We start from the raw sequence: 43,369 nt of genomic DNA on the forward strand, positions 1-43,369 counted from the left end.
CACTCAGGAAGGAAATTATGATTTAGTTGCCAATAATATTCCCGTATTTTTTATTCAGGACGCCTCAAAATTTCCAGATCTTGTTCACGCCGTTAAACCGGAACCGCACAACGAAATGCCTCAAGCTGCGTCGGCACACGATACTTTTTGGGATTTCATTTCGCTAATGCCCGAGTCTATGCACATGATTATGTGGGTAATGTCAGATCGTGCTATTCCGAGAAGCTATAGAATGATGGAAGGATTTGGAGTTCATACTTTCCGATTAGTTAATGCTGAAGAAGAATCAGTTTTTGTAAAATTTCATTGGAAACCTAAACTAGGAACGCATGCCGTTGCTTGGGATGAAGCGCAAAAAATATCAGGAAAAAATGCTGATTTTCACAGAGAAGATTTATGGGAAGCCATAGAAATGGGAAATTTTCCTGAATGGGAATTAGGCGTTCAAATTATTCCATCAGCAGATGAAAATAATTACGAGTTTGATTTGCTTGATCCAACAAAACTTGTTCCGGAAGAAATTGTTCCAGTTACTATTGTCGGGCGAATGGTTCTCAACAAAAACCCTGATAATTTCTTTGCAGAAACCGAACAAATTGCTTTTCATCCCGGACATGTTGTCCCTGGAATTGATTTTACAAATGATCCGTTGCTTCAGGGAAGATTATTCTCCTATACCGATACGCAACTTTCCAGATTAGGAAGTCCAAACTTTCATGAAATTCCAATTAACAGAAGTATTGCACCGGTTCACAACAATCAGCGTGACGGACATATGCGTCAGGAAATTAATAAAGGACGCGTTAGTTATCATCCTAATTCACTTGGCGGAGGCTGTCCGTATCAGGCAAAAATTGCTGAAGGTGGCTTTTCAAGTTTTAATGAACGTATTGACGCGCATAAAATTCGAGAAAGAAGCGAAAGTTTTAATGATCATTTTGGTCAGGCCAAATTATTCTTCAATAGTCAAACCTCCGAAGAGAAAAGCCATATTGTTAGAGCTTTGCGTTTTGAACTTGGAAAAGTACAGACAACGGCTATACGAAACAGAATGCTCGGTTTGTTATCGCAAATTGACCAACAATTAGCCGAAAAAGTAGCGATTGGACTTGGTGCAAAAGTTCCTCCTATTCTTGAAACCCCAATTAACCATGGCGTTTCACCAGAAAATGAAGGAAGAAAACATGAACCACAAACCAGAAACCAAACAATAAAAACATCTGATGCATTGAGCATGATTAATAATCCAACTAATTCACCCACAATTGCTTCACGAAAAGTCGCTATTATTTGTTCTGATGGAGTCTCAGAAACTGCCGTTGCAAATATGAAAAATGCACTCAAAAAAGAAGATGCCAAAGGTTGCGTTATTGCACCGCATTTAGGCTCGATTTCGACCGATTCTAATAGTGAAATTCCGGTAGATTTCAGTCTTCTTACTGTTTCCTCCGTTTTATTTGATGCCGTTTATATTCCCCACGGACTTGATGTAAAGACTCTTTCAGAAAACAAAGATGTTCTTGAATTTTTAAATGATGCTTACAAACATTGTAAAGTAATTGGAGCAGATGGTGATGCTTCAAAAATAGTAAGTTCAGCCACTTTCGTTTCCCAAATTACTGATTATGATCCGGGTATTATAATTTCAAGTGAAATTGCTACCGCAGAATTTGCGCAGGATTTTATAACAGCAATGACCATGCATCGTTTTTGGCAACGAGAAGAAAACTTATACAACTAATCTAAAAAATTTTGAACATGAAAAATCTTGAAAAACCAACTGAAAATAAAGCTCCTAAATCCAAAACCAATAACATAGTTTCACCAGCCGCAGACGCCGCAAAAGACTTAAAAGCATTCTTTATTGATAATCTGAAAGATATTTACTGGGCTGAAAACGCACTTGTAAATGCGCTTCCTAAAATGGCTGAAAATGCAACATCTCCAGTACTTTCAAAAAGTATTTTGGAGCATCATTTGGTCACAAAAAATCAAATAGCAAGGCTTGATGAGGTATTTGAGCTTTTAAAAGAAAAAGCTGAAGGAAAAAAATGTGAAGCTATGGCCGGATTACTTAAAGAAGGTGATAGTATTTTAGTTGAAACAACACCTGGCCCAGTAAGAGATGCAGGAATTATTGCAGCATCACAAAAAATCGAACATTATGAAATTGCTACTTATGGAACTTTGTGCGCCTTTGCAAAAACATTAGGCGAAAATGATGCTGCAAAATTATTGACCCAAACATTGGCAGAAGAAAAAGAAGCCGATTGTTTGTTAAATGATATTGCGTTAAATGCAGTAAACGTAATGGCTGCCGAATAATATCTAAAATAAATGAATCACCATTTATGCTATCAGAAATTATAATAAATGTAGCGAAGCTCAAGTAATTGAGGGAACTGCCGAAGTTCTATTAGAGCATTTAACAAAACAATAGCCAACGAAATATCGTTGGCTATTGTTTTTATGATAATTCAATATTAAGTACATTATTATCAATACCTTCGTATAACCAGTTTAATTCTACGAAAAATGTTCTCTAATCAAACAAAAATAATTTTGTTCCTCCTTGTATTATTTGCAATTGGAGACTTAAATGCCTCGACTTTTTTAAAAGATTTAAAGCAAGTTGAAACGTCTGAAATGATGTTGCTTGTTCCCGAAAATAATATTGATGAAGAACCTGCTTATACAGAACAACAAGTAAAAAAAGCTGAAAAATTATTAAATGGACTTCAGGAAAACATCGATAAAGTCAAAATTTTACTGCAAGTAAGCGATTGGTATGAAGCTTCTTATAACAATCCTAAAACACTAGAAAAAGCATTTTACTATGCCAAAGATGCCCTTAGAATAAGCCAAGCCTTGCATTCTAATATTTATATTGGCAAATGTTATTTGCAACTTTCAATGGTGCATCAGTTGAGAAATAACGATTCGATGATTGAAGTTACCGCCAGAAAAGCAATCGCAGTATTGAGTAAAACAAATCAATTAGATGATTTGGCAGAAGCATGGGTTATGATTTGGTCTGCAAAAATGCGGGCAAGGAAACCAATACCAGAAAGATTAGTTCCAATTTTTAAAGCTGCAGCGATATTCGAAAAATCCGGAAATAATCAAAGAATTGGTGATTGCTATCGAGAAATTAGTGAACTTTATTTTTCCTACTCGGATTTTAACAAATCGCTAAATTTTCTAAATAAAGCCGTATTTTTTTATAAAGCAGCGCATCTAAAAGAAGACGAAATTTTACCAATTTCTTCCAGACTGAATATTATTTATGAAGCCGATAAAAGAAACCGAGATATCATAAGACTTAAAAACACAACACTTTTACAGCAAAGCAGACTTAAAAATGAGGTGTTTTTGCGTAATTCGATGATAACTTTTGTGGTACTATTACTTATAATTCTTGGATTGCTTTACAAAAGCTATAGGTTCAAGAAAAAAACAAATATAATTCTGGAAACACAACAAGATGAAATAAATAAAAAAAACAATACATTACAAAATCTGGTTGTCGAAAAGGAATGGCTGTTGCGCGAAATTCATCACCGCGTAAAAAACAATCTGCATATGGTTGTTGGTTTATTGGCGAGCCAAGCTGAATTTCTAAAAAATGAAGAAGCGATTCAGGCTATCAACAGTAGTCACAACAGAATTCAGGCCATGTCTTTGATTCATCAAAAATTATATCAGTCGGAAAGTTTATCGATTATTGATATGCCTTCTTATATTTTCGAATTAACAGAATATTTAAAAGATTCTTTCGAAATCAAAAACAACATTCGATTCATTCTTGATATTGATAGTTTCAGTCTGCCTTTGTCGCATTCAATTCCGATTGGACTTATTTTTAATGAAGCAGTTACGAATGCAATTAAATATGCCTTTCCAAATCGTGTAAACAATATTATTACTATTTCGCTTAAAGCAATTGACGATGAAAACTATAAATTAATTGTTCATGACAATGGTATTGGGCTTCCACCCGATTTTGATCCTTACAACAATCCTTCTTTAGGTATAAAATTAATGCATGGGCTATCTGCAGATATCGAAGGAAAGTTTTTAATTACGAACTTAAATGGTACTAAAATATCATTGGAATTTACTTTCAAAGAACATAATCTTCATTAATTTAAATCTATAAAATGACAAAATCATTAAAAATACTTATTGTTGAAGATCAATTTGTAGAAGCAAATCATTTGCGATTGATGCTGAAAAAAGCAGGTCATTCGGTCACTGGAATGGCACGTTCAGTGGCAGATGCCAAATATTATATTGCTCAGGAAAGACCCGAATTGGTTTTATTGGATATTTTTCTATCAGGAAAAGAAACCGGTATTGACCTTGCCGAAATATTAAAAGATGATAATATTCCATTTATTTATCTTTCTGCAAATTCAAATGAACAGGTACTTAATAAAGCAAAATTAACACATCCATATGGTTTTTTGGTAAAGCCTTTTAGAGAACAGGATTTATTGGTTACAATTGAAATTGCCAAATATCATCAGGAACACGGAATTGAATCTTCTATTCGCAGAGAGCTTTTATTTCAGAAACAACTCAAAGCAATTGTCAAAAAAAGCGGCACCTGGGATGACAGAGTCCTTAATATTGTGACTTCTTTACAATCGCTTATTTCATTTGATCTTGTAATGGCTGTTTTTTATGTCGATAGTAAATTATCCAACAGAGTTTTAGGGTACGCACGAACAGGTTTGCACGAATATCAAAAAATTGGAATTGAAGAATTGCAAAACATAACTGCTTTAAAAGAATCTGAAATAAATGACTTAAGAAACAGAAGCCAGGTAGAGACCGTGGCTACTTTTTATAACAATCAGGATTTTATAAAAATATGTGATAAAACGCCGATCAAAAAAATGATTGCGAACTCGATGAATATGAAGTCAAATCTAATGCTGCCAGTTCCTTTGACATTGCATGAAAATGGCGGATTATATTTGTCTTTTTTCAGCAAACAAGCTGATAATTACAACAAAAACCATCTTACATTATGCGACAGACTTCAGGAACCTTTAATTTATGCTATTGAAAATTTAATAAATGCAGACAAAAAATTAGTCCAAAAAACAAACTCAGCTGCAAATACAAATACAGCCAAAAATGCAAAAATATCTGGCTTTGAATCTATTGTGGGTAAAAGTCCGGCTTTATTAAAATTATTTGATCATATTTTACAAGTCGCTCCGGCAGATACAACTGTTTTGATTACCGGAGAAAGCGGAACAGGAAAAGAAAGTATTGCCAACAGTATTCAGCAATTATCGGATAGAAAAAATCAGCCGTTTGTAAAAATTAATTGCTCGGCATTACCTCCTAGTTTAATAGAATCTGAACTATTTGGTCATGAAAAAGGATCTTTTACAGGAGCCACAGAAAAACGAATTGGCAAGTTTGAACAAGCCAACAACGGAACATTATTCTTAGATGAAATTGGAGATATGCCACTTGAAATGCAGGCAAAATTACTTCGCGCCATTCAGGAAAAAGAAATTGAACGTGTTGGCGGAAATGTTCCCATAAAAGTAAACGTTAGAATAATTGCGGCAACAAATTGCAATCTTGAAAAAGAAGTCGCAGACGGTCGCTTCCGACTTGATTTATATTATCGATTAAATGTTTTTCCAATTCAATTGCCACCGCTTAGAGAACGCAAAGAAGATATTGGTCTTCTTGCCCGTCATTTTATTGCTGTATATAGCGTTAAAACAGGAAAAAATGTAACCGAAATAGCTGAAAATGCTTTAAAAAGTCTTTTATCATATCAATGGCCCGGAAATATTCGCGAACTCGAAAATCTTATTGAAAGAAGTATTCTTTTAGCAAAAACAAATACCATTGAACATATTCCGCTTCCTGCTTTTGATGAAATTAAAATAAGCAATTCGGCAAATGAATGGTATTTTAAAACTATTCAGGAAAACGAAAGAGAGCATATTATTAATGTTTTAGAAAAATGCAACGGAAGAATCAGAGGCGCAGGCGGAGCATCTGAAATATTAGGCCTACCTCCTACTACTTTGGCTTCGAGAATGCAGAAGCTGGGTATTAAGAGAAGTCACTTTTAATTATGAATTACGAGTTATAAATGATTTATTTTATCTCGTTCATAATTCATAACTCATAATTCATAACTCAAAAAAACGATATTAAGTTACTTGTTTTCCGTTTTTCAACGATATATAGTTTGGTATAGCTTTCTTAAAAACACTTAAATCACTAATAATCAATCACTTAAATAAAAGGTTCGGTTTTAGTTTATAGTTTGGCATAACATTAAAACAATGTATTATGCTAACTGAAAACCCTACTACAATTCTTTTTATTACGGGCGCTTTTGTCAGTAATAAATGTTGGGATGAGTGGAAAGACTTTTTTGAAAGTAAAGGCTTTAAAACTCTTGCACCGGCGTGGCCCTATAAAGATGCTCCTGCGAGCGTTTTACGCGATCGTCATCCAGATCCTCAAATTGCCGGATTACGATTAACGCATCTTATTGAGCATTTTGAAAATATCGCTAAAAATCTACCTCAAAAACCTATTATAATTGGCCATTCTATTGGCGGACTGGTAGCGCAAATACTTTTACAACGCAACTTAGCATCGGCCGCAGTTGCGATACATTCTGTTCCTCCACAAGGAATTATGACATTTAAATTTTCATTTTTGAAAGCTGGTTGGGGACCTCTTGGTTTTTTCACCTCAACAAAAAAAACTTTCTTAATGAGTTTTCCGCAATGGCAATATGCCTTTACTAACGGAATGCCTGAAGAATGGCAAGATAAAGCCTATTGTGAATCTGTAATTCCGGAATCAAAATTAATTGTTCGTGACACTATAAGCTCAGCTGCAAAAGTAGATTTTAAAGCTCCTCACAAACCATTATTACTAATTGCAGGATCCGCAGATCATACTATTCCCGAATCACTCAATTATTCTAATTATAAAAAATACACTGATAGAGATTCTGTTACAGACTTTAAGGTTTTTCCAGACAGAAACCATTTTGTTCTGAATCAGCCTGGCTGGCAGGAAATTGCAGTTTACATACAAGACTGGATTTCAAAACAACATCCATAAAATTTAAAACCAATTATTTATTAACCAATTATTCCAATAAAATTTAAGATTATGAAAACGAATTTAGTAAACAGCACTTATTTAAACTTCAAAAATAAAACTACCCAGTTTTTACTTTTGGGATTTACACTATTGACTTTAATTTCATGCAACAAAAAAGCAGAAGAAACTCCTGCCGTAGCATCTACACCAACAACAGAAACTCCCGAAGTTGCTCCTGCAAACCCACCATCAAATTTTAAACATGCAACAGCAACTGTAAACGGAATCAAAATTCATTACGTGATTGGCGGACAAGGCGATCCTTTGGTTTTGGTTCACGGTTTTGGGCAAAACTGGTACATGTGGAATCGTTTATTGCCAGAACTTTCTAAACATTTTACTGTAATTGCTCCTGATTTAAGAGGTGTCGGAGAATCTGACAAACCTGAAGGCGGCTATGATAAAAAAACAATGGCATCCGATATTCATGAATTAGTGAATCAGCTTGGCTATAAAAAAATCAATTTGGCTGGACACGACATCGGCCTTATGGTGGCGTATGCTTATGCGGCGCAATATGGCGACAGTGTAAACAAATTGGCTCTGATGGATGCACTTTTGCCTGGTATTGAACCAGTTTGGTCAAATGTAAAAGGATCTGCTTGGTGGTTTGGTTTCTTTGCTTGGCCAGCTTCTGGAGATATTGTTAAAGGAAAAGAAAAAGAATTCTTAACTAATTTCTGGCCAGTTGTAGGACATGTAAAAGATCCGTTTACTGCCGAAGAAACTACAGAATTCATCAGAGCTTATGCCGTTGAAGGTGGCACAACCGCTGCATTTAAATGGTTTGGTGCTTTTGATCAGGACGGAAAAGACAATGTAATTTTCGCAAAGAAAAAATTGAAAATGCCTTTATTAGCAATGGGCGGAGAATATTTCGCAGCAGCTTTCCTTAAAGATCACTCAAAATTGGTTGCAGAAAATGTTACCGAATCTAAAATTGCGGGTTCAGGACATTGGTTAGTTCAGGAAAATACAGCTCAGGTACAAAAAGATTTACTAGCCTTTTTTCTGGCTAAATAATTAAAATCATGAAAAAAATATTTTTAATACTATCGTTTTTTGCGGGCTTGTTATCTCAGGCCCAGCAAAAAGCTGATCTGATTATTTATAATGGAAAAATTGCAACCATGCAGAAACAAAACGAATTTGTTCAGGCAATTGCAATGAAAGATGGAATTATTCTCGACATTGGTACCGAAAAAAACATTCTTTCTTCTTATAAATCCGCAGAAACAAAATTGATTGATGCCAAAGGGAAAACGGTAATTCCTGGTTTAAATGACAGTCACATGCACGTTATTCGTGAAGGTTTAAATTACAATTCTGAATTGCGTTGGGACGGCGTAAAAACCTTAAAACGTGCCATGGAAATGCTAAAAGAACAAGCAGCAAGAACTCCAGACGGCGTTTGGATTAAAGTAATTGGAGGCTGGAACGAATTTCAATTTGAAGAAAAAAGACAACCAACAATTGATGAAATCAACGCTGCAGTTCCCGATAAACCTGTTTTTATAACGTATTTGTATGGAAAAGCTTTTCTAAACAAAAAAGGTATTGAAGTTTTAAAATATACAAAAGACACTAAATACGAAGGAAGCCTTTTAGAACAAGATGCTAATGGCAATTTAACTGGTTTAATGTACGCCAAAGAAACTCCAAAAGCCATTTATACGACTTTGGGTTTAACAACAAAATTAAGTCCGGAAGAGCGCATTAACAGCTCGATTCAATTCAATCACGAATTAAATCGTTTTGGATTGACAAGTGTTATTGATGCAGCCGGCGGAAACCAAAATTTTCCTGCTGATTATGTTACATCTCTTGAATTGGCGAAACAAAATAAACTAAGTCTTCGAATTTCCTATTATCTATTTGCACAGCAAAAAGGGAAAGAATTACAAGATTATGAAAAATGGGTTGCGACGACTCAAATTAATAAAAATGATAATCTGATTGTGGCCAATGGCTATGTTGAAGAAGGTGCTGGAGAAAATATCGTGGCTTCAGCTGCTGATTTTGAAAATTTCTTAGAACCAAGAATTGTTCTATCTGATGAAATGGAAGCCGATTTAGAACCTATTATTCGCTTATTAGCCAAAAACAAATGGCCTTTTCGTTTACATGCCACTTATGGAGAATCAATTGACAGAATGCTGAATGTTTTTGAAAAAGTAAATAAAGAAATCCCGTTTAATGGATTGCGCTGGTTTTTTGATCATGCCGAAACCATTACGCCATCTGAACTCGAACGCGTTAAAAAACTTGGTGGCGGTATTGCAGTACAATTTAGAATGTATTATCAGGGAGAATTATATAATAAATTGTACGGAGCTCCAAAAACACAATTGCCTCCAATTAAAAAAATGCTTGAATTAGGAATTCCTGTCGGAATGGGAACTGATGCAACCCGAATTTCAACTTTCAATCCCTGGATGGCTTTGCATTGGCTTTTGACAGGAAAAACAATTGGCGGAATGCAGTTCTGGCCAAAAGATCAGGTTTTGGATAAATTCACTGCTTTAAAATTATATACTTCTGGAAGTGCTTGGTTCTCTGGCGAAGAGAAAGACAAAGGAAAATTGATAAAAGGAATGTATGCCGATATGGCGATTTTATCTGATGATTATTTCTCAGCAAAAACAGATGACGTTCGAAAAATCGAATCGGTTTTGACGATTGTAAATGGCAAAATTGTTTACGCTTCCGCGGAATATAAAGCCTTGAGTCCAGAGATTCCTGCGGTAATTCCGGATTGGTCTCCTGTGAAATATTTTGGAGGTTATCAGAGATAAAAAATTGACAACAAAAAAGCAATTTGTTTCCCTTTAGCCCTGATCGAAGCGGTATCCTTTGCTTTTTTTCTTTAAAAAAGCAAAGATATAGCGGAGAGCAGGAAACCATGTTTCTTAAAATGCCTTTTGTTTTTGCTTATAAAAAAAAATACTGACCACTAAAAAAATTACCATGAAAAAGATAAATAAATTTTTAATGATACTAGTTATGCTGTTTCTAGTACAGCATACATACGCTCAATTTCCAATGCCACCAGAAGTTCCGATTTGGGATGCTAATAAAGTAACATTGCAATTACATAAAATCTCTGATAATGTCTACGCGGTTTCGCCATCAACAACTGAAACAGAAACTACTAAAGGAATTCCGCAAGCCACTTCTGCGGGATTTATTGTTGGCGATAAAGGCGTTTTACTCATCGAAACGATGTTGAGCAAAAGATTATACGATCAATTATACAAACTGATTCGTTCTGTTACTCCAAAACCTATTATTTATGCAGTAAACACAAGCGATCATGGCGATCATTGTTTTGGAAATTATTTACTTCCAAAGGAAACTATTTTAATCCAAAATGAATTCTGCAAAGAAAACTTAGCTAAGAATTTCGAAGGAATCAAACAATTTATGATTATGCTTTTTGGAAAAGATCGCGGAATCGAACAAAGTGTGTATCGTCCTGCAGATCTTACAATTGCTTTAAATCAAAGTCTGAAACTAGATTTAGGAGGCGGTAAAATTGTAGAAATTATTAATACCGGAACAGCGCAATCTCCTGCCGATTTATTTGTATATTTAAAGGATTCAGACAAGAATGTATTATGGGCAGGAAATCCTTTTATTGCTGAAAGTCCGGCGATTCCTTGGCTTTTTGATGGTTATTTTTTGGAGCCTGTTCGTAATCTTCAAAAAATTTATGATATGATTGGAGACAATGATGTTGTAGTTCCCGGTCACGGCCGAATTACCAATAAAAAAGGAATAAAATATACAATTGATTATGTAAATGCTTTAAAGGAAAATGTGGAAAACGCCGTGAAAAAAGGAGAAACTTTAGATCAAGTAAAAGCGTCGGTAACGATGAAGGAGTTTGATAAAGGTTATGTTCTTTTTAATTGGCTTCATTACAATTTCAATATTCCAAATGCATACAACGACATTAAGAAAAACTTAGGCAAATAGCCATGAAAAAATATATTCTTTTATTTCTAATTTGTATTCAGCTCCACGCGCAGTCGTATCCTGAATTTAAGCCTTTGCGTTTTGATGAAAATTATAAGGTTTTGGAAAAAGATACGGTCAAAAAAAATTGGTACAAAACCATGAAATATATGCCGCTTTCTTTCTCTGGTGAAACATTTTTAAGTTTTGGAGGCGAAATTAGGTATCAATATTTTTATGCCAAAAATGAAAAATGGGGAGATGATCCTGTCGATGACGATGGCTACATTTTAAACCGATTATTGCTTCACGCCGATTTTCATTCCAGCAAATATTTCAGGGCTTTTATTCAGCTTCAAAGCAGTAATGCCAACGGAAGAATTGATCCGAGTCCGGTTGATAGTAATCCGCTTGAAGTACATCAGGGATTTATTGATGTGAATGTGTTTTCCGAAAAAAATAAACAATTGATTTTTAGAGTTGGAAGACAGGAATTAAGTTACGGTTCACAACGTTTAGTGGCAGTTCGTGACGGACCAAATAATCGCCAATCTTTTGATGCTGCGAAAGCCATATTCGGAATCAATAATTTTCGTACTGATTTATTCTATAGTCATTATGTCGTTGCTGAAGACGGCATTTTTGATGACTCTTCGAACAAAAAAAGACAGTTTTGGGGAAGTTATTTTGTCCTCAATAAAATTCCGGCACTCAAAAATATTGACCTTTATTATTTGGGTTACGAAAGAGCAAATGCCAACTTTGATGATGCCAGCGGAAAAGAATTACGCCATTCTGTAGGAACTCGCATTTGGGGGAAATATGACGAATGGCGTTATGATGCCGAAGCTCTTTATCAGTTTGGAGATGTCGATTCCAAAAACATTAAAGCCTGGACGGTTTCTCTAAATACCGGATATCAATTTACTTCTGTAGTTTTAAAACCTGAATTCGGATTTAAAGTCGAATTGATCAGCGGTGACAAAACCAATGGAGACAATCAATTAAATACTTTTAATCCGTTGTTTCCAAGAGGCGCTTACTTTGGATTAGCTTCTGTTATTGGACCTTCAAACTTGGTCGACTTTCATCCTTCCATTGGTTTTGAATTGGCAAAAAATATCGATTGGGTTATTGATTATGATATGTTTTGGAGATACAGCAGCGAAGACGGAATTTACGGTCCAAACACTATTATGATTTATCCGGGTGATGCAACCGATGCTAAAGAAATTGGAAAACAATTGGAAAGCGAAATTATTTACACGCCAAATCAATATTTGTATTTCCGAGTTGAAGCAACCTGGTTTAAAGCCGGGGATTTCTTAAAAGCTGTCGGAACTGGAAAAAATATGTTTTTTACTGGTGTAACTGCGCAGATTAAGTTTTAATTCAAATAGTAAAACAATGACAACAAGAAGAAACTTTATAAAAATGGCTGGTTTAACAGGCGCTGCAGTAATGGCAAATCCTGTTGACACTTTTTCAAATACTATAAAACAAGAAAAAATGGAATCTGAAACAAAAAATAAATGGTTGGATGGCTCAAGATTAGTTGTCTCCGTTTCCATGCAGTTTGAAGCGGGCGGTCAGCCTCAAAATGCAGAAAGTCCGTTTCCTCAAAACATGCAGAAAGGCTATAATGACTTTCCTGCTGAAACCTGGTATCAATATGGCTATAAAGAAGGAATTCCGAGAATGCTGGACAATTGGGACAAACACGGAATAAAAGTCACTTCACACATGGTCGGTTCTGCTGTTTTACAAAATCCTGCTCTCGCAAAGGAAATTGTTCAACGCGGACATGAAGCGGCTGCTCATGGTATGAATTGGAGTTCGCAATACGCTATGTCTTACGACGAAGAGAAAAAATTTATAAAAGCCGGTGTCGACGCAATAAAACAAGTTACCGGATTTACTGCTGTTGGCTATAATGCAAATTGGCTTCGTCGCGGGGAAAACACCATTAAAATCCTGCAGGAATTAGGCTTCTCCTATCATATTGACGATTTAAGCCGAGATGAACCTTTTATCATTCAAGCCAATAAAAAAGATTTTGTTGTTGTTCCCTATACTATTCGCTGCAATGATATCGTTTTGATTGAAGGGAAAAACTTTTCATCTGATCAATTTTTTAATCAGGCAAAAGCCGAATTTGATCAGCTTTATGCCGAGAGCGAATTTAAACGCAGGCAAATGTCGATCAGTTTTCATGACCGAATTGGTGGAACTCCGCAAATGGTAAAGACAACATCTGATTTACTCGATTATATTAAAAAACATAATGGCGTAAGTTTTAAAAGAAAAGATGAAATTACTAAAATGACGCTTCAGGATAAAACATCTATTCGCGAATAATTCAAACCGAAAAGCCAGAAAAGTTTTTTTGGCTTTTTCTCTATAAGTTTAAAATTCTATATAAAACAGTTTCATCTCATAAATTAGCGAAATATCGCAACTATCACGACTCTTAAAACAGTTAAAGCCTTATTCTCATTGACTTTATATTTTTAGGCACATTAATTGGCATTGTTTGGTATTCAAATAAATCAATTAAAGTACCGAAAATGAAAATCAACAAAGAATGGCATTCTACTCGAGATCCTTAAATTCTGATAAAAAAAATCACCCCCATTTTTACTTCTTAATCTAGATTAATCGATGCAGGTTTTATTCTATAATATATTTGCATCATACTAATAACAAAACAAAATATAAATTGATTTAAAAGTTAAAATTAAAAACTTAAAATTCAATTTTAGTTAAAATTTTAAAACAATATTAATCTTAAAATCAAAAAACCATGAGCACATTTACAGTAAAAGACGGAGCAGAAATTTTTTATAAAGATTGGGGAACTGGACAACCAATTGTTTTTCATCACGGCTGGCCATTATCAAGTGATGATTGGGATGCACAGATGATGTTTTTCTTAAAACAAGGTTACAGAGTAATTGCACACGATCGCCGCGGACACGGTCGCTCAAGCCAAACTTCTGAAGGAAATAACATGGAAACTTACGCATCTGATATTGCTCAATTAGTTGAAGCTTTAGATTTAAAAGATGCTATTCACGTTGGTCACTCAACAGGAGGCGGTGAAGTAATTCGTTATGCAGCAAAATACGGAAAAGGACGTATTGCAAAAGCAGTAATCATTAGCGCTGTACCGCCAATTATGGTGCAAAGCGAATCAAATCCAGAAGGTGTGCCTTTGTCTATTTTTGACGAAATCAGAAACGGAACAGCTTTTACCAGATCACAATATTTTTATGATTTCCCTATTCCTTTTTATGGATGGAATCGCGAAGGACAAACCGTTCAGGAAGGAATTAAGCAAAATTGGTGGCGTCAGGGAATGATGGGATCTGTTTTAGCACATTACGAAGGAATCAAAGCTTTCTCTGAAACTGATTTTAGAGAAGATCTCAAAAGTTTGGATATTCCGGTTCTTGTATTACACGGAGAAGATGACCAGATAGTTCCTTATCATCAAGCACCAAAATCAGCTGCATTGCTGAAAAACGGAAAATTGATTTCGTATCCAGGATTTCCTCACGGAATGCCTACAACTGAGGCAGAAACAATCAACAAGGATATTTTGGCTTTTATAAAATAAATCAATCAAAACTGCCTGTAAAAGGTTTGTCTAACAGGCAGTTTTAAATTTTCCAAATTATGAGTTTTTTCCAACAACCCTCTTTCGATACCGTTACTGAAGCTTTACAATGGCTGAATTCGCAAGGTTTTACAGCAGATTTTAATCTTGATTCAGATTGTATTCGTTGCAATACTACCAAACAAAGCTTGCCGCCGGAAGAATTCAAAATTGAATATTTATTTCGCTTTGAAGGCGATAGTAATCCCGCAGATGAAGATATTGTGTACGGCATTATATCTGAAATCCATAATCTGAAAGGTGTTCTAACAAGTGCTTTCGGAACTTATGCCGATAGTGTTTCAACTGAAATGATTAGAAAACTTTCAGTACATCAATAACTAAAAATGTCTTTTCAATAGACAAGTACTTTAACAACCAATTAAAAGTTTCGCCTTTCATTGGCTTAACTAATTATAAATCTTAAAAATAAACCATATGAAACCATCTGTTAACTTATTGACCCCAGACAATCACGCTTTAGTATTAATCGATTTTGAAGGACAAATGGCTTTTGCCACAAGCAATCTTCCGGTACACGAATTACGTACGAATGTTGCCATTGTTGCAGGAGCATCAAAAATTTTTAATGTAAGTACAATTGTAACAACTGTTGCTGAAGAAAGTTTTTCAGGGCCGGTTTTTCCAGAAGTAGAAGAGTTTTATCCAATTGCAACTTCAGGATATATCGATCGTACAACAATGAATACTTGGGAAGATGAAAATGCTTATAAAGCCATTGTAGCAAAGAAAAAACAAAAACTAGTTCTTGCAGGATTATGGACAAGTGTTTGCATCGTTGGTCCGGTTTTATCTGCAATTGAAGAAGGTTACCAAGTATATGTAATTACAGATGCCTGTGGTGATGTAAGCAAAGAAGCGCACGAACGTGCTGTAGAAAGAATGATACAAGCTGGCGCAATTCCGGTAACTGCTATCCAATATTTATTAGAACTTCAAAGAGACTGGGCTCGTCAGGAAACTTATGGTCCTGTAACTTCTTTGATGAAAAAATATGGCGGTTCTTATGGAATAGGAATTCAATATGCACACACAATGCTAAAACACTAATCTAGTAAACGCATTTACAATATTAGAACCTATCCGAAGCTCAACTCTAATCAATTAATTTATGAAAGCAGATTTAATTTTATTCAACGGAAAAATTCATAGTTTCAATCCAGAAACTCCAAATGTTACAGCAGTTGCAATCAAAGACGGAAAATTTATTGCCGTTGGAAATGACAGCGACATTATGAGTTTTGCTTCTGAAGAAACCAAAATAATCGACCTTCAGAATAAGAGAGCTGTTCCTGGAATCAACGATTCACATATTCACCTTATCCGTGGCGGATTAAACTATAATTTGGAATTACGTTGGGACGGAGTTCCATCTCTAGCTGATGCGCTTCGAATGCTAAAAGAGCAAGTCGATCGTACTCCAAATCCGCAATGGGTTCGTGTAGTTGGAGGTTGGTCTGAATTTCAATTTGCTGAACGCAGAATGCCAACTTTGGAAGAAATTAACGCTATTGCACCAGATACTCCAGTTTTTATTCTGCATTTGTATGATCGTGCAATCATGAATAGAGCGGCGTTGAAAGCAGTTGGTTACAATAAAAACACTCCTGCCCCTCCAGGCGGACATATAGAACGTGATTCAAATGGAGAGCCAACCGGACTTATTATTGCGACGCCAAATGCAATGATTTTGTATTCGACTTTAGCTAAAGGACCGACGCTTTCTTATGAACACCAAATCAATTCGACGCGTCATTTTATGAAAGAATTGAACCGTTTCGGAATCACAAGTGTTATTGATGCCGGAGGTGGTTTTCAAAACTTTCCAGACGATTATAAAGTGGTTAATGAATTGAATGAGAAGAAACAATTGACAGTAAGAATTGCATATAATCTATTCACTCAAAAGCCAAAACACGAATTTGAAGATTTTTCAGATTGGATTGATACCGTGAAATTATACCAAGGAAACGACATGTACCGTCATAACGGAGCCGGCGAAATGCTAGTTTTTTCTGCTGCCGATTTTGAAGATTTCCTTCAGCCAAGACCTGACCTTCCTGAAAATATGGAAGCTGAATTAGAAAAAGTAGTTCGTCTTTTGGTAGAAAATCGTTGGCCATTCAGACTTCATGCTACTTATAACGAAAGCATAACACGATTTTTGAATGTTTTTGAAAAGATCAATCAGGATGTTCCTTTCAACGGACTTCCGTGGATTTTTGACCACGCCGAAACAATTGACGAAAGAAACATTGAACGTGTAAAAGCTTTAGGTGGCGGAATTGCTGTACAAAGCAGAATGGCGTATCAAGGTGAATATTTTACAGATCGTTATGGAGCAAAAGCAGCCGAAAACACACCTCCAATCAAAAAAATGATTGAAATGGAAGTTCCTGTCGGTGCGGGTTCAGACGCAACACGTGTGAGCAGTTATAATCCGTGGGTTTCTATGTATTGGATGACGGTTGGAAAAACTATTGGAGGTCTGCAATTATATAATGAAACGAGACTAAACAGACAAACTGCTTTGGAATTGTACACTAGAGGAAGCGCTTGGTTTTCGCAGGAACAAACTAAAAAAGGTGATATTAAAGTTGGAATGTTCGCTGATTTAGTGGTTTTAGATCGTGATTATTTTTCTATTGATGACGAAGACATTAAAAAAATAGAAGCTGACCTGACAATTGTAGACGGAAAAATTGTGTATGCAAATGGAGATTTTTCTTCCTTCTCACCTCCTACTATTCCAATTTTGCCAGATTGGTCGCCAACAAATATTTACAATGGTTATCCAGTAAGAAGCAGCTTTCAAAGTACGATTGAAAAAAACTCAAAAGCAGATGCTAAACCAAAATTGACTTCACAGATCCACAGTTGCAGCGGAAGTTGTGATGTTCATTTACACAATCACGATGCTGCCCGAATGAGCAATGTTCCGGTCAATAACTATAATGCATTTTGGGGCGCCTTAGGATGTTCTTGTTTTGCTTTCTAAATTTTAAAGAAATGATTGATATTATAAAACAAATCCTTTATTCCGATTTAGGAAATTCGTTCAACAATGCGGCTCTTTTAGTATTTAGAGTTTTGCTTGCAATTGAATTATTCAGAGTACACGGAATGAAGAAATTCAGAATTGAAAACGGACAAAAAGAACACGTTCCGAATCCGTTGCATCTGCCTGAAAAACTGAATGGATTAGTGGCTACTTTTTCAGATACTATAATTCCGTTTTTTATTATTCTCGGACTCGGAACACGCCTTGCGGTACTTCCAACAATTGGTGTTACGGCCGTTGGTTATTTTGTGGTTCACAAAAATGATTCACTAGAAGTACGTGACGTTCCTTATATGTACACTTTATCATTATTACTGCTTCTTGCACTTGGCGCAGGAACTTATTCACTTGATAATTATTTATTGACGTTACTAAACAATTAATTTAAACACATAGAAACTAATTTCTTTCTTTATCCTTTTTCAAAATCAAAGAAAATCTATGTTTCTACGTGTTTAATTTATTTGAAATTACCCATAACATATTATTTACTAAACCAAATTTAAAATGAAAGCAAACATCGGAATTAAACAAGAAAGCATCTCAAAAGTTGTTGAGGTATTAATTAAAATTCTTGCAGACGAATTTGTTCTTTATACAAAAACAAAAAGAGCACACTGGAACGTTGAAGGTCCGGATTTTTACAATAAACATCTTTTCTTCGAACAGCAATACGATGCCATTGATGAAATTGTTGATACAGTTGCCGAAAGAATCAGAGCTTTAGGTCATTATACGCCTGCAACTTTAAAAGATTTCTTAGCATTGACACATCTTACCGAAGAATTAAAAGAGAAAAATGATGCCAATGGTTTTATTAAAGAATTGCTTTTGGATCATGAAAGCATCATAATTTATTTAAGAGAAAACATCAATAGTATTGCCAACGAACTGCAAGATGCTGGTACAAGTGATTTTATCACCGGACTTGTTGAAAATCATGAAAAAATGGCGTGGATGCTTCGCGCTCATTTAAACTAAAAAATTATGGAAATACAACAAAAAAACATTTGGTATGTAACGCTGCTTTTAACCATGATTGCAGGATATTGTGATACCGTAACTTTCGTCGCTGCCGATTCCATATTTTCAGCACACGTTACGGGTAACTTTATTGTCTTTGCATATCAGATTATCAAAGGTTCAGATATCAATGCCTGGATAAAACTGCTGACTTTTCCGGTCTTTATTATTGCCGTAATTACTGGTGGAAGAATCGCATTAAAAGCAACAAATCGGTATACTATTTTATTTTGGGAAGGCGCAATATTGATTTTAAGCGGGATTGCATTCTCTGTTTTTAGTTATTTGAATAGTATTTCAGAATGGATAATTTATTCCGTTGCTATGACGACTGTATTTGCAATGGGACTTCAGAATGCTTTTGGAAAACTTTACGCTAAAGAAACGCACGGACCAACAACCATGATGACTGGAAATGTAACACAAGCTTCTCTTGATTTAGGGAATCTATTAAAAAACGGATTTAAAGATATAGATGCCATTTCAAGTTTTAAGAAACAATTAGTTACTATAATTGGTTTTTTGATTGGATGTTTTATGGGAGCAGTTGCAGGTAAGTTTTTCGGATTGGGGACCTTAATTCTTCCTGGAGCTGCAATGATTATCTGTTATTGGTATCATCGCGAAAGCTAGATAAACGCCGATTTTGAATTGCAGATTCCTGATAAAATAGTATCTTTAAATAACAAAACTCCTTATAAAACTAAGGATAGAATAAAATATATGGAAATAATAAAATTAGAATTAGACGAAAAAAAACATGGCGCTTTTAATCTCTATGTTGATGATAAAAAACTGGGCGAAATGACGGTAAGCATCAAACCAGATTTGTTAACGGTTTATCACACAGGAGTTGAGCCAGAAGCAGAAGGAAAAGGTTATGCAAAAAAACTTTTAGAAGAAATGGTAGCATACGTTCGTGCCAATAATATGAAAGTTTTACCGCTTTGTCCTTATGTACACGCACAATTCAAAAGACATCCAGACGAATACGAAGATATCTGGAAAAAATAATTAACTCTTGACAAAGCAAAGTTTGTCATTTCGACGTAAGGAGAAATCACACGAGTAATGCCACAATGTAATTAGAAAAATCTTTGTCGATCAGCTTGTGTGATTTCTCCTTCCGTCGAAATGACAATATTGCTTCAAAAATTCAAATCTGCATGAAAATTAATTCGTCTAACTAATAATTAAAAAATACAATTTTATGAATACTGAAATTTTAACCTACGGCGTGCCTTTAAACGAAGCCAAAAAAGCTTTAATTATGATTCATGGCCGTGGCGCTGGAGCTCATGATATTCTGTCCATTGCAAAACATCTTAAAGTTGAAGGTTTTGCATTGGTCGCGCCTGAGGCAGAAAATAGAACTTGGTATCCGTATTCGTTTTTGGCTCCGCTTGACCAAAATGAACCTTCGTTTTCAAAATCATTAGAAGCCATTCATCAGGTTGTAGTGGCTATTCAACAAAACGGAATTGAAAAAGAAAACATTTATTTTTTAGGTTTTTCGCAAGGTGCTTGCCTAGCTTTAGAATTCACTACAAGAAATGCAGCTAAATATGGCGGAATAGTTGCTTTTACAGGCGGATTAATTGGCGATCAGGTTTATGAAAATCATTATTCAGGAAACTTTGAAAATACTCCAGTTTTTATTGGAACAAGCGATCCTGATTTTCATGTTCCTGTCGAAAGAGTTAATGATACTGAAGCGCTGATGACAAAAATGGGCGCTGATGTTACTAAAAAAATCTATCCAAATATGGGACACACGATAAGTCAAGATGAGGTAGATTGTGCAAATGCATTGATTTTCAATAAAAAATAATGATTACAATTACCCGTATTTACAGTGATGTCAATGGAGAAAGTCATTTTGAAGACTTTGAAGTTCCGTTGAAAAACAATGGCGATATTGGATTTTTATCTGATGATGAAGCCGTAAAATCAATCGTTTTTAGAGAAGTTAGTCCTTCTTATGATTATGATTTTCATAATGCTCCAGACCGTCAGTATATTGTTTTGCTGGAAGGCGGTGTCGAAATCGAAACTTCATTAGGCGAAAAAAGAACATTTAATACTGGTTCTATTCTCCTTGTTGAAGACACTACAGGAAAAGGGCATAAAACAAAAAATATTGAGCCAAAACTTCGAAAATCAATATTTATAAAGTTATAAATACTATTTCGTATTCCAATTCTCCAAATCACGATATATCGTGTAATCTCAAAATGGATTTTTCTGAAAATCCTTTAAAAACAAGGCATTTAATCAAATGGAATATTATTTGGTTATCGTTTGAAAGTTTCAAAAATACGTCTATTTCATTTCTTAATCTAGGTTAATCGATCCAGAAAGATAACGAACGTAAATTTGTATAAGAAAATCAAACAACAATTTAATATAAAAAATACCATGGAAAATAAAATTTTAGGCTTACACCATATTACTGCAATTGCAGGTGATGCTAAACGTAATTTCAACTTTTATTCAAAAATTTTAGGATTGAGATTCATCAAAAAAACGGTGAATTTTGACGATCCGGGAACATACCATTTTTACTTTGGTGACGAAGTGGGAAGTGCAGGAACAATCTTGACTTTTTTCCCTTGGGGAGAAGGAATTCAGCAAGGAAGAAAAGGTTCTGGAATGGCAACAGAAATTGGTTATTCTGTTCCAAAAGGAAGTCTTGATTTCTGGCAAAAACGTTTTGATCAATATAATGTAATCTACAATAAACCTTCAGAAAAATTTGGAGAAAAATATTTGACATTTTTAGATCCAGACGGATTAAAACTAGAATTAATCGAATCAAAAACAGATGACAACAGAAAAGCTTGGGAAACTGATGAAGTAAAAGTAGATGTTGCAACAAAAGGTTTTCATAACATTACTTTGACTTTAAACGACATCAAACCAACAGCAGCAGTTTTAACTGAAATATTCGGTTACAAATTAATCGATCAGGATGTAAATCGCTACCGTTATGCTACAGACGCTGTTGAAAATGCTGCTATTGTAGATTTGGTTGAATTAGCGGATGAAAAAAGAGGTCTTGGCGCAAATGGAACAGTTCATCACGTTGCTTTCCGCGTTCAGAATGATGAAATTTTGATGCATTTCCGTGAAAAAATCGAAGCATACGGATTGTCTATTACACCACAAATTGACAGACAATATTTCCACTCTTTGTATTTTAGAGAACCAGGCGGAGTTTTATTCGAAATCGCTACTGATAATCCTGGATTTACTGTAGATGAAAGCTTAGAAGAATTAGGTCAAAACTTAAAACTTCCAGCACAATACGAATCTCAAAGAGAAGCAATTGAAGCACATTTGGTTAAAATAAATTAATATAAATGCTAACCGGGTTTATCCCAAAATACACAACTATTTTTTTGAAAAAGCCGTCCTGATTGGGATGGCTTTTTTTTGTTCCGAGGAATTATTATTTATGAGGAAATATTTTATATTTGAGTAATTAAAAATGCTGAATTGGGTTAATTCATCTGCTCAAATTAGGTGTGATACGTCTAAAAAAATTAAACGAATTAGCTGAAATTACAAAATCAAGCTCTATGCAACAATTTGATATTATTTACGATTTTGGAATTTTGGAAGTGATAAAAAAATCATGGTTTTTGGTTATACCCTTAATTATATATTGGATAGCAAGTAAAAGACTTAGAACTAATGAACATAACGAAGGGAATATATTTCAGAATTTATTAGGACAAAATGAAACTTTCGACGATGTAAAAACACAAATAGTTAAATATGTGTCTTTCATCTTTTTTATATTTTTGGTCATTCTCCAAACTAAAAAGATATATCGAACTTATAGCATTTTGAACAATGGTTTAAAATCAGTCGAAGGTTATGTAACTGACTTTCACGGAATGCCATCATCAGGACATGACACTGAACGATTCAAAGTAAAAAATGTGAAATTTAAATTTTCTGATTTCGACTTATCTAATTTTGGATATAATAAATCCAAATCCAAAGGTGGCGCAATAGATGAAAATGCATATATCAGAGTACATTATTATCAATCAAAAGATCGAAATGTTATACTCAAATTAGAAAAGAGAAAATAAAATCCCCTTCATTGGCGCGAGCGTCACGCTCGTGAACACGAAGCTATCTTACCCTGAAAAGCAGTTGGCATATCATTATTAATCAAAAAAATGAAAAATGAAAAAACTCAATACCCTAATTTTTATGATATGTTTTACAACATTATCATTTGGACAAAACTCAACCAAAACCGACAAATCAAAAATAGAACAATTAGTTATTGAATCATTTGACGAAATTTGGTCTAAATTAGATTCTAAAAACATTGATAAATACTACACAAAAGATTTTCTTCTTTTGGAAAATGGAGAAATATGGACCAATGATACTATTGCAAATTATTTAGACAAGGCTTTACTTGACAAACCAATTCCGAAACGAGTGAATTCAATTGAAATTATTGACATAAAAATTTTAAACGGAATGGCTTGGGTTGCTTACAAAAACCACGCAGTATTTTCGTTTGAAGATAAAACAAGTAAAAAAGTATATTGGCTGGAAAGTGCAACCGCAATTTTAACAAAAAACGGATGGAAATTAGAAATGCTACATTCAACCAGAGCGAAAGGTGAATAAAAACAATTCAACGATAAAATGAAAAAAACAATATCTATAGTATTTCTACTTTTTTCAACTTTCGTCTTTTCACAATCTGTAACGGGAGAAGATGAATTATATGCAGATTATAAAAAAGCAGACAAAGAATTAAATTTAGTTTACAATAAAATCATAAAAAAGCTGAATGAAACGGACAAAAAAAATCTAATTGAATCTCAAAGAGCCTGGATAAAATTTAGGGATTTGAATTGCAAATTCATAAGTCAGGATCCTGGAGACGGCGGTGGTCCTTACGAAAATAAAATGAAATTAGACTGCCTAATCCAATCTACAATCGGAAGAACAAAAGAATTAAAAAATTGGGCTGATAACTAAAAGTCAGCAGGCAACAGGCAGATAATACAAAAACTAACAATACAACCAACCTTTTGACGATTTTTTGCATCATTAGAAATATAGAGCATGAACACCAAATCGCAAAAAAACCTTCAAATGAAAAAAATTATTTACATCACATTTTTATTTTTCAGCATTTTATCTTTTGGGCAAATTGGAGACCCTACTCCACACTTAGATAATGAATATCCTCCTCCGCCCCCTGGTTACCAATGGGATTTTTCGAAAAAACCATATAAAAAAATAACAAAATTTGAAGGCAACAAAATGGTTGATGAATTTGATTCAATAGGCAGACCTATTTCAAGAAGTGTTTTTTGGAATCACGTAACTGAAAGTACACTTACAAAATATAAAGGTGATCAGATTGTTGAATTCACGAGAAAACAAATCTATAATCTCGATGAAACAGGAAAAAAAATAAACGACGATGTAATAATTACCACTACACTAAATCTAGATGATAAGGGAAAAATTATTGATGGAAAAACAGTTAGTTTATCAAAAGATGGTAGTTTTAAAACAACTGGATATCAATATTATGACAATAAAAACAGATTAGTAACAACTAAAGATTATACAGGAGCATATGTTGATAATTTCTATTATTCGGGTAAAAATTTAATTCGAAAAGAAGAACTACATCAAATTAATGCAAACACAAAAACTATTGTTGAGAGAATTTACAAATACAATAAAGACAACCAAATTGTTTTTTCTGAATCAATCAGGAGCATTTTTAAAGACAACATATTAACAGAGAAAAAATCTTCTGGTACGGTTGAACAGGAATATAAAAACAAATTAGTGGTAAAAAAAGTTTTAAAAGGCAATTCAGAAACCATTGAGAGAAATTATACTTATGATAATAATAAAAACCTAATTACTTTCATTGAAATAGAAAAGAACAGTGAGGGCATGGTAACATCTCAAACGAAACGAACAAAGAAGTATGAAAACAATATTTTAGTATATTCGGATTTACAAGATGGTTTAAGTACTCAAAAAGATGGCTTTAGTTTTACCTACTATTTTCATTCCGATAATGATTCGTTAGCAAAAGCAGAAACTTCTGACGATAGAGGAAATTTAAAAACGGAGTATTTTTATAATGAATACAATCATTTAATTAAAATCTTAACCTCTTTTTCTAATAAATCTTCGCAAAGTAAAATTTTATATGAAATTGAATATTTTTAAAAAAGAAAATCAATAAAGTATAAAACATAACTATATTTTAAAGAAGCTGTTCAATTTCTGGACAGCTTTTTTTGTTTAAATCCATTATCATTTTGGATTTAAATCATTATTAATAAACCTTTTAAATTGTAACTTTATTAGTTTAGCGAGATCCCTTTTTCTGATGGCATATTTCTTGAAAAATAATAATCATTATTAACTAATTAAATCTTTAATCATGAAAGTTACTTATTATGGACATTCTTGTTTTTCTGTTTTTACAAATGGAAAACATATTCTTTTTGATCCCTTTATTACCCCGAATGAATTAGCCAAAGAAGTTGATGTTGATAGCATAAAAGCAGATTATATTTTTATTTCTCACGCGCATTATGATCATATTTTAGATGTGGAGCGAATTGCAAAAAATACCGGCGCAAAAGTGCTCGGGAATTTCGAAATCTATAATTGGTTATTAAAACAAGGAATTGAAAACGCACATCCGATTAATCCGGGCGGAAAGTTTGACTTTGATTTCGGAACTGTTAAGTGTGTGATAGCGCAACATCCGAGCAGTTTTATGGATGGTTCTTACGGAGGAATCGCCTGCGGTTTTGTACTAACCACGCTTGAAGGAAATTTTTATTACAGCGGCGATACAGCACTGACTTTAGATATGCAAATTATTCCAAAATTCACAAAACTTGACTTTGCTGTTTTCCCAATTGGCGACGGACTTACAATGGGATTTGAAGAAGCAATTGAAGCTTCAAAACTTGTGGGTGTGACTAAAATTTTAGGCGTTCACTACGACACTTTCGGTTTTATTGTAATGGATCATCAAAAAGCTTTTGATGCTTTCAAAAATGCAAATCTTGAACTTTATTTACCAAAAATTAATACTACAATTGATTTATAATTTGAGGTGTTTTCATAGTTATATTTCGCTAAATAAAATCTTTTAGCGAAATATCATTATGACTAAAATGCAAAATTAAAATCCATAAAAAGATTTATGAAAAAATTTCATAAAAAAAGGAATAGCAGCTGAAACTATTCCTTTTTAGCACATAATATCATTTTTAGAAAATTACTATGCGAGATTAAATTCTAAAATTCTATTAAGTGTATTTTACAAAGTTTATAATTTGTTTTGAAGTAAGTTCCGGATATTGATGCTGTGGTGCATGCCCTGTTCCGGAATGAACAACCAGTTGAGCGTTTGTCATTTGATTAAAAAATGAATACCAATTTTCTACCGCAAAACTGATATCATGATCGCCACAAATAATCAAAATTGGTGTTTTAGTTTTTTTGATTTGTTCTCTAAAATTTAAAACGTCTTCTCTAAATCCATCACCTCCGCCAAAATACAATTGAAAAACATCCATCGTAGAAGGAATTTTTGCAACATCAATTTTTTTATGAATTCTGTCGTGTGAAGCCTTTGCAGCCAATTTGCTGGACTCAGATTTAGGTTCGAAGAATAAAACAATTTCATCTTCAAAATCATTTATTGGTTTTAAAGCCGCATCATAAAAAGCTTGTTCAATAGGAACTTCATTTTTCCCTGGAGGATTTGTTCCAACTAAAACCGCATGAGTTACCAAATTAGGATATAACAAAGTTGCCGCTTGTGCCACCAATCCGCCATAAGACCAACCTAGAACCACAATTGAATCTATTTTCAAAATATCCGCAAGGTCTTTAATATCTTTAGCTACAACCGTTATATCTGGAGTCAAACTACCTGTAGAAGAGCCAATTCCTGAATAATCAAATACAATAACATTGAATTTTTTCGACATTGACGCAATAAATAGCGGGTCCCAGGTGTCGAGCGTTCCTCTAAAACGGTTTACAAAAAATACTGCTTTTCCTTTCCCGTAAGAGCGATAAGCAATTTTACGATCGCCTAAATCGGCAAAACGTGTCTCTGCATCATAAATTTTTTTCATAATTATAATTTAAAGATTGGTATCAAAATAATTCTTTCCATATGGGACAGGCAAAGATTAAACCAAAACACAAAATACTGAATAACAACGACTTTACAATCAACTAGCGTATTTGCAATTATGATATTTCAATAATAAAAACTTCTTTTTAACGACATTTAATAACTACAAAGCTTTCACCGACAAGGAAGCTTTAATAATCAATGCTTTACAAAAGAGGCATTCCTTTTGTTTTAATTATTTAAACCACTTCCGCTTTTCTGAGAAATAATCTTAAAGATCAAATAGTATGTATTTATCTAATAGCAAAACGATTATGTTTATTACAGGGGCATTTATAAGTCATTCCTGCTGGGAAGAATGGATTATTTTTTTTGAAAATAAAAGATATAAAACGATAGCGCCACCCTGGCCTTATAAAAATGAGACTTCAGAAACTTTACGCCAACACCCAAATCCAAAAATCGCCGCTATGCGACTAAATGATGTATTGAATTATTATATTGAAATCATCGAAAAACTTCCCGAAAAACCAATTCTTATTGGACATTCTTACGGAGGTCTTTTGACACAATTATTGCTTCAGAAAGATTTGGGCTATGCCGGAATTTGCATTAACTCTATTCCGCCAGGAAATTTAACTTATTTCAATTTTTCTCTTCATAGAAAGATTTGGAGTACTTTAGGTTTCTTTAATTCTAAAGAGAAAACCAATTTAATATCGTTTAAAAAATGGCAATATCACTTAGCGAACCATATGTTTTTTGAAGAACAAAAAGAGACTTATGAGAAATTAGTAATTCCGGAATCGCAATTCATTTTTTGTGATATTTTTTCTGATTCTGCTAAAATCGATTTTAAGAAAAAACACGCTCCACTTTTATTTTTAGCTGGTTCAGAAGATAATTTCGTTCCGGCTTCCATTCAACGTTCTAATTTTAAAAAATATAAAAACATCCACTCTATTACTTGCTATAAAGAATTTCAGAATAGCAATCATTTGGTTTTAAAACAATATCATTGGGAAACCATTGCCGAATTTATTGCCGAATGTCTCGAAAAAATCGGTTAACTAATTTCTCTCTTTATTTCCAGTTTTTTTATTTTAGAATTTAAAGTCGAAGGATGAATATCTAAAATCTCAGCTGCACCGCCCGCTCCAGAAATTTTTCCGTTGCATTTTTTCAGAATGTATAAAATATAATCTCTTTCGTTTTCTAAAATGGTTTTTATCGAAAAGGATTCCGAAACTTGTTCAGGATGCATTTTTGAAGACATTGAAAGCTCAATCTCTTTAATTGTATTTCCGTCAGTCAGCAAAATAGCACGCTGCATAACATGTTCCAATTCCCTGATATTTCCGGGCCAATTGTAATTCATAATTTGCTGCAAGGCAAAATCAGAAAGAATTGGCGCTTTTCTGCCCATTTTTTCACTGTAGATTTTTATAAAATGATTCGCCAAATCCGGAATATCTTCTTTTCGTTTTTTCAATGATGGAACCATAATCGGGAAAACATGCAAACGATAATATAAGTCCATTCTGAATCTTCCTGCGGCAACTTCTTCTTCGAGATTTTTGTTAGTCGCGGCAATGATTCTAACATCTATTTTTAACGATGACATTCCACCAACGCGTTCAATTTCTCGTTCTTGTAAAACACGCAACAATTTCACTTGAAGTTCTAACGACATCTCTCCTATTTCATCTAAAAAAATAGTTCCGCCATCAGCCAATTCAAATTTACCAATTCTTCTATCTGTTGCGCCTGTAAAAGCACCTTTTTCATGACCAAAAAGCAATGATTCAGCCAGATTTTCGGGAATCGCGCCACAATTAATTATTACTAAAGGTTTTTCTTTTCTTGGAGATAAAGCGTGAATACTTTGCGCTATTTTTTCTTTTCCAGTGCCACTTTCGCCTAAAACCAAAACCGAAGTATCAGAAGGCGCCACTTTTCGGATATAATTGAAAACCGAAATCATCTGCGAACTGTTGCCAATAATTCCTTCAAAACCTTCAGAAATATGTACAGGTTTTGCACTTTTAATTTCTGCTTTATTTACAGGCAAGCTGACATCCTGTTTTGAATAAATTCTATTGATAAATTGAGAGAAAGTATGTTCAAGGGAATTAAGCAATTTTAAATTTTCCTGAGAATAAATATTCAAGTTTCGACTGTAAAAAGTGAAATAAAAACTTTGAATACTTGCTATAGAAACGGGAAAAACCAAATAAGATTTTATTCCAAAATTGTGGGCAATCAACGCTTTTATTGGCGCTTCCTGAAAATTATTTATCAGTGATTCTTCGCTGTAAATAATAGGCTCTTTGTCAATTTTTGATTTTCTATACGTTTCATCAAGCTCTTTTTCAGAAACTACGGCAATTTGTGAAAGCTTTTTTGCATCAATAATTTGATACAAATCGATGTTTTTGCGAATAATTCCCAGTTTGTCATAATGTGTTGTCGTGGCAAAACCAGTTTCTAAATAATCAAATGGAATATAAGTCTGAATTATTTTAGCAAAAGCCAACAATTTATCTTCGTTTTTTTCATTTGAATTTATGATTTCGGTAATTTCTTTTTGTAATTGAAATTGCTGCATCAATTGTGATTCCAGACTATATTGCTGCCGATAAAATGCAATTTCCAAAGTCGTTAAAACATCTTGATCACGAAATGGTTTTACAATAAATCCGTATGGATGAGTAGTCTTCGCCTGATCCAAAATACTTTTACTTGAATTAGCCGAAATAAATATAAAACCTATGTATTTTTCTTTAAGATAGTAAGCCAGTTCTATTCCGTTTCGACTGCCTTTCAGCATAATGTCCAGGAAAACTAAATCGGGTTTATCAATCTGAATTTGTTCTAAAGCCTGCTCAACCGAACGTGCGATTCCCGTTACTTCATAGTTTGCCTTTTCGAGAATTAACTGTAAATCATGTGCTTCAATAAATTGATCTTCTACAATTAAAATTCTTTTTTTCAATCCTGAAGTAACAGTTTCATATCCGTTATCGGCAGTCTTTTTCATAAGTGATTATTTTTTGTCTTAATATTGCACTTAATTAATTGATACAAAAATAGTTAATTATCGCAATTAAAATGTTCCGTTTTCAAATTTAGATAAATAAAAATCATATTTAATATTAATTTTCATATAATTTTTCAACAATCGATAGTTGTTTGTGTATATATTTGTTAATCCAAAACTTACTAAAATTTAATTCTAATCAACCATGAAACTTTTGTACTCTTTTTGTCTGTTGTTTATTATTACAATTAATTCTGAAGCGCAAAATCATCCGGCTACTGCAAATTATGATTTAAAAAAGAAACGTTTATTAATTCAAACTTGTTCTACTTATTTATATAATTCCAATCAAGGATCAATTGATGCTGATAGCTCCGTAGTTTTGACATGCAAGGCTTATAAACTTCCGGTAGCTTTAGCTTATGACGAAGGCTTCAATGATGGTTCGTATTTAATTGGAAATGATTTAATCGAAAAAGGAAATGTTCATGCTGCGAAACAACTTTTTGTAAAATCAAAAGGGGTAGATAAAATCAAATTGGCTTTGCAATTGGGGATTTTTTATTTATTTAAACCATTTGCAATACCAGACGATATTAATAATGCTAATCTTTATATTTCTGAGGCAATAAAAATCAGCAATGAATTAAAAATAAAAAAGTGGCAACATCAGAGTTTGATGCTTTTGGGGAAATTTTACTTCCAAATCAATAATTATCCTGAAAGTAAAAAATGCTTTTCACAGGTTGTAGAAGAATGCCGAAAACAAAAAGACAAAACAATATTAGCAGATGCATTACTAAACCAGGCAACCTATCAATACGACCTCGATCCAGAAAAAGAGAAAATCCTAAAAGAAGTAGAATCACTATATGCAGACTTGGGATTTGAAGAAAAAAGAATCGAAGCAAAAATGAAGTTGTGCACCATTTATTTCTGGCATGGAAAAATTAATGATGCTAAAAAAATACTCTACCAAAACATCGCTGATATGCGAAAAATTGGCTTCAGACAACAGCAATATGGAGAAACAACAATTTCATATATAGAAGGCGTTCAATTCAATATGAAAAGTGCGTTTTATTATGCTTTAAAAAGTGTAGAAACAATGGAAAATACAAAAGACTACACCTTTGCTGATATTTTTTATATGCGATTGGGATTAATCTATTTAAATATGGGGCATACTGATGAAGCTTCAAAAATGGCTGAAAAAAGTATTAAATATGGTCAAAATGTTTTTAATAGTGGTAGTTGGTACAAAAGTTTTGTAACTGCCGCAGCATCTTTATCAATGAAAGGAAAAAATAAAGAAGCAATCGAATACATGAATACAGTTACAAGCAAATTTACGCCTCCAAATAACTTTGACAAAATGCTAGTTAATTTTGCATACGCCAACTGTTATGCGAGAATTAAAAATTACGGTATAGCCGAAAATTATTTCGAAAAAACTGCCGAAGCTGCAGACGCTCTAGATTCACCTCAAACCTATCGTGATGTGTGCAATAGCTACTCGTCTATCGCTTTGTTTTATGCTAACCGAGCTGATTATAAAAAGACACAATTTTATATAGATAAAATAAACACATTGTCAAAAAAATACAATAAAAGCTTTGGTACTGAAGCATTTTATATGTCTTTATATAAATTAGATTCGGTCAATGGCAATTTTAAATCTGCTTTAATAAATCATAAGATCTATAAAAAATTTAGTGATTCACTTGTTGATTATGCCAAAAACAGACAAATTGAAGAACTAAGAATAAAATATGAAACCGTAAATAAGGAACAGAAAATCAAACTCTTGAATCAGGAAACTGACTTGCAGGAAAACGCATTAAAAAAATCAAAATTATTAAATACGCTTTCTATCTGGAGCTTAGTTTTGTTACTAATTACAATTGCATTATTGTATAACAGATATCGTTTGAAACAAAAAAACAATGCTGAATTAGAACTGAAAGAAAAAGAAATCAACCAAAAAAACATCAATTTAAGACATTTATTGGATGAGAAAGAATGGCTTTTGAAAGAAATTCATCATCGTGTAAAAAATAATCTGCAAACTGTTATTAGTCTTTTAAATTCGCAATCGGCTTATTTAGAAAATGATATGGCATTGTCTGCGATTAAAAATAGTCAGCACCGAATTCATTCCATGTCTTTGATTCATCAGAAATTATATAATTCTGAGAATATTTCGACCATCAATATGCCTAATTATATTAAGGAATTGGTTGAATATTTAAAGGAATCTTTCTCGCTTGGTCAAAGAATCCGTTTTGAATTAAAAATTGATCCGCTCGAACTTGATGTTGCACAGGCTGTTCCAATTGGACTTATTTTAAATGAATCGATTACAAATGCAATTAAATATGCTTTTCCAGACGATAGAACCGGAATGATTTACGTAACTCTCGAAGCTATTTCTGAAAACAAATATTTATTAACCATTGCCGATAACGGCGTTGGATTTGATGTTAATATCAGCGCCAAGAAAATCAATTCTTTCGGATTGAGTCTGATAAAAGGTTTAAGCGACGATTTAGAAGCTTCCTTTTCTATGGAAAATAAAAACGGTACCATCTTTAAAATTGAGTTTTCAAAAGAATTTCCAATCAATGAAAAAAGAAGATAATTGAATTGACGAAATCTCACTAATTTAAATCACTTTAGCGAAATATAGCGCTTTTGAATGCTTAGAAAAAGCGCTAAACACCATGAATTAGGTAGTTTATTGGCATGGCATATTAATTGGTTTCTTAAAGAAAATTAACGCTAAAAACCATTTATTATGAAAAAGTCAATACTGCTGTTAATCATTCTATATCTAAATTATGGTGCAGCAAAAGCCTGCGACAAATGTGTTGCTTATAACAACAGTGATTTTAAAATAAAATCGGCTACAATTACACATAAAGCGGATTTGGGGTTAACAATTTGGGACATTAAAGTCGAAGGAACTGCAGGCAAAACAATGCCTAAGCCCGTTGGACAATTAAATGGAGCTCCGGTATTAGCCTATGTTTTTCCAACTACATTAAAATCTTCTGATATTGGTTTTGGCCAAACCGAAGGAATTGTGGCGCTTGCCCTAACCTCACATCCTGATTTTGAAGACACTCCACTTTGGGATGAAAATCTGGACGGAAATTATCTCAACGATGGACTAGTTTGGCATGCACACTGGGTTTTATTGGTTGAAGATAAACGTGTTGGAGGTGGACTTTCTGTAAAAGAATTTACAAAAGGAGATCCGAAAGTGGTTTTGCCTCCTACAAATCCGGGTATGGCAATGTATATGGATAGTCCTGGTTTCAATATAGTTTCTAAAGGAAATTCAATAAAAGTAATTGTGCCCAATTTTAGAATCAATAATAATACAAATTTCAAGTTTGATGCAGTAAGCTGCTATATGGAAGTCAGCACAGGCGCTGGCGGCTCACACGATACTACAGGTGCAAAACCAATGCTTGGTGTTTACAAAGTGTATACTGTTGCCAGTGGCAATCTTTCATTGCCTTATTCTGTAAAGTAAAAATTAATATTTGCATCTTTTTGTGAATATATATCTAAATTTCTTCATCGATGAATTTATAGACTATTTAAAAATGAAACTGTTAGCCGAAAGTACTTGCAAAACAATTATAAATGCTTCAATAGAAAGCATTGACCTGACCGAATGGCTTTTTACTTTAAAAGATTCTGAGTATCAAATTTGCTCAAAAGATCATATAGCAGCTGGCAATTCGATCAGCGAAAATGGAAAAAGAATGTCTATAAATGTGGAGCAAATTGCCGGAAATCTGCTGATACAGCATTATGTTGAAGATATTAGCCAAAAAGACCATTGTCGTGTACAATCTATTTCAGATTCAATTGCGGCAGCGGGTAAAACTAAACTTCATATCGTTTGGGAATTAAAGATTGAAAAAAAGGATTTATCAAGTTGCGAACTTTCTAATCATGTTATTGTAAATGCAACTGATGATTTTTTAAATTTACTTAATCATTTAAATATCAAAAACTTAGACTCAATTTCAAATGAAATGCTTCAGAATTTAATTCAACATAATGAAGAGGAAACACCACTTTTTGCAAATGATATTGAAAGAAAAGCATTGAAAGGAATTTGGAGTTAAAACATTGTTTTTAAAACTAATAAACTTATGCTAATACAAGGAAATACAGGATTAATTGTAATTGATGTTCAGGGAAAACTTGCCCGAATTGTGGACAAAAGCGAAGAATTAGTTTTAAATCTTGAAAAACTGATTCGTGGCTGTCAGCTACTTTCGATTCCGATAATCTGTGCCGAACAAAACCCGAAAGGACTCGGTTCAACAATACCGGAATTAGAACAATTATTACAACATCAGAAACCGATTGAAAAATATACTTTCAATGCTTTTGATACTGAAATTTTTAAGCAGGCTATTATTTATTCGGGAAAAAAGCAATGGTTGATTTGTGGTATTGAAACTCATATATGTGTTTATCAAACTGCAATGGGTTTATTATCAAATGATTTTGAAGTACAAATCGTAACTGATTGTGTTTCTTCCCGATCAAAACAGAGTATTAAAATAGCGTTGAAAAAATTGCAAAACAAAGGAGCTGATTTAACGAACGTTGAAATGTGTCTTTATGAACTTGTTAAAGATTCCAGACAAAATATCTTCAAAGAAATTCTAACATTAATCAAATAAAAAAATCATGTCAAAATCAAAAACTATTATACTGATTCACGGAAATTTTGTAAACGACAAAACCTGGACAGAATGGAAAAAGTACTATGAACAAAAAGGATATATTGTTTATGCACCAGCAAATCCAGGACACGATGGAAATCCTGCTGAATTGAGAACAAAAGTTCATCCAGATCTGGTTAAAACAGGATTTATAGATATTGTTACTAATATTAGCAAATTAATTGATTCATTACCCGAAAAGCCATTAATAATTGGTCATTCTATGGCAGGTATGGCTGTTTTAAAATTAGTAGAACTAGGGAAAGCTGCTGCTGGTGTAAGTATTGACGGAGCACCTCCAAAAAATGTTTTTCCTCCATTTCAAACTTTAAAAACGGTAATTCCGGCATTTGGTTTCTTTTCTTCCAATAAATATTTTATGGGAAGCCGGGAATGGTACGATTATGCATTTTTCAATACAATACCTGAAAATGAAAAACAGAAAGCATTTGAAAAATTTGCCGTACCAGAAAGTTATAAAGTCAGTCGGGAATTGGTTTTAAATTCGTTTTCGAATATCAATTTCAAAAAATCACATGAGCCTATTTTGTTCATTGGAGGTGGTAGCGACCATATTTTCCCTCCTAGTCTGACACAAACTATAGCTAAAAAATACAGCGATAATTCTGGTCGTGTAGATCTTAAAATATTTAATGGTAAAAGCCATTTCATTTGTGGAGAACCAGGCTGGGAAATTGTCGCCGATTATATAATTAGTTGGTACGAAGATTTATAAAAAACAATGTTATACAAGTGCGCAAGCATTTCTGTAAAATTATTCTAATCGCAAGCTATTTAATTATTACTTAATACTAAAGTCATGAGTTTATATCAACTTCAAAAAACTGCCCTAATACTAATTGATCCGTTCAATGATTTCCTTTCCGAAGGAGGAAAATTATATCCTGTAACTAAAGAAACTGTTGAAGGAAACAAAGTCGTTGAAAACATTAAAAAACTTTTAACTGCTGCAAGGGAGAAAAAAATCCAGATTGTTTATGCACCGCATCGACATACTCAAAAAAATGACTATTTGAATTGGAAATTTATGGCACCATCTCATTTAGGAAGCAAAGGCATCACTCTATTTGAGAAAAACTCATGGGGAGCTGAATTTCATCCTGACTTAATAATGCAAGAAGGTGATCTTTTAGCGCAAAACCATTGGACCGCCAGTGGTTTTGCAAATACTGATTTGGATTTTCTTTTGCGTCAGCATAATATTGAGCAAATCGTTCTTGTTGGAATGAGAGCCAATACCTGTATTGATTCTACAGCCCGATATGGTGTCGAATTAGGATATCATGTAACCTTAATTAAAGATGGAATAGGTGCATTTAATTGGGAAGAGATAAAAGCAACAGTTGAAACAAACTTTCCAAATTATGGACACGTTCTTTCATCAACGGAAGAATTTATTGCTAATATCAACAATTAAAACAGTTGTATTTCTTAAATACTGCTTTGTAATTTCTTTTTTCTTTTCCAATACAATAAATAAAGAATCCCCATGGAAATGGCCAAAATATCAAATTTCATAATCTGCGGGATGCGCATGATATGATCATTATAGTAGCTTCCGCCCAAAAGAGCACCGCATCCTATTCCCATTTCCATTGAAATATACATAGTAGCAACTGCTTTTCCTCGATGCTCCGGACTGCTTAAATCGATTGTCCATGCGCTAATTGCAGGCGACAAAATTCCTGTACCTGCTCCGTAGATTCCTGCACCTACAAGCAATAATTGTATATCTCTTCCTTCACTTATAACAAAAAGAGCCACTACTACAATAAACAAACCTGCTAATATAACTTTTGGGCGACCATATTTGTCGGAAACTTTTCCAGCTACAAATCGGACTAAAACTGAAGTTATGGTAAATGCTGTAAAAAAAAGCCCTTTATTCTGAGCACCTAAATGACTGCTCCAATCTGGAATTAAAGTAAGTATAAGCCCAAAAGCGGTATAAGAAAAAAATGTTACAACTCCTGCAGGCAATGCTTTTCTGTCTATAATATCTTGTCGGCTAAGAAGGAACATTGATTTATGGAGTTTTTCTTTCTTCGCCAGCGTTTCTTTCATATTCATTACGATAATGATAGATAAAAACGCAAGCAATGATGAACAATAAAACATGAAATTAATTCCAAATTCATTTGATATCAAGCTTCCTACTGCAGGCCCAAGCGCACCACCAATACTAAAACATAAACCATGTATTCCCAATGCCTCTCCCCATCTCTTTTGCGGAATAATATCGGCAACGTATGCAGAAGTTGCAGTTGGTTTAAATCCGGTTGAAAAACCATGCACTAAACGCAGCAAAAGAAATCCTGATACAGAACTTAAAACTGGATAAAGAAAACCACAAACTACACAAACTGACGAACCAATTGCCATAACCGGTACACGACCCCATTTATCAGTTAATTTTCCGCTAAACGGACGTGAAATTCCTGCGGTTAAAGTAAACAGGGAAATAATTAAACCTTTGTATTCGGCACCTCCCATACTGCTTAAATAGTTTGGAAGCTCGGGAATCATCATATTAAAACTGGATGAAAACAGCAACGAACTCATGCAGAGTAAAATAAACTGAACTGTATAAATTGATTTTTCCTTCGGAGGCATTATGAGGGTATTAAATATTGCTCAAAGATAAAATCTTATTCTGAAATACTAAAAATTGCTCGCAAATCATCTAAAAGTTTAAAATTGAAAATGAACCTTATTTTTTCAATTTTATTCTAATTTTGCATTTCCCAACTTAAAAAAAAGACAATTGATTACATTTAAAAAATGCGAAGAAACCAATCTCGATTTATTGCATCAAATCGCATTACAATCTTATAATGAAACCTACCAATACCTTTGGATGGATGGAGGCGCTTGGTATTTAGATAAATTTTATAAAAAAGAAATTTTCAAAGAAGAGCTTTCTGATTCTTCTATTTTTTATTTTTTAATTTATGATGAAGAAAATCCAATTGGTTATTTTAAGCTGAAAGAAAGTCCGATCGAACACTATTCTGCAAAAGAATGTATGGAACTGGACAAATTATATCTTTTGAAAAAATACACAGGAAAAGGAATTGGGAAAACAGTAATGAATTTTATCATCTCTTTTTCTAAAGAAAAAAATCGTTCTGTACTTTGGCTGAAAGTAATGGAAAGCAGTGATGCCAAGTTTCTTTATGAAAAAGCTGGTTTCAAACAAACCGACAAATACGAATTAGATTATCCTCAATTTATAAAAGAATATGCTTTTATTTTAACGATGATTCTAAAACTCTAAATGAAGATGGCCGCTGCTAAAGCGTCATTTTTTATTTAAACCTTTTAGCAATTTTTATTAGGCTTACTAACATATTTGTTGCCTTTTACAAAAAACCTCCATGGCAAAAGAGCATGTTCTTCTGCGTATGCGATACCAACACGAGGCACAGCAGCAATTACATCTTCGTTATATTTAATATTCTGATCTTCAATCCAGATTTCTTCGCCTCCTAAATCTTTCTTATTAAAAGACAAATTAATTCCCAAAGCCTTTGCAACAGAACCGGGACCAGATGAAATTGCAGGTTTCGTAACTGACATATTTCTTCTGCGCTCCATAATTTCTGAACCAATTAAAGGCTCAACCGCACGTATTAAAATCGCATGAGGATCATCTTTGACCGAAGTCACAATATTAAACATGCTATGAATACCATAGCATAAATAAACATAAGAAACGCCACCATCGCTGTACATAATTTCGGTTCTATTTGTACGTCGATTGCCATAAGCGTGTGAAGCTTTATCCATTATACCAAAATAAGCCTCTGTTTCTACAATAACGCCTGCTGTTATTTCTCCTTCAATTTGAGTAAAAAGTACTTTTCCTAAAAGATCTTTAGCCAAAAAAAGTACATCTTGATTACGGTAATAGGAATATTGTAGTTTCAAAAGAATGCTTTTTTATAATATTGATGACATTCAAATATACATTATAATCCTCTCGCTATTTTTCTTTCCCAAAAAACATTTTTACTCAAGGCAACAGACTTCCACCAACTGGCCTTCCTGATCCGCCTCCCGCATCAATTGAGCAAAGAACTTTAATATTGTTAGGCTCCTCAATTTTGGCTCTATCAATCGTAGGAACTGTGCAATTAAAGAAATACGACTATATTGAAATTTGGGAGGAGCGCTATGACGGAACAGAAAATATTTCAACGATTTCTCTAAATTTAACTGCCCGATAATGAAATAAAAAAGTGCTGGCGTTTATATCGTCAGCACTTTTTATTCTTTTTTTAAATAACTAATTGATCTAATGGTGAAATCAACTTAGAAAATTCTTTTTAGTTCAATTCCGTTTAGGATGGTTTTACCCGTTTTTTGTTTGAAATCAACCTGAATTCCTTTACCATCTTTGACGTAAATTGTTGTTTTCATGTCAACAGCTTTTTCAGGCTCTAAGTAATTATTATTCCCGAAATTTTCCAGAAATAATTGTCCGTTTACTAAAACATCAAAAACTCTAAAGGCTTTTTCTTCCTTCTGACTTTTCTCTGCTAAATTATATGCCAACGCCTCTCTTGTATTTCCCGAAAGAAACTCAGCAAAATAAAGTGTCAATTCATATTTTCCGTCTGGAACATCAAAATTAAAGGCTTCAATTCCTTCTCGTTGCGTTTGATAAATCGGATCATTTTCAGTTCCTTTTATCAATTTATTTGTTCCGTATGGAATTTGAGGATTTCCAGGCATTTTATACGCTTGACCTCCAACATAACCCCAACTTCCTTTTGTGTATGTTTGTTCTGGAAGCCAGTTTTGCTGTGTCAATTCTTCAGTAAATTGTCTTTGATCTCCCAAACTGATTCTTATATTTTCAAAAGGATATTTTGTGCTGCTTAAATTTGGAGCATAAAGTGTGAAATGAATTGAAGCAAAATCTTTTACACTTTCATTTGAAGTTGAAAAAGCTTCTACTATATTGTTTCCATTTTTGAACGGAACGTTAAAAATAGTCGATCCTTCTTTTGTTTTCTGGCTTCCTAAATTTTGTCCGTTAACTTTTAAAGTGATTTCATTTTCATTTGAAAAAACTTCCAAATCCTGATAAAAAACCGATTCGTTTTCTGAAGTCAAAACTCCGGAACGATTCGTCCAGCTTTTTGATCCAATGCTTACAACTGGCTTTTTCAGTAATCTTGCCTGATAAAAGTAATACGCATCTTTCGGAATTCTGTCCCAGGAAATTATGCCTTTATTATTCATGTGTGGCCAACTTTCGGCTCTTCCTTCTGAATTGAATTCGACTAAATTCCAAATAGTTCCGCCGGCAACATAATCCAGATTTTCAATGGCATTCAAATAATGTTTGTGATACAACATTGCATAATCCATCGTTTTATCAAACTTTTTCGGATTATCTGATCGCATTCTTCTATCAGCATCGGCGCCAAATTCTGTAATTACCATAGGTTTGTCTGGTAATACTCGATGGTGGTTTTCAAGAAACTTTTCTAAACCGCCAAATTCGCCATTGTACCAACCGTGATATAAATTCCATCCGACAATCATTGGGATTTTTGTCAATCCAACCGAATTGTACAAATCAAAAGCGCCATGATTTGGCAACATTGTATAACGTGTTGGATCTTCTTCTCTTGTCACATTTTCAAGCTTTTGAGCCAATGTTGCAACGTTTTTGTAATAATTCTGTCTTTCTACCGATTTATCATCATATCTTGGGCGAAGCAAAATTTCATTCATATAAGCCCAAACAATTACACTTGGATGATTGAAACTTTGACGAATCATTTCGCGTTGCATTTCGATGCTATTTTCTTCAAAAACTTTAGTTTCTGTAATTCGGTTTACTTCAGGAGTTTCTACCATTGCCAAAATCCCAATTCTGTCACAAGCTTCTAAAACCGATGGATCTTGTGGATAATGTGCTACACGAACAAAATTTCCGCCCATCTCTTTTATCAGCTGCATGTCTTTTTCGGCTAAAATATCCGGCAACGCATTAGCCAAATCTTTATAATCCTGATGACGGTTTGCCCCGATTAATTTAGCTGGTTTTCCATTTAAGAAAAATCCTTTGTCAGCAGTAAACGAAAACCATCTAAAACCAACTGGTGCAGAAAATAAATCTAATTGCTCTTTTGTTTTTTTATCTAAAACAACCGTAACCACTTTATACAAATAAGGTTCATCTGGCGACCATAATTTTGGATTTTGAACCGCTTTTGAAAGCTGTAAAAATTCAGTTTTTGAATTTGATTTCAGTTTCAAACTAGAACTTAAAGTAGCAACCTCTAAATTATTTTTATCGAATAATTTAGAAATAACAATTACTTCTTTTGAAGATTTAGAATTATTTTCGATATTTCCTTTAACCTGAAATTTAGCTGATGTGGCTGAAACATCTGGAGTAGTGACAAATACACCATCAGAACCACGGTTTGTCATATCAAAATGCACTTCGTTTGAAGCAATCAAATATAAGTCACGATAAATTCCTCCGTAAAAAGTAAAATCGGCATCAAGCGGCGGAATATCGTCGTTATAACTATTGTCAACTTTTATTACAATTTGGTTTCCTTTTTCAGGATTTTCAAACTGAAGAAATTCATTTATCGGAAAACTGAATGCCGTGTAACCACCAATATGCGAACCAACTTTTTTTCCGTTAATAAAAACTTCTGTAGTTTGATTTGCACCTTCAAAATAAAGATAAACCGATTTGTTTTTCCACTGCGGATTTACATAAACAGTTTTCTTATACCATCCTTCACCGCGGTAATATCCCCATTGATCATCCATAACGTCAAATTTGTTCCAACTGTGCGGCAAATTGACATCTTCCCAAATTGTAGTTTTTGTATTTTCTAAATCGGCTTGGTTTAATTTTCCTTTGTAAAACTGCCAATTGGAATTTATAGACTGTTTCATTTTTTCCTGACTGAATCCAGCCAAGAAACAAAATACAGTGGTGAGCAGTAAAATCTTTTTTTGAATCATTCGTATTAGTTTTGTGGTTTTACCAATCTGCAGTCAAATAATCCTACGGTTGTATTCTAAGGATTAGCTGCAAACTGAATTGTAATTTGGTTTTCATTTTTTAATAAAGCCATAGGAATCGTATATGTCTCATCATAAAACGAATTTGGTTTCTTAGCTTTTAAAAATTCTTTCGCAATTTCGACATTATTTACTAAAATCCTAAGGATTCTTTTTTTTCGCCATAGCTCCTAAAATATGAACAAATCAAATTATCTTTTGAACAGGTTTTTATATTCATTATAAAACTAAAATAAACACCATTGTGTGCGTCACTTCTGCATATTTTGAAATTCACCCATAAAAGTATTTTTTACTTCAACCGATGATTTTTATCAGGCTGTATTTTGCCAATTCTCAAATAATCTAAATTTATTGCTTTAAGTATTTCTTTTTCAGAATTTTATTTTTCAAAAACTTCTACACGAGTTTTCCATTAGACAGTACGAAATTTATCCCAAGAAATCATATATAGATTAATCAATAATATTATTTAAAGACATAAAAAAAGTTTTTTTGAGTATTTTATAAAACAAATTTTAACTTGTTTTAATCATTTGGAGGAATCGAATTCTTAAGCACAATGTCATTTCGACAGAACTTGATTTTCTCTCACTTTCATAGCTATTATAGCTAATTCCTCAACCAAAATTACTGATTTTAAAAACTTTACAACTTTATTTTGATCATCAAAATAGTTTATTATGAAGCTGTATTGACAGTGTATAACCAATAACATCAACTATTTTAAGTTTATCAGAAATCACAAAATAACTTTTTGAAGTTAGATTAAAAATAGCTCTTTTCTTATTATTTTATCGAGGAGTTTAAAGAATTACTTGCTTTCTAAAAATCAGAAGCTTAAAAAGTTGAATCACTTTAGGAAAACTTAATATTACAGATTTGGCTCAAAATACTTACATCCTTTTTAATCAAGTAATAAGCAATAAAAAAGATATGCAATTTGATTTAAGTTCGGATATAAAGCATGCCATAAAATACAGTAAAAATACATTGTTATTGCTTAAACAATCCAACTAATTGAGTGATGTACTAATTCTTGAATTAACGGTTTAGAGCTCTTCAGAAAAAATAAAAACAGATTTACTGTCAAATCATATTCCGATTGTTTTACTAATTGCAAAGTATAACCTAAACTCTAAATTGAAATGCATTAGCTTGAATTGATGCTTATATTAGCAAGTCTTTCTATACAATATTTAAAAGCTTTTGCTGTAAATTTAATAGAAAACCATAAAAAAAGATTAATTTTTATTCAAGTTATCCTCTGTCAATTTAAGATCCCTCCAAAAGGTTTATAAACAAAAAAATCCCCATCAAATGAATGATGAGGATTCTCAAAAGAAAGGCGACGACATACTCTCCCACATAATTGCAGTACCATCTGCGCAGGCGGGCTTAACTTCTCTGTTCGGGATGGGAAGAGGTG

The 43,369-nt window shown here is 33.4% G+C and carries 39 protein-coding genes and 1 rRNA gene (1 of these 40 running past the window's edge); 34 read left to right on the plus strand and 6 right to left on the minus strand.

Annotation, left to right across the window (positions count from 1 at the left end; genetic code table 11):
* The 26 genes from FN795_RS21050 to FN795_RS21175 form a co-directional block, all read left to right on the plus strand.
* A protein-coding gene (locus FN795_RS21050) for a catalase (RefSeq protein ID WP_142452459.1) crosses the window boundary here: on the plus strand, nt 1–1,741 show its 3' portion. It extends 401 nt beyond the left edge of the window; 1,741 of the gene's 2,142 nt are visible here — the last part of the coding sequence; its start codon lies off the left edge, out of view; its stop codon occupies nt 1,739–1,741.
* 17 nt (nt 1,742–1,758) lie between these two features.
* Nucleotides 1,759–2,325, plus strand: coding sequence for a ferritin-like domain-containing protein (locus tag FN795_RS21055; RefSeq protein WP_142452460.1), 567 nt, complete (start codon nt 1,759–1,761; stop codon nt 2,323–2,325).
* Nucleotides 2,326–2,562: 237 nt separating this feature from the next.
* The gene (locus FN795_RS21060) at nt 2,563–4,146 is read left to right on the plus strand and encodes a sensor histidine kinase (RefSeq protein WP_167498115.1); all 1,584 of its coding nucleotides are present in this window, start codon (nt 2,563–2,565) and stop codon (nt 4,144–4,146) included.
* Nucleotides 4,147–4,160: 14 nt separating this feature from the next.
* Nucleotides 4,161–6,110: a sigma 54-interacting response regulator gene (locus FN795_RS21065; protein WP_142452462.1), complete on the plus strand. Its 1,950-nt coding sequence runs from the start codon at nt 4,161–4,163 to the stop codon at nt 6,108–6,110.
* A gap of 223 nt (nt 6,111–6,333) precedes the next feature.
* Complete coding sequence (locus FN795_RS21070) at nt 6,334–7,122, plus strand: alpha/beta hydrolase (RefSeq protein ID WP_142452463.1); 789 nt, start codon at nt 6,334–6,336, stop codon at nt 7,120–7,122.
* A gap of 51 nt (nt 7,123–7,173) precedes the next feature.
* Nucleotides 7,174–8,187, plus strand: coding sequence for an alpha/beta fold hydrolase (locus FN795_RS21075; RefSeq protein WP_142452464.1), 1,014 nt, complete (start codon nt 7,174–7,176; stop codon nt 8,185–8,187).
* Nucleotides 8,188–8,195: 8 nt separating this feature from the next.
* On the plus strand, nt 8,196–9,959 hold the full coding sequence (locus FN795_RS21080; RefSeq protein WP_142452465.1) for an amidohydrolase: 1,764 nt from the start codon (nt 8,196–8,198) through the stop codon (nt 9,957–9,959).
* A gap of 172 nt (nt 9,960–10,131) precedes the next feature.
* Nucleotides 10,132–11,142 carry an MBL fold metallo-hydrolase gene (locus FN795_RS21085; RefSeq protein ID WP_142452466.1) on the plus strand — a complete coding sequence of 337 codons (1,011 nt, stop codon included), beginning with the start codon at nt 10,132–10,134 and terminating at the stop codon, nt 11,140–11,142.
* Between the two features lie 2 nt (nt 11,143–11,144).
* Nucleotides 11,145–12,512: an alginate export family protein gene (locus FN795_RS21090; RefSeq protein WP_142452467.1), complete on the plus strand. Its 1,368-nt coding sequence runs from the start codon at nt 11,145–11,147 to the stop codon at nt 12,510–12,512.
* Nucleotides 12,513–12,528: 16 nt separating this feature from the next.
* Entirely contained in the window at nt 12,529–13,479 is a 951-nt protein-coding gene (locus FN795_RS21095) for a polysaccharide deacetylase family protein (protein WP_142452468.1), read from the plus strand.
* A gap of 445 nt (nt 13,480–13,924) precedes the next feature.
* The gene (locus tag FN795_RS21100) at nt 13,925–14,740 is read left to right on the plus strand and encodes an alpha/beta fold hydrolase (protein ID WP_142452469.1); all 816 of its coding nucleotides are present in this window, start codon (nt 13,925–13,927) and stop codon (nt 14,738–14,740) included.
* 59 nt (nt 14,741–14,799) lie between these two features.
* Nucleotides 14,800–15,120 carry a phosphoribosylpyrophosphate synthetase gene (locus FN795_RS21105; protein WP_142452470.1) on the plus strand — a complete coding sequence of 107 codons (321 nt, stop codon included), beginning with the start codon at nt 14,800–14,802 and terminating at the stop codon, nt 15,118–15,120.
* 97 nt (nt 15,121–15,217) lie between these two features.
* A complete protein-coding gene (locus tag FN795_RS21110; RefSeq protein WP_035652272.1) occupies nt 15,218–15,850 on the plus strand; it encodes a hydrolase in 633 nt (210 codons plus the stop codon).
* Between the two features lie 61 nt (nt 15,851–15,911).
* Nucleotides 15,912–17,798, plus strand: a complete 1,887-nt coding sequence (locus FN795_RS21115; RefSeq protein ID WP_142452471.1) for an amidohydrolase — start codon at nt 15,912–15,914, stop codon at nt 17,796–17,798.
* Nucleotides 17,799–17,809: 11 nt separating this feature from the next.
* Nucleotides 17,810–18,244, plus strand: coding sequence for a DoxX family protein (locus FN795_RS21120; RefSeq protein ID WP_142452472.1), 435 nt, complete (start codon nt 17,810–17,812; stop codon nt 18,242–18,244).
* A 124-nt stretch (nt 18,245–18,368) separates the two neighbouring features.
* A complete protein-coding gene (locus FN795_RS21125) occupies nt 18,369–18,842 on the plus strand; it encodes a Dps family protein (RefSeq protein ID WP_142452473.1) in 474 nt (157 codons plus the stop codon).
* Nucleotides 18,843–18,848: 6 nt separating this feature from the next.
* The gene (locus FN795_RS21130; RefSeq protein WP_142452474.1) at nt 18,849–19,517 is read left to right on the plus strand and encodes a YoaK family protein; all 669 of its coding nucleotides are present in this window, start codon (nt 18,849–18,851) and stop codon (nt 19,515–19,517) included.
* A gap of 18 nt (nt 19,518–19,535) precedes the next feature.
* The gene (locus tag FN795_RS21135) at nt 19,536–19,898 is read left to right on the plus strand and encodes a GNAT family N-acetyltransferase (RefSeq protein WP_394345184.1); all 363 of its coding nucleotides are present in this window, start codon (nt 19,536–19,538) and stop codon (nt 19,896–19,898) included.
* Between the two features lie 196 nt (nt 19,899–20,094).
* Entirely contained in the window at nt 20,095–20,715 is a 621-nt protein-coding gene (locus FN795_RS21140; RefSeq protein WP_142452476.1) for an alpha/beta hydrolase, read from the plus strand.
* On the plus strand, nt 20,715–21,065 hold the full coding sequence (locus tag FN795_RS21145) for a cupin domain-containing protein (RefSeq protein WP_142452477.1): 351 nt from the start codon (nt 20,715–20,717) through the stop codon (nt 21,063–21,065). The genes FN795_RS21140 and FN795_RS21145 overlap by 1 nt, the downstream gene beginning before the upstream one ends.
* A gap of 237 nt (nt 21,066–21,302) precedes the next feature.
* Nucleotides 21,303–22,241, plus strand: coding sequence for a ring-cleaving dioxygenase (locus FN795_RS21150; RefSeq protein WP_142452478.1), 939 nt, complete (start codon nt 21,303–21,305; stop codon nt 22,239–22,241).
* Between the two features lie 224 nt (nt 22,242–22,465).
* A complete protein-coding gene (locus tag FN795_RS21155; RefSeq protein WP_167498116.1) occupies nt 22,466–22,987 on the plus strand; it encodes a hypothetical protein in 522 nt (173 codons plus the stop codon).
* A gap of 97 nt (nt 22,988–23,084) precedes the next feature.
* Complete coding sequence (locus FN795_RS21160) at nt 23,085–23,543, plus strand: DUF4440 domain-containing protein (RefSeq protein ID WP_244290023.1); 459 nt, start codon at nt 23,085–23,087, stop codon at nt 23,541–23,543.
* A gap of 18 nt (nt 23,544–23,561) precedes the next feature.
* Nucleotides 23,562–23,900: a lysozyme inhibitor LprI family protein gene (locus tag FN795_RS21165; protein WP_142452480.1), complete on the plus strand. Its 339-nt coding sequence runs from the start codon at nt 23,562–23,564 to the stop codon at nt 23,898–23,900.
* A gap of 117 nt (nt 23,901–24,017) precedes the next feature.
* Nucleotides 24,018–25,121 carry a hypothetical protein gene (locus FN795_RS21170; protein WP_142452481.1) on the plus strand — a complete coding sequence of 368 codons (1,104 nt, stop codon included), beginning with the start codon at nt 24,018–24,020 and terminating at the stop codon, nt 25,119–25,121.
* A 217-nt stretch (nt 25,122–25,338) separates the two neighbouring features.
* On the plus strand, nt 25,339–26,019 hold the full coding sequence (locus FN795_RS21175; protein WP_142452482.1) for a metal-dependent hydrolase: 681 nt from the start codon (nt 25,339–25,341) through the stop codon (nt 26,017–26,019).
* A 202-nt stretch (nt 26,020–26,221) separates the two neighbouring features.
* Here FN795_RS21175 and FN795_RS21180 read toward each other — a convergent pair whose 3' ends face one another.
* Entirely contained in the window at nt 26,222–27,058 is an 837-nt protein-coding gene (locus FN795_RS21180) for an alpha/beta fold hydrolase (RefSeq protein ID WP_142452483.1), read from the minus strand.
* Nucleotides 27,059–27,347: 289 nt separating this feature from the next.
* Between FN795_RS21180 and FN795_RS21185 the strand changes: the two genes are divergently transcribed.
* The gene (locus tag FN795_RS21185) at nt 27,348–28,130 is read left to right on the plus strand and encodes an alpha/beta fold hydrolase (protein ID WP_244290024.1); all 783 of its coding nucleotides are present in this window, start codon (nt 27,348–27,350) and stop codon (nt 28,128–28,130) included.
* Here the strand turns inward: FN795_RS21185 and FN795_RS21190 are convergent.
* Nucleotides 28,127–30,100, minus strand: a complete 1,974-nt coding sequence (locus tag FN795_RS21190) for a sigma 54-interacting response regulator (protein ID WP_208743587.1) — start codon at nt 30,098–30,100, stop codon at nt 28,127–28,129. The two genes, FN795_RS21185 and FN795_RS21190, sit on opposite strands and share 4 nt — an antisense overlap.
* 205 nt (nt 30,101–30,305) lie before the next feature.
* Here FN795_RS21190 and FN795_RS21195 point away from each other — a divergent pair, with 205 nt between their 5' ends.
* The 6 genes from FN795_RS21195 to FN795_RS21220 all read left to right on the plus strand — a co-directional run bounded on the left by FN795_RS21195 (nt 30,306) and on the right by FN795_RS21220 (nt 36,292).
* Nucleotides 30,306–32,741 carry a sensor histidine kinase gene (locus FN795_RS21195; protein ID WP_142452484.1) on the plus strand — a complete coding sequence of 812 codons (2,436 nt, stop codon included), beginning with the start codon at nt 30,306–30,308 and terminating at the stop codon, nt 32,739–32,741.
* A 156-nt stretch (nt 32,742–32,897) separates the two neighbouring features.
* A complete protein-coding gene (locus tag FN795_RS21200) occupies nt 32,898–33,641 on the plus strand; it encodes a hypothetical protein (protein WP_142452485.1) in 744 nt (247 codons plus the stop codon).
* Between the two features lie 73 nt (nt 33,642–33,714).
* A complete protein-coding gene (locus tag FN795_RS21205; RefSeq protein WP_142452486.1) occupies nt 33,715–34,245 on the plus strand; it encodes a hypothetical protein in 531 nt (176 codons plus the stop codon).
* A 27-nt stretch (nt 34,246–34,272) separates the two neighbouring features.
* A complete protein-coding gene (locus FN795_RS21210) occupies nt 34,273–34,812 on the plus strand; it encodes a hydrolase (RefSeq protein ID WP_142452487.1) in 540 nt (179 codons plus the stop codon).
* A 7-nt stretch (nt 34,813–34,819) separates the two neighbouring features.
* Nucleotides 34,820–35,590 carry an alpha/beta hydrolase gene (locus tag FN795_RS21215; RefSeq protein ID WP_142452488.1) on the plus strand — a complete coding sequence of 257 codons (771 nt, stop codon included), beginning with the start codon at nt 34,820–34,822 and terminating at the stop codon, nt 35,588–35,590.
* A gap of 84 nt (nt 35,591–35,674) precedes the next feature.
* Entirely contained in the window at nt 35,675–36,292 is a 618-nt protein-coding gene (locus FN795_RS21220; RefSeq protein WP_142452489.1) for an isochorismatase family cysteine hydrolase, read from the plus strand.
* Between the two features lie 14 nt (nt 36,293–36,306).
* On the opposite strand, the gene FN795_RS21225 is transcribed toward FN795_RS21220, so the two are convergent.
* Entirely contained in the window at nt 36,307–37,488 is a 1,182-nt protein-coding gene (locus tag FN795_RS21225) for an MFS transporter (RefSeq protein WP_142452490.1), read from the minus strand.
* Between the two features lie 151 nt (nt 37,489–37,639).
* Between FN795_RS21225 and FN795_RS21230 the strand changes: the two genes are divergently transcribed.
* A complete protein-coding gene (locus FN795_RS21230) occupies nt 37,640–38,152 on the plus strand; it encodes a GNAT family N-acetyltransferase (RefSeq protein ID WP_142452491.1) in 513 nt (170 codons plus the stop codon).
* Nucleotides 38,153–38,196: 44 nt separating this feature from the next.
* Here FN795_RS21230 and FN795_RS21235 read toward each other — a convergent pair whose 3' ends face one another.
* The 3 genes from FN795_RS21235 to rrf all read right to left on the minus strand — a co-directional run.
* The gene (locus FN795_RS21235) at nt 38,197–38,805 is read right to left on the minus strand and encodes a DNA-3-methyladenine glycosylase (RefSeq protein ID WP_142452492.1); all 609 of its coding nucleotides are present in this window, start codon (nt 38,803–38,805) and stop codon (nt 38,197–38,199) included.
* 384 nt (nt 38,806–39,189) lie between these two features.
* The gene (locus FN795_RS21240) at nt 39,190–41,880 is read right to left on the minus strand and encodes a glycoside hydrolase family 2 TIM barrel-domain containing protein (protein WP_142452493.1); all 2,691 of its coding nucleotides are present in this window, start codon (nt 41,878–41,880) and stop codon (nt 39,190–39,192) included.
* 1,403 nt (nt 41,881–43,283) lie between these two features.
* A 5S ribosomal RNA gene (rrf, locus tag FN795_RS21245) occupies nt 43,284–43,369 on the minus strand; the annotation flags it as partial.

Source organism: Flavobacterium resistens, assembly GCF_900182645.1.
Lineage (GTDB): Bacteria > Bacteroidota > Bacteroidia > Flavobacteriales > Flavobacteriaceae > Flavobacterium > Flavobacterium resistens.

Coding starts and splice junctions, on each gene's coding strand:
- FN795_RS21210 (WP_142452487.1), top strand. CDS start 34,273: ATGCTAATACAAGGAAATACAGGATTAATTGTAATTGATGTTCAGGGA.
- FN795_RS21055 (WP_142452460.1), top strand. CDS start 1,759: ATGAAAAATCTTGAAAAACCAACTGAAAATAAAGCTCCTAAATCCAAA.
- FN795_RS21145 (WP_142452477.1), top strand. CDS start 20,715: ATGATTACAATTACCCGTATTTACAGTGATGTCAATGGAGAAAGTCAT.
- FN795_RS21155 (WP_167498116.1), top strand. CDS start 22,466: ATGCAACAATTTGATATTATTTACGATTTTGGAATTTTGGAAGTGATA.
- FN795_RS21100 (WP_142452469.1), top strand. CDS start 13,925: ATGAGCACATTTACAGTAAAAGACGGAGCAGAAATTTTTTATAAAGAT.
- FN795_RS21070 (WP_142452463.1), top strand. CDS start 6,334: ATGCTAACTGAAAACCCTACTACAATTCTTTTTATTACGGGCGCTTTT.
- FN795_RS21140 (WP_142452476.1), top strand. CDS start 20,095: ATGAATACTGAAATTTTAACCTACGGCGTGCCTTTAAACGAAGCCAAA.
- FN795_RS21105 (WP_142452470.1), top strand. CDS start 14,800: ATGAGTTTTTTCCAACAACCCTCTTTCGATACCGTTACTGAAGCTTTA.
- FN795_RS21125 (WP_142452473.1), top strand. CDS start 18,369: ATGAAAGCAAACATCGGAATTAAACAAGAAAGCATCTCAAAAGTTGTT.
- FN795_RS21150 (WP_142452478.1), top strand. CDS start 21,303: ATGGAAAATAAAATTTTAGGCTTACACCATATTACTGCAATTGCAGGT.
- FN795_RS21095 (WP_142452468.1), top strand. CDS start 12,529: ATGACAACAAGAAGAAACTTTATAAAAATGGCTGGTTTAACAGGCGCT.
- FN795_RS21180 (WP_142452483.1), bottom strand. CDS start 27,058: ATGAAAAAAATTTATGATGCAGAGACACGTTTTGCCGATTTAGGCGAT.
- FN795_RS21185 (WP_244290024.1), top strand. CDS start 27,348: ATGTATTTATCTAATAGCAAAACGATTATGTTTATTACAGGGGCATTT.
- FN795_RS21085 (WP_142452466.1), top strand. CDS start 10,132: ATGAAAAAGATAAATAAATTTTTAATGATACTAGTTATGCTGTTTCTA.
- FN795_RS21225 (WP_142452490.1), bottom strand. CDS start 37,488: ATGCCTCCGAAGGAAAAATCAATTTATACAGTTCAGTTTATTTTACTC.
- FN795_RS21120 (WP_142452472.1), top strand. CDS start 17,810: ATGATTGATATTATAAAACAAATCCTTTATTCCGATTTAGGAAATTCG.
- FN795_RS21205 (WP_142452486.1), top strand. CDS start 33,715: ATGAAACTGTTAGCCGAAAGTACTTGCAAAACAATTATAAATGCTTCA.
- FN795_RS21080 (WP_142452465.1), top strand. CDS start 8,196: ATGAAAAAAATATTTTTAATACTATCGTTTTTTGCGGGCTTGTTATCT.
- FN795_RS21090 (WP_142452467.1), top strand. CDS start 11,145: ATGAAAAAATATATTCTTTTATTTCTAATTTGTATTCAGCTCCACGCG.
- FN795_RS21075 (WP_142452464.1), top strand. CDS start 7,174: ATGAAAACGAATTTAGTAAACAGCACTTATTTAAACTTCAAAAATAAA.
- FN795_RS21115 (WP_142452471.1), top strand. CDS start 15,912: ATGAAAGCAGATTTAATTTTATTCAACGGAAAAATTCATAGTTTCAAT.
- FN795_RS21110 (WP_035652272.1), top strand. CDS start 15,218: ATGAAACCATCTGTTAACTTATTGACCCCAGACAATCACGCTTTAGTA.
- FN795_RS21170 (WP_142452481.1), top strand. CDS start 24,018: ATGAAAAAAATTATTTACATCACATTTTTATTTTTCAGCATTTTATCT.
- FN795_RS21175 (WP_142452482.1), top strand. CDS start 25,339: ATGAAAGTTACTTATTATGGACATTCTTGTTTTTCTGTTTTTACAAAT.
- FN795_RS21240 (WP_142452493.1), bottom strand. CDS start 41,880: ATGATTCAAAAAAAGATTTTACTGCTCACCACTGTATTTTGTTTCTTG.
- FN795_RS21130 (WP_142452474.1), top strand. CDS start 18,849: ATGGAAATACAACAAAAAAACATTTGGTATGTAACGCTGCTTTTAACC.
- FN795_RS21065 (WP_142452462.1), top strand. CDS start 4,161: ATGACAAAATCATTAAAAATACTTATTGTTGAAGATCAATTTGTAGAA.
- FN795_RS21200 (WP_142452485.1), top strand. CDS start 32,898: ATGAAAAAGTCAATACTGCTGTTAATCATTCTATATCTAAATTATGGT.
- FN795_RS21160 (WP_244290023.1), top strand. CDS start 23,085: ATGAAAAAACTCAATACCCTAATTTTTATGATATGTTTTACAACATTA.
- FN795_RS21195 (WP_142452484.1), top strand. CDS start 30,306: ATGAAACTTTTGTACTCTTTTTGTCTGTTGTTTATTATTACAATTAAT.
- FN795_RS21215 (WP_142452488.1), top strand. CDS start 34,820: ATGTCAAAATCAAAAACTATTATACTGATTCACGGAAATTTTGTAAAC.
- FN795_RS21190 (WP_208743587.1), bottom strand. CDS start 30,100: ATGAAAAAGACTGCCGATAACGGATATGAAACTGTTACTTCAGGATTG.
- FN795_RS21220 (WP_142452489.1), top strand. CDS start 35,675: ATGAGTTTATATCAACTTCAAAAAACTGCCCTAATACTAATTGATCCG.
- FN795_RS21165 (WP_142452480.1), top strand. CDS start 23,562: ATGAAAAAAACAATATCTATAGTATTTCTACTTTTTTCAACTTTCGTC.